Genomic DNA, 57,671 nt, shown 5'->3' on the forward strand with positions numbered 1-57,671 from the left:
TGAAATCTTCTTGGCCCTATCGTCGTAGCTCCCTGCAGAACCTACCCAAAATAATATTTCGGGTTGTTTGCCTTGGGCAACAAATTCTTCCATGGTTTTTACCACAAGTGCTTCACTCATAAGACTATAATTATTCGTTTACCCAATTCAATCGATCCATTTGATTATAGGGCCAAGGTGCCCCATTGTTTTCGATATTTGACATCATATTGTTTAATTCCGTTGGTGCTGCAGATTGTTCCATAACCAAATACCTACGCATTTCAACAATGATGGATAAGGGGTCTATACTGACGGGACATGCCTGAACACAAGCGTTACATGTGGTACATGCCCAAAGTTCTTCTTTCGTAATATAATCATCCAACAATTGTTTGCCATCTGGAACGAACTTACCTTTATTCGCATCGATGTTTTTACCCACTTCTTCCAATCGATCACGAGTATCCATCATTATCTTTCGGGGCGATAGTTTTTTACCTGTTTGGCTTGCGGGGCATTCTGAGGTACACCTGCCACATTCCGTGCATGTATATGCATTTAAAAGCTGCACCCAATTCAAATCCATTACGTCAGACGCCCCGAACTTACCCGGTTCGGCAGCATCTTCAGCTGGCGCCGCAAAAGGATCTGCTGTGGGGTCTAACATCAATTTCACCTCATCGGTGACCGCCTCGACATTGCTGAACTTTCCTTGGGGACCTAATTTTCCGTAGTAGGTATTTGGGAAAGCCAAAAGAATATGCAAATGTTTCGAGTAATAGAGGTAATTCAAGAAAAATAAGATTCCGATAATATGTGCCCACCATGCGATACGTTCTATCAAAATCACGGTTGAAATCGACATACCGTCAAAAATAGGGAGCAAAAATTGACTCACAGGAAAAGCCCCAGCTTGTTCATAATGTGCCGCGCCTAGTTGCTGCAATTGAAAATCAGCAGCATTCATGGTCAAAAACAAGAACATCAATACCAATTCTATATATAGAATTAGATTGCCATCTTTTTTAGGCCAACCTTCCATTTCCGGTTTTACAAAACGTTGTAATCGAATAACATTCCTGCGCAGCCAAAAAACCACTATGGCAATGATTACCAATAATGCCAATACCTCAAATGAACCAATCAGAAAATCGTATACTATACCTAAAGGGGCAAAAATTCGATGTGTGCCCAACAATCCATCTATGATGATTTCCAATACCTCGATATTGATAATGACAAAACCGACATAAACAATAATGTGCATCAATCCCGCGATTGGGCGAACAACCATTTTTGTCTGTCCCAAAGCAATCTTGAGCATATTTTTCCACCGTTGTGCTTTGTTATCATTCACATCCACATCGTTGCCAAGCTTGATGTTCCTTTGCAGTTTTTGAACGTTTCTCACAAAATAACCAACACCGCCGAATAGAATGACACCAAAGAGTATATTGGGAAGGTATTCCATAGATCAATTTTCTTTTTGGGCTGCTGGGTCGTTCTCAGGCAGCTCATATTCTTTTTGTTTCTTACCAAAAACCGATACGTTGACATATCGCTTGGGGTTCAACCTAAAATCTTGTAATAACAGATCAAGCTCCCTTGAGGCATTGGAAAGATTTTCGTACAGTGCATCATCATTTGCCAACTTACCTAAGGTACCTTCACCTTCTTCTATTTTGGTCAATACCTTATTTAGCTTGTTGACGGTTCCTTGTAGGTTCTTGAAAGTACCGACAATATCGGTTTGGGCCAATTCTTTGGAAAGTTTTGAAAAATTTGAGGTAATGGTATTGATATTCTTCAATGAACTATCTAGCCCTGGTTTATTGGCCGATAAAACCGTATTCATGGTATTGGCACTGGATTGAAAGCTCGAGATCAATTTGTTCAACCCTGAGATACTTTGACGTAATTCCCTTCTTGTTTGGGCGTCTAGAACATCATTCACGTGCACTAATAACGAGTCGGCATTCGTAACCGCTCCCTCAACTTTCAATTGCAGGGGAGTAAGGTTTTCTTGAACCAAATCGGTAAGCCCTGGCTTTACACGTGATTTCAGCGTATCACCGGATACAGCCATAGGGCTATCATCAAAGACTGGAATAATCTGTACACCCTTACCCCCAATTATTCCGGTATCATAAATCTCGGCAATACTGTTGCTAGAAAAATCGAATCCTTTATCTACCGAAAAAGTAACTACCGATTTAAACTTATTGTTCTTGAACCTTATGCTTTGAACATTGCCGACGACAAGTCCATTGATTGTAACCTGCGTGCCCATTTGCAACCCCCCGACATTATCATACACTGCATGAAAAGTAGAGGAATTATCAAAAAGTGAAGAAGATTTTAAATACCCAAATCCAAAAATAACTGCAAGAATTCCGAACAACACTAAAATTCCAGTCTTAACTTCCCTAGATAACTTCAAAAGGTGTGATTTACGATTACTAACAAAATTAGGAATAAATTTAACAAAGCGTCAGGGTTAATCCATTCATTTTAAAGCCTCTTTTAAAGGAATGCGTTTACCCGACTTGTACGCTACGATATAGGAAGTAGTATAACCCTTCGCATCTGCATTGGATTTCAGCTCTTTAGCTTTTTCATACGTACTGGTATTGCCATACATATAGCGATACAAATCGTTAAACGATTCTTTTGAGATCGTATCCAATCCTTTAAAGTTAGAGGGTTCCAATGCAATTGCCTTCGAACTGGCCATTATTTGAACCTTAAAAATTATTTCCGTATTGGCATCCTCATTAGGTTTTTCAACTATATCACTATCTTCTTTTTTGACATTTTCCCCTTTTGCAACGTCAGCAACTTGCTTATTGGGCTCTTTAATTTCAGGTTCGGGTATTTCAACGTTTTCGGTAGCCTTCACTTCATTGGCAATGGGGTTACGCTTCGTAGTTTCAATGGGGGTAAGCTCGGCATTAACACCATCTTTATAACTTAGTATGGCATTGGCAATCGAGACACCCATATCTTTCTGTCCTTTAGAGGAGTTCAGATAACTACCTTCAGCCTTATTAGTCAAAAAACCGGTCTCTATCAATACGCTCGGCATAAAGGTTTGGTGTAATACGATAAAACCAGCTTGCTTTACTTTGCGGTCTTTTCGTTTTAAGTCGGCCGTAAAATTCTTTTGTAACAACTTGGCCAATTCGATGCTTTGATCCAAAAATTCTTCTTGCATGATCGTCAACCCAATAACCGATTCAGGGGAATTGATATCATATTCCGCATATTTTTTTTCATAGTTATCCTCAAGGTATATCACCGAGTTCTCTTTCTTGGCGACCTCAAAGTTCTGTTTGTTCGCATGAAGCCCCAAAACGAAGGTACCGGCCCCATGTGCATCGGAGTTGTGTGAGTCACAATGCACCGAAACAAACAAATCGGCATTGGCCTGATTTGCTATTTCACCCCTTTTGAACAGGTCTACAAAGGTATCGTCGTCCCTAGTAAAGATCACCTCTATGTCTGGGTGCTTTTCCAAAATCCTGCCCACTTCCAAAACAATCGAAAGTGCAATGTCCTTTTCCAAATAGCCGTTCCCTAGGTTTCCGGGATCATGCCCCCCATGGCCTGCATCGAGAACTACGACAAACTTATCTTCGCTTGTCAGTTCGGTATTATTTTTGATAAAGGAAGAAAAAAGAAATACCAAAGTGGGTAAAAAGGCAAAAATGAACCGATTTTTAATCATAAGAACAGCTGATTTTTAGTGCTTCCCCAAGGTTAAATTTATGGTAATGTCGGATTAACAGAATAAAAAATATATGTAAGTTTGAGCTTCAAAAACTGAGCCAACCTACTACAAAAATAGGATTTATCACGTTGCAAGCAAACAAACATCGCTATCTTTTACCATTGCTACTGGTTTTTGTGACGCTCGGCATCAAGGCACAAGAAGACCCTATCGTACCGCTACCCATCAAGGCCGTAAAAGATTCCATAACTAGTACGTTACTTGTTGAAAGCCCCTTGGTCGATACAAAATCAAAAGATTCAACCAAGGTCGATTCCCTACCCAATAAAAAGCCCCTTTTACTTGATAAAATAAAGTATAAGGCAAAAGATTACGTCAAGCTAAGCAAGAAAGACAACAAAATATACCTATACAACGAAGCGGAAATCTATTATCAAGATACCGAACTAAAAGCGGGTATTATCGTCATGGATTATGTAACTAACGAGGTATATGCCGGTAGAATAAAAGATTCGACCGGTGTCTATTCGCAGTTACCCAATTTTAAACAAGGTAGTCAAGTAGTGATTCCAGATTCCATTCGATTTAATTTTGATACCCAAAAGGCCCTCATTTGGAATTCACGCACAGAACAAAAAGCGCTCGGTTCAGAATCAATGAAAGTCTTGGCCGAGATGACCAAAAAAGAGAACGACTCGGTCTATTTTTTAAAAGATGGCAAACTTACGACCTCAAAAGATACCTTAGACCCCGACTATTACATCCGTATTCGAAAAGCCAAATTTGTGCCTGGCAAAAAAATCATCGCTGGTTATAGTAACATGTACTTGGTTGACGTACCGACCCCTATTGCCTTACCATTCGCATATTTTCCGTTGACGACGGGGCGCACTGCCGGATTGATATTCCCGACATTTACGCAAGATCCCAATCGTGGTTTTGCCGTTCAAAATGGAGGGTATTATTTTCCAATCAATGACTACGTAGACCTTAGTATCATGGGCGATTATTTTACCAATGGCAGTTACGGGTTTAGGTTACGTTCTATTTATAAACAACGGTACCGTTTTCAAGGCAATATCAATTTTAGTTTTGAAAATCAGGTCTTTAGTCAGAAGGGGTTTGATGATTTTTCACGAAATACGACCTACAACCTACAAGTAAGCCACTCGCAAGACGCAAAGGCCAATCCGAATTCGAGGTTTTCCGCGTCGGTCAATATTGCCAGTAGTGAATTTTTCACCAATTCGTTCAGTCAGATAAACGTTCAAAATACACAGAATAACAACCAGTCTTCTTCCATCTCGTATTCAAAGACATTTCCTGAATACCCATCGGTGAACCTAAGTTTGACGGCAACACATAACCAAAACAACCAAACTAGGGAGGTCAATCTTACCCTACCGACCTTACAGGCCAGTATGGAACGTATTTTCCCCTTCGCGAAAAGGGACGGGATAAAGAAAGGTATTATCCAAAATTTGAATTTTCAATATAACCTAAGGGCAGAAAATAGGATCCGCACCTCTGATTCCTTGCTATTTACCAATCGTGTTTTTGAGGATGCCAGGGTCGGGGCCCGTCATTCGTTACCGTTCAACACCAATTTTAAGGTGGCCAAATATTTCAGTATCTCCGTTGGGGGAAATTATGAAGATGTATGGTCCCTAAACACCTTTGAACGTGGCGTTGAGAGTGAAGAATCGAATCGTGAGGTGATTTTAGATACTTTGAACGGTTTCGCCCGATACAATGAGTATGGTTTAAACGCGAGTATTGGTACAACACTATATGGTACCTTCAATTTTGGTGAGGATAAAAAAATACAGGCCATACGACATGTGATACGACCCCAGCTAGGTTGGGGCTATACCCCCTCATTCGAGCAGTTTTATGAGACCTATCTTGATAATAACAATGAAGAGGTGCTTTACAGTCCTTTTGAGGGAACCTTAAATGGGGCTCCTAGCCTAAATAGTTCCAATTCCCTGTCGTTTACGGTTCAGAACACGCTAGAGGCTAAAGTGCGTGATAAAGATTCCACGGCCTTAGAACCAAAGAAGGTCACCATTTTGAACAACCTTAGTTTCAGTACGGCATATAATTTTGAGGCAGACTCGTTGAAACTTGCCCCCATCGGGTTCACGGGTGGTACCACTATCCTCAACAATAAAATGAATATCAACTTCAATGGAACCTTAGACCCCTATGCCATTGATAATAATGGAACCCGCATCAACACCTTCAACATCAACAATGGGGGTAGCCTATTGCGTTTGACCAGGGCATCCTTCAACCTGTCGTACGGGTTTGGAAGTGATACCTTCAAAAGGGAAGGTAGGCAGAAAGATGAGGCTGAGGAAGTCAGTGACCAATACCGGGCGGCCAGCGGTGGAAGTACCGATGATCTTTTTGGCTTCGGATTCGATAATCGTGGGGGATCCACGAGAAATGACGACGATGTTGAAAACCCCTTATACACGAACAATATACCATGGGATATCAATATGCGGTTTGCACTCGGATATACCAACACCAATCGACAAAATGAAATTTCGAACGCCTCGCTAATGTTTTCGGGCAACGTGGCATTGACCCCGAAATGGGACGTTCGGGTCTCGTCAGGATATGACTTCGTCAATCAGGGGTTTAGCCAGACCCAATTGGGCTTTACCAGAAACTTAAAAAGTTTTGACCTCCGTTTCAACTGGGTGCCTTTTGGTAGAAATGAACGTTGGGACTTCTTTATTGGGATCAGTAGTTCTATTCTTAGCGACCTGAAATGGGAGAACAACAGCCAACGCGTCATCAGATAGCGACCTTTACTTTATATTTACAGTTCTTCATCGTAAATTACGCCATCTAAAAAATCCATATGAAAACAGTGATCACGACTTCGAAGGCCCCAGCACCTATTGGACCCTACAATCAGGCAATTTTAGTCAAGGATACCCTTTATATTTCTGGGCAGACCCCTATTGACCCTTCAACTGGAAAGTTGGTGGAAGGTGATGTGAAAATAGAGGCGGAACGGTGCATGCAAAACCTAAAGGCCATTTTGGAAGAAGCCGGTATGACTTTTGAAAATGTGGTCAAAACTTCCATTTTTTTGAAAGATATGCACCAGTTTGCCCAGGTAAACGAGGTTTACGGAAGTTACTTCGACTCAGATACTGCACCAGCCAGGGAAACGGTTGAAGTCGCCAACCTACCCATGTTCGTCAATGTCGAGATTTCTATGATCGCCGTCAGATAGTACTCTTGTGAAAATCGACCAAGCCATCTATAGGCCTTTGTCTGATAACACCTAAGATCAAATCGTTTCGTTCAATGACGGTAGCCAATTCTTCCCTAAGAAAATGGGCAATACTACCTACGAAACTAACGGGAACCTTTGTGGCCAATTCAAATTGCATGACATAGTTATTGACGAACTGTTGAAAGCCTTTGTCGATAACCCCCCTGCAATACGGATGCTCCCTATTTTCGACGATAAAGCGCGCGAAGGTAGCTAGATAGGTATTCGGATTAGGTTGTTTGTATAGATTATCTTTAATGACATCGGCATCAAGTTCGTACTCTTTGGCGAACTTCATGCCTAAATCTTGTGGCATTTTATGGAAGTAATAATCCCGTAACAACTTTCTTCCGAAAAAATTACCACTGCCATCGTCCATAAGGATATAACCTAAGGAAGTAACCTTTTGAAATAGCTGATGACCATCGTAATAGCTACAATTTGAACCGGTTCCTAAAATACAGACAATGCCCTGATGCCCGATTTTAGTTGTTGCATAAATAGCTGCGTACGTATCTTCACGTACCGAGGCTTTCGCATTCGGAAAAAAGTCCTTAAAGATTTCCTTTAAAAACTTCTTCATGCGGTCCGTACCACATCCTGCTCCATAAAAATAGAGTTGGGACACGGCTTCCTTATTTTTTGACAGTTCAAAATTATTGGCCAACCTGTCTTCAATCACCTCTCTTGTAAGTACCTCAGGGCTTAACCCCAAGGTCTGTGTCACAAAGAGCTGTTCCCCTTTGTCATCAAGCGCAATCCAATCAGACTTCGTAGCACCACTATCAACGATTAAAATCATATCCTTTAAAAATAAATATTCCTGAAAATAATGAAAGTAACACTATTTTCAGGAATATAGAATTATTACCGACTTATAAACTGGCTACGTGGGCAGCTAAATCCAGCATCTTATTTGAAAAGCCGGCTTCGTTATCGTACCATGAGATCAATTTAAAGAACTTGGAGTTCAACTCGATTCCGGCACCAGCATCAAAAATACTTGTATGCGGGTCAGATACGAAATCTTGGGAGACGACCGCATCTTCGGTGTAACCTAATATTCCACTTAGTTCACCCTCAGATGCTGACTTGAAGACTTTTTTGATTTCTTCATAAGAAGTTTCCTTTTCTAGACGAACCGTCAAATCAACTACTGATACATCAGCTGTGGGCACCCTGAATGCCATTCCGGTAAGCTTCCCTTCTAAAGATGGTATTACCTTGGTCACCGCTTTGGCTGCACCGGTCGAAGCCGGAATTATGTTCAACATGGCACTTCTACCACCCCTATAATCCTTTTTTGATGGTCCATCAACAGTCAGTTGCGTTGCCGTGGTGGCGTGAACCGTGGTCATTAGACCTTCTTCTATACCGAAGTTGTCGTTCAATACTTTTGCCAAGGGAGCCAAGCAATTTGTTGTACATGAGGCATTCGATACAATGGTATCGCTCGCCTTGACATCCTTATGGTTTACCCCCATTACGAACATCGGCGCATCTTTTGAAGGCGCAGAGATCACCACTTTTTTGGCACCCCCGTCAATGTGGTATTGAGCGGTCTCAAGTGTAGTGAAAATACCGGTACATTCTGCTACTAAATCTGCACCAACTTCATCCCACTTCAGATTTTTGGGGTCTCTTTCCGCTGTGATCCGAACCGTTTTTCCATTTACCACCAAATGACCATCCTGAACCTCGACAGTTCCGTCAAACCTACCGTGTACCGAATCATATTTAAGTAAGTAGGCAAGATGTTCCACATCCAACAAATCGTTTATGGCGACCACATCAACATTATCCCTTTTTATGGAAGCCCTGAAGACCAACCTTCCTATTCTTCCAAATCCATTAATACCAATTTTTACTTGTGCCATTTTATTGTTTTTAAAGTTTATTTTACGTTGTCATTATATCAGATACCCGTATCAACTCTTCGTCGACCGGGGTATGCGCTTTTATTGCCTCACTTATTGGGGTAAGTATCAGTTTATTGTTACGAATACCTACCATGTAATTCGTCTTGTCCTCCATCAAAGCCTCCACAGCCTTCACACCCATTCTGCTGGCCAATACACGGTCAAAACAAGTTGGGTTGCCCCCTCTTTGCATATGCCCCAATACGGAAACTCTGACATCATAGATTGGAAGGTGTTCTTCTACATAATCTTTTAATTGGAAGACATTTTTACCTATTTTATCCCCTTCGGCCACAATGACGATGCTTGAGGATTTTCCGGATTTTTTGCTACGCTTTAAGGAATCAAGCAATCGATCTAAACCCAAATTTTGCTCGGGAATAAGTATTTCTTCCGCACCGGCACCTACACCTGCATTTAATGCAATATGCCCAACATCACGCCCCATTACCTCTACAAAGAAGAGACGGTTATGCGAACTTGCGGTATCCCTAATTTTGTCTATGACCTCGACTACTGTATTTATTGCCGTATCAAAACCGATGGTATACGAGGTACCCAAAATATCATTGTCGATGGTACCTGGAATGCCCATTACCGGAAAATTAAACTCTTCATTAAACTTGAGCCCTCCTGCGAAACTTCCATTTCCCCCTATGACCACGAAAGCATCAATACCATTTTTCACCAATTGCCCATATGCCTTTTTGCGTCCTTCAGGGGTTCTAAACTCCTCACATCGCGCAGATTTTAAAATGGTACCTCCTTTATTGATAATGTTATTTACGCTACGGGCGTCCATTTCTTCGAAGTCACCATCAATCATCCCTTGATAGCCACGATACACCGCAACGCACTTCAACTTCATGAAGGCACAGGTTCTTACAACGGAACGTATGGCGGCATTCATTCCTGGGGAATCACCCCCTGATGTGAGCACCGCTATTTTGTTGATTTTATGGGCCATTTTCAAATTTAAGAGATCAAAACTAGCAAACTTATTCTAATAAAAAAATGACCTTACTACTAATTTGGACGATACCGGGCACGCAAACGATTTCGTATCACGCTTCATCAAAAAAAATCACAATATCTTAGAAATTAATTCTTTGGGGCTGGGGCTTTACTATAAAAACGAATCAAACTATCTTTCCCCATAATGTTCGAATTTGATGGGAGGTCCCTTTCTTCTTTTTCCCTTCGCTTTTTATCGGAATTAAAGATTTTGGACATCAGTTCTTTGAAATTATTAAAGTCAACTTGATACGATAATCCGACCCCTTGGGTATAGCCTTGTCGTTCAGCCAAAAACTGCTGTATTTCGTTCTCCCTGTTGAAAATCTTTGCACTTAACGTTCCTTCCTCATTCAACAGCACCTGTACCTCTACATCGCCGGCAACTACGGTTTCAGAAACGCCGCCTACCGGAACCCCTACCCGACCATTGACCAAGATCCTGTCAGAAATCTGTGTGGAAACGGTTACCCCAATCCTATTTTCGGTTTCAATATCAGCATCGGTAAAGCCCTGTTCGTATGACAGCCCTAAATTGAATTTATCATTATTACCGCTCAACACTTGATTTAAAAGTCCTGATGCGGTCTGAATCAGGTTACCCGTTACGGCTTGCTGGTTAAATCCCGCACCATTATTGACAAATGTACCCTGTGCCAAGAGAAAAAAGGCATTATTGCTTTCGATAGTGGGATCTTGTAGTTGGTATTCCAACTCAGATTTGACCACGGAGCTCGTACCAGGGAATTCGATATCAAAATCGATGGTTGGGCTTTCGAGCTCCCCATTCAAACGGACTACCACTTCGGTCGGTATGCGTCTCGTATACCCCGGATTGTCCAATAACAATGGTGCCGGGTTCGCATTCAAGGCATAGACGGCCGTTAAGTCCAATTGTGCTTTTAGGGGGTCACGCTCCCAAAGAATGGTACCACCGGGTCTAACGGTAAAGGTCTTATCGATCAAACCTGCCCTTCTAAACCTAAAATCACCGGTTACCACCACAAACTCTCCGTTCATCACGAATTTGCCGTTCGTATTGATCTCAATTAAAAGCAGGCCTGCCCCAGTGCCTTTCAATGTACTACCACTTTCACGATCCACCACCACCTCGACCTCTGCATCAGGCGTCACGTTTAAATCAAACGAAAGCTCCAGACCCTGATAATCGTCTAAAACCCGTTCGCCCTCAAGAACACTTTTTTCATCTTTTTCTATGAAGTTGATGAAGGAATAATCACCAACACTGGTAACATCACTTAACGGAATCTTCAATTGGGTCCCCCTTGCCGAAGAGCCTTCAAAATCAATATTCAAACCAGTGGTTGGCCCATAAATACTTCCATTACCGTTGACAAAACCAGTGCCATAATAAAGCTCATCTTCATCGTATTCGGTATTTAGAATCAAAAACCTATCACTATCTGTCACCAAATTCAAATTTAGGTTCCAATCATCGAAGGCCGTGTGACTTATCGTACCATCTAAATTTGCTTGGGTAGCATAAGAATTGTCGGTCAAGGTTATATTCTCAAAATAGAAGGATTGATCAAACAACCTGACTTTTGACAATGGGCCAAAATCATAATCGACGTTTAAATAGGGAATACCAATTCCGGCCTGGTCCAAGGTCAAGGTACCATTGAATTCTGGATTGTTTACGTTGCCCGTTATACGCGTATTACCGCTGACCAAACCCCTAATGTTCGAGATAATATCTTCTCCTAAAGGTGCAAAAGGCTCCAATTTAAACTCATTTAAAGAAGTCAAAAGGTCTACTGTGGTCTCGGTTTTAGTGTTATTTATCTTACCACTTAAACTGAACCGTTCTTGGCCATCTTCAGTAAGCCAGGTGTTTACCCCAAACTCAGAAAGGTCATTATTTCCAAAAATAACCACCTCCATATCACCCAATAACATCTTATTAACCGCAAAGTCTTTAATATCAAGGCTTGAAGAGGGTAAATATTTTCCGTCTTTCTGTAAGATGTTCAAGAAACCATTTACCTGCCCATCAAGCTGCAAACTATCGATGGCCGGGGTTATTTTATCCAAAGACACGATTTTGAACTGCAATTGTAAGTCTTTATAGGTCGAATCGGCCAATTCACCACGTAACCGAATTTGTTCGTCCAAACCATTGTCCATGACGATTTCCTTGATTTCAATGCTATCAAGTGTCCTGTTTACGATGACCTTATTCTGGCGATTTCCCAACTTATTGAGCACCCAGTTATTGCCCTTAAAGTTGACCTCTGATTTTTTTAAGCCTATGACCGATTTATTATCTTCATTGAAGGTATGGTAGAAGTTCAAATTGTAGCTGTCATTCAACTCACTACCCCCCTTGAACTCGGTTCTAAAAAACAAGGTGTCCTTCAAAGTAGTATTGATCAAATTAAAGTCTTTGAAATTATAGTAGACCGTCCGCATATTCCCAACCGATAAAAAGGTATTGAAAAGCGGATTTTTATTGTCGATCTTCAGTTCGATATTTTCAAATTCATTCTTAAAAGCCTCTATATCAGGTGATTTAAAGGTTAGCTTAAAATCTCCCTCGTCAGCTACAATATTACCTCGTATAAAAGTCTCAGGACCAAAACTCACTTCTGGAAAAAAGATATTGACTATCTTATTGTAAATCTTGAAATTAAAAGACAGTGACTGGCCGTCTGATATCTGATAGGGCTTGTAATTCGTATAGATACTGCCCAGGGAGTTTTGAAAAAGCTTACCAAGTTCCGCTACTTTAAAATTACCTTTCATATACCCTGTTATGATATCAGGCGATATGATTTGGATGTTTCTTAAAGAATCGTTTTCAAACGTTGATGAAATGGCAAAATCATCAAAATAATAGGTATCGTTTTTATTTTCATACCGCGTATTCTCAAACTTTATTTCACCCGTGGTATTGTCTAAAGAGTTTCCGGTGATATCCATTCTAACATTACCCTTAAAAATCGAAACGCTGTCGGTAATAAAATTCAATTTTTTAAAATCGGCATAATCCACATCGGCAATAAAATTGAATTCATTTTGCGCTGCACTAAAGTCAGCCAATCCCTTGAAATTCAATTTTAAATTTTCGTCATTACTCAATAAGGTACCATCAAAAAGTTCTTCTTTGAGCAGGCCTGAAATCTGGATGCTCTTATAGGTATACTTGTTAAAAGTAATACTATAAATTTCACCGATGGCCTCTGTATTGAGTTCTTCAGCGATAAAACCACGGCCTTCAACATTCACATCCAAGGTCGTTTTGCCCAATTGCGGGTTGTCAATGAACGCCCCTAAATCGAAATCTATCAATGATATAAAACCACGATAAGATACATCTTCGATATTATTGAAATTGGTCATCTGTAAATCGGAGTAACTACTGCCCAAAGCCGTTGTCAAGTTGACTTGGGCGTCAATCGAAGAGTCGGTCACCTCTGCATCACCCCTCACGGTAAACTGTCCGAATTTCTGAAATGAAGCTGGAATACTAGCTCCCAAAACCTTGGGCATCAGCCCTCTCAATTGGTAATAGCTTGAGGTAACCCTATCCATTTTGGCGGTCATGACGAAGGGTTCTTCTTCCCTAAACAAGTTTCTGAAATTGAAATCACCCCGTATGCCGGTGTTATCTGACGATAAAATGAGATCGGTAACCGCAAGGTTATTCAAGACACCGCCCACTTTGGTTGAAAACGTAGCCGTTTTGTCGATTCCGAATTCGTTGTAGTATGCATTTATCTCATTAAAGGAGACTGTTGATTCCTCAAAATTCGCGGTAACTTTCACTTTATCAATGAAATCGGCAAAGTCTTCTCGATTATAATTAAAGACCAAATTGCCCCTTAACTTCGATCCCTTCGTAACTAAGGATAAGGAATCAAATCGCATTTGCTGTTTTGTATATTTAAAGTTGGTAGCCAGTTGGTCCACTTGAATATTACGCTTACTGCGCAGTGAAAGTTCCTTCACATCCGTAGTAACGTTTGGGCCAAGAATCTCAAAATCTTTGGCAACGATACCCAACTCCCTAAAATCAAGGATTTCTTTTGTCTCCAAATTATCATCCACCAATCTAAAGCGTCCGTCAGCTATGGTAATTTGTGATGAGGCCATAAAAAATGGGGGGGTTCCTGGTTGTCGTGGCTCACCATCATCCAATTTTTCTATGAATACATCCAAATTGGTGTCTTCTTCACCCTCGTAAGTCTTTAAATTGAAGGAGAGTCCATCAATATCGATATCGCCAAATTCAAGCCTACCACCGACAATTTTTCTGAGACTCAAAATGGATGTCGACAACTTATTAATGAAAATCAAGGTATCATTTCGATAATCCTCTACATAAATATCCTTGATTGTAGTGCTCATCGAAAATGGGGAAAATTGCACCCTATCGATATTGATATTGGTCCCGAATTTTTCATTCAAACTTTTGGTAGCCCGTTTTGCGATATAGGTCTGAACTGGGGGGAGTGAAAAAAATATACTGGAAAGCACTAGTATCAGCAACAATACAAGTACAGACCTTAGCAGTATTTTCCGAAGTTTTTTGATAACGTTTTACCTTTTATCTTTGTCTGTCAACTTTTATTCCAAAATAGGTGAAAAGTCAAGAAAACTTTATTCTGGCCATAGAATCGTCTTGTGACGACACATCTGCCGCTGTACTCTGCAATGACACCGTACTGAGCAATGTTGTTGCCACACAACATATTCATGAGCAATATGGGGGTGTTGTACCCGAGTTGGCATCGAGGGCACATCAACAAAACATCGTACCGGTGGTACACCAAGCTTTGGCCAAGGCAAATATCGCTAAAAAACAACTATCGGCAATAGCTTTTACGAGAGGTCCGGGCCTTATGGGATCTTTATTGGTCGGCACCTCATTTGCAAAGTCAATGGCCTTGGGCCTGGGTATTCCCTTAATTGAGGTCAATCATATGCAAGCGCATATCATGGCCCACTTCATAAAAGGGGATGAACAACCACCACCGAGCTTTCCGTTTTTGGCGATGACCATCAGTGGCGGCCATACACAGATCATTCTGGTCAAAGATCATTTTAATATGGAAGTCTTGGGCGAGACCCTTGATGATGCGGTCGGGGAAGCTTTTGACAAAAGTGCGAAACTATTAGGACTACCTTACCCTGGTGGACCTTTGATCGATGAGTATGCCAAAAAGGGTAATCCAAAAGCATTTGTTTTTCCAAAACCCAAGGTTGAGGGATTGCATTTTAGTTTCAGCGGACTGAAAACAAGCATACTGTATTTCATTCAAAAGCAACAAAAGGCAAACCCGGATTTTGTAAAAGAAAATCTTCACGACATTTGTGCCTCCATTCAATTCACTATCTTAGAAATTCTAATGGACAAATTGAAATTGGCAGTGAAGACGACCAAAATCAAACAAATAGCTATCGGGGGTGGTGTCGCTGCGAATTCTGGAATTCGATCTAGACTTAAAGCTGCGGAAACTGATTTAGGTTGGACCACCTATATTCCGAAGTTCGAATATTGTACCGATAATGCGGCGATGATCGGTATCGTAGGATATTACAAATACCTTCAACAAGACTTTGCATCACAAAATATCGCTGCAAAAGCGAGGTATATCCTGTAGACAATGGATTATAATGAGGACTTAACACGCAGGATACGGACAGCTTTGAAGATCTTCCCAGAAATTTTCGAAGAAAAAAAGATGTTCGGTGGCCTTGCATTTTTGTACAAAGGCAAAATGACAGTTGGCCCCATTAAGGCAAGGTTGATGGTTCGGGTTCGAGATGCGAAGATGGCCAGTGAATTGGCCAAACCCTTTGTAGAACCTATGGATTTCACGGGCAGGCCAATGAAAGAATTCATTTATGTATTACCCGAAGGATACCAATCTGAAGAACAGCTCCATTATTGGATAACGCTGGGACTAGAACATGCGAAACAAAAATTAAACGAAAGTTGATGCAACTATTTTACGATCCATCCCTTGATAACAGTTTCAAACAATTTTTCTTTTCACCAGAAGAAAGCAAACATATCGTAAGGGTACTTCGTAAAAATGAAGGCGACGTTTTACACATAACCAATGGCCGGGGTTATTTATATGAAGCGAAGATAATCAGTGCCGATGCAAAAAAGTGCAAGGCACAGTTGATCAAGGAAGAACGTACCATACCGAGGTTGCACACGCTACACCTCGCCGTCGCCCCCACGAAAATGAACGATCGGTTCGAATGGTTTCTAGAAAAAGCCACCGAAATAGGCATTCATGAAATTACCCCTATACTTTGTAAAAATTCAGAAAGAAAGGTCATTAAACCAGAACGGCTTGAAAAAGTATTACAATCGGCCATGAAGCAATCGTTACAGACCTTCTTACCCAAATTGAACCCTATGGTCACTTATAAACAGTTTGTACAAAGCACCAAAGCAGATCTTAAGTTCATCGCCCATTGTCAAAAAAGTGAAAAAGTGGAACTCAAACGTCGTCTACAGGCTGATAAGGACATCATTATCTTGATAGGCCCAGAAGGTGATTTTTCATCGGATGAAGTGAAACTGGCCTATGAAAATGATTTCTTGCCAATTTCCTTAGGAAGAAATCGTCTACGAACGGAAACCGCCGCAATTTATGCCTGTACCGTAGTGGCTGTTATCAACAATTAGACTTTCGATTTTACCGCGCCGGTGATATCGGTTTCTTTATTTTCAATTACCAAAATTAAGGTTAAATCATCGGATGCACTGGCCAAACTGGGGATCGTCAGACTAGAGGTACCCCTTGCAGTATTCAACGGAATGTATTTTTCGGCAATCACGACATTGGCATTTTTAAGCACCCGGCTTCGGTTTTCACCTCGTTTTACCGCTGTGGTACGTTCATCCAATACCAAGACTGCCCGTAATTGCTTATCGTTCAACGTTCCCTTTACCGTATAATCAAAAGTGATGCTGCGACCGTTTTCTTTTATATTGGATAGCTGAATATCGTTGATAACCTTCTGTTTACCGTATTCTTGAATTTTAGTATCCAATTTGTACCCATTCGAACCTACGAAATGCTCTTTACCGTTGACCACCAACTGTGGGGTATAGTTGCTTCTCGATTTAAATTTTTGATTGTAAGCCCTTTGCTTCTTGCTAAAGGTCGATTTGCTAAAAGGGTCTTCCCATCCAATATAGTTCCAATAATCCACATGATAGGATAGTGCGAATACCTTTTCAGGAAAGTCTTTTTTGGCTTTATCCAATAAAACATCCGCCGGGGGGCAACTAGAACATCCTTGTGAGGTAAAAAGTTCCAACACCACCACTGCGTCATACTCACCTAAAACTGGCTTTTCTTCCCCATTCTTTGCATTTTCCACTTCATTCATCGTATAGAATGCCGTTGTTGTCAACCCGACGAATATTACTATTGGTATTATGATTTTTTTATACATTATATTCGGTATTTTTGATTTTATCGATTATTCGCGTTTTGATGAAACAACTTACTTTGGGGTATTGTTTTTTAACTTTTTTTGTGATAACCACAATACAATCACAAGAGGTCGCCATTCTAAAGTATGGTGGCGGTGGCGATTGGTATTCGAACCCTACCGCATTACCCAATTTGATTGAATTCTGTAATAAGAACATCAACACCCAAATAACAGAAAAGCCCCAAACCGTAGAAGTGGGTGACCCCACTATTTTTCAATTCCCCTTTTTACATATGACTGGCCACGGTAATGTTTTCTTTTCTGACGAAGAGGCAGAAAATTTGCAGACCTATCTTTTGGCCGGTGGCTTTTTGCACATTGATGACAATTATGGCATGTACCCGTATTTAAAAAGGGAACTCAAAAAAGTTTTTCCTGATGAGGAGTTGGAGGAATTGGGTAGTGACCACCCTGTTTTCAGTCAAAAATTCCAATTCCCTGAAGGATTACCAAAAATTCATGAACACGATGGAAAACGACCGCAAGCCTTGGGTATCTTTCACGAAGGTCGCTTGATACTGCTGTTCACATACGAAAGTGATTTGGGTGATGGGTGGGAAGACCCCTCAGTACACAATGACCCTGAGGAAATTCGTTTGAAAGCCCTACAAATGGGGGCCAATATCATAGCCTATGCCTTTAAAACCTAATCTATGAACTCAAAAACCATTGCAAATGGTATTCTTAGGGCAGTTTTTATCATAGCTGCAATCGTAATCACTTTCTATTTTTTGATTGAGATCCAATCGGTATTGGCCTACTTGGCCATCGCTGCCGTAATCGCCTTGTTGGGTAGGCCAATAGTACTATTCTTAAGGAGGAAATTGAAGTTTCCGAACACTTTGGCCGTGGTTCTGACCATGTTTTTGATGTTGGGGGTTTTCATTGGCATTTTGGCGCTTTTTATCCCGCTGGTGAATGAACAAAGTAGGAACCTTTCCCTGTTGGATATTGAGGCCTTGAAAGACAACCTAAACAATTTATATCTCGAGATTACCGATTACCTGGGCATTTCTACCGCCAACGTTGACGAGATCATAGAAGATTCTGATTTGAACAAGAACATCATCGAAGGCCTAGACCTGAATTTTATACCAGATTTCTTGAACTCGTTTTTCAATGTGCTCAGCAATTTTAGTATCGGGCTTTTCTCGGTTCTATTTATTTCATTTTTCTTCTTGAAGGATAGTAAACTATTTCAAAACGGCCTCATGACCTTCGTACCGAGTACCAAAGAGGGTAGCCTGGTTAAATCGATTGACAAGATCAATAACCTGCTGTCTAGATACTTTGGGGGCATTTTACTCCAGCTTTTTATTTTATTCATTATTTACACCATCACCCTGCTTATCGTCGGGGTTGAAAATGCGATCGTAATTGCCTTTTTATGTTCCCTCTTTAACATCATTCCGTATGTGGGTCCGATCATCGGTGGGGTCATCATGATCACCCTTACAATGACCAGTTATTTAGGTGCTGATTTTAGCTCGGTAATCTTAGCAAAAACATTGTATGTCCTTATCGGATTGTGCATTGGGCAACTCATCGATAATTTCTTTTCGCAACCCTTTATTTTTTCGAATTCCGTCAAGTCGCATCCGCTTGAAATTTTTTTGGTCATTATCATAGCGGGATTGCTTTTTGGAGTCGTGGGAATGGTCATCGCAGTACCCGGCTATACTGCGATAAAGGTAATTTTAAAAGAATTTTTGAGCGAAAACAGCATCGTAAAAAAGCTAACCAAAGACTTATAGCAACAGTTTGAATGAATCTATTTTAAAATCTGGTGTACAGGATTTTATAAAAAATAATTGGGATACTGACATCGTGTCAGTATTGCTAAAAAAGCCTTTTTTTGACGGTGTTGGCCAAAAAGAATTGGTGGAGCAGCTAGAAGCCAAAAAAAAGTGCCGATATAAACTCCCGTCTTGGTTCAATACCCCCAAAATATACTATCCAAAAAAGTTGCATATTGAGCAGACCAGTTCAGAAGCGACTGCCGAATACAAGGCCGATTTGATACATGGAAAATCACTGCTCGACATCACTGGGGGATTAGGGGTCGACAGCTATTTCTTTTCAAAGAAATTTGATGACATCATTCATTGTGAAATGAATGAAAACCTATCTGAAATCGCAGCCCATAATTTTAAGGTCTTAGGGGTGAAAAACACCACTTTTAAAATCGGCGATGGTATCAAATTTTTGAAGAATTCAGACCTAAAATTTGACTGGGTTTTTGTGGATCCCTCGCGCAGGAATGAGGTGAGGGGTAAAGTATTTTTATTGCAGGATTGCCTTCCGAATATTCCTGACGAATTGGATGCCATTTTTCAGAAAACCAAAAATATCTTGGTAAAGACCTCTCCCCTCTTGGATATTTCGCAAGGAATCTCAGAATTGAAATTCGTAAAGGAAATTCATGTGGTTGCCGTTAAAAATGAGGTCAAGGAATTGCTATGGATTTTAGAAAAAGGCTATCAAGGTGAGGTAGCGATCAAAACGGTCAATCTTGTAAAAGATAAAGAACACCATTTTGATTTCACCCTTTCGACGGAAAAAGGGATTGTTGCAGAATTAGGATTGCCAGGTACCTATCTCTACGAACCCAATGCCGCCATTCTGAAATCAGGTGGTTTTAAATCTATCGGAAAAACCATGGGTGTAAAAAAATTGCATGAACATTCGCATTTGTATACCGCTGACAGATTGCTGACCTTCCCCGGACGTCGCTTCAAAATTCAGAATGCCTTGACTTACAACAAAAAGAAACTTCAACAGCTTGGGCTGACAAAGGTCAATATCACTACGCGTAATTTCCCTGAATCCGTTGCTAACCTCAGAAAAAAGTTCAAACTGAATGAGGGTGGTGACACCTATCTGTTTTTTACCACTGATTTAAACAACCAACGGATTGTGATTGTTGGCCAACAGCTATAAATACCATAATTGGGTATCTTAGTATTCTATATAAAAGATATATGATCATTGATGATATATCGTTGTTGTGCATAATTGAAAAAAAATGTGGTTTCAAAAGAAAATAAACCTGAAAAAGTAAAAGATAGGAATACAAAACAATTGCGTTCTTCTGGAATTGAAGTAATTGAACATCTGCCCTATTTAGATAATCCTGAATTTAAAGAACCAAAAGAAATTGCGCGTAGAACTTTGGTTTTGAAGGCATTATTTCAATTACACCTTCAAGCACCAAGAGAAATAATAAAGAAATGGCTTGAAGAAAACGGACTTTTAACGAGTCTAAACGTTAAGGAGTTGAAATATTTGCAAACGGAATATTCTGAATTACCCGAACAAACTCAAACCGATATTTACTGGTTTGTAGAAGCTATTTAGACTTTTGCTTGGGTTGGTGGATTTCATAACAATCTGACTTTGAACACTGGTGTAGAAGATTCACTTGCTACATTAATTCCTAACATTGCGAAAAATGAACCAGCCGAAAAATTTATATCTAAATTCAAATTGAGAAATCAAGTCGATATCTTTGAAATGTTGGACAAGTTTTATTGTGCTCATTAGTTCGCTCGAAATAACAATTTGACTGAAAAACAATCGGACAAAGTTGATTTGGACATAATAATGGAAAGAAGAAAAGCATTAGAATATACAGTTTACAAAGAATTTGACTGGAATGAGATTTCTCTTGACACTTAAAAAACTATGCACAACACGGTGTATAAAACATAGCTATTAAGTACTAAACCTAGAGGCTTGTACTTATTTGCAAAGACCGCCAAATTTTTAATTTGGCTTTTAAAAAGAGAAAAATTAAAAAACAAAATATAAAAATTCGACTCTGTGTTAACCCGAAAAGTCAGTGTCTTTTTTCACACTAAGTTTCATATACAAGACCGTCAGACTATCTCAAAACCTATCATTTTAATTTTGATATTCGGGAGGTGTCTTTGAAAAATCTCAAATACGATATTCTCAGAGAGGTAAAATTAGTTTTGAGATAGACTGCCGTTACCTACAAGCTGAAAAAACAGCTCTGAAACGAAATTGGTTGATATTCAATGAAACGTTATTGAAAAGCTTGGGTCAAGAACTAAAGCTATAATAATAAATACTATCATAAGCACAGCAGGAATATTCCTTTCTCGAAAATTATGCCTTAATACAATGTGTGAGGCTAATCCACCAACAGCAAAAGGTAATAAACAGATTAAAGAAAAGGGTCGAATATTGGCTATCCAAAGACCGAAGACGCCTATGATTTCTACTATGCCAATCGTACGCATTACTATTCCCCCATTATTCATCTCTTCCATACGGCTTTTCATTGGTTCTTTACCAATTAATTTTTGAGCGCCAGCAATTAGGTATATTAAACTTATAATCCCCAAGATTCCGTAAAAAATTATTGATTCCATATTCAATTTTTATTTTTTAAAATTATTTATTTGCTTTTGTGAAAATTTCTGTTCTGCCCAAGAAAGAAAAACCAACATAACCTCTAACCTTTAAATCGCTTTTATCAATCCACATTATAGAATTATAAGTCTTACCACTTTCTGGGTCATAAATTTTCCCATTTTTATATTTTCCGTCAATGAAGACGAAATCCTTTAAGAAAATCATTCCGAGTAAATCTCTTTTTCTAAGTTCCTCATTCGGGTTATTAATATCCGATTTAGATTCTCTCGTCCACACAAATTTTCCGTGATATTTATTTCCCTCTTTATAAATTTCTATTTTTCCATCCTTTTTGGGCGACCAATAAAATCCTAAAACAGCATCATTTGATTGCGCAAATAGCATAGTATTACTGTAATTTAATATTATAAAAAGTCCAAAAAGCAGTTTAATATTCATATTATATTCTAAATACATTGCAAACATAAATTCAATACTATACTTTTGCAAGTAGTAACCAAAAAGTATATTAATTTCATAAACTATAGCTAATTGATTTATAAACTATTATATAAAAAATAAAATGCAAGAATGTGAAAATAAAGTATCATCGCTACAATTTATTATGAGAGTTTTAGGAGGAAAATGGAAAATTCATATTCTATCAAAACTATATTTTGGAAAAAAAAGATTCAAAGAATTAGAGAGAGAAGTAGTAGGAATTTCACCTAAAATGCTAAGTAAGGAACTAAAGGACTTAGAAGCAATCGGAATAGTTAAGCGAACCACCTTTAATACAGTTCCGATCACGGTAGAATATGACCTAACAAAAGAAGGACTAACATTAAAACCAATTCTTGACCAATTAATGGAATGGTCAATTGAATTTAAATCGTTAAATGCCAGTAGGTAACATTGTATATAAAAAATAGCGCAAGCTTATGCTAACATTAAGGTTTGGGCATTTTTGGAAAGTTGCCAAATTTTTAAATTTGACGATTTCCAATAAAAAATAAATGTGAAATTTAAAAATTCGGCTTGTGTTTAATCTAAAAAGTTAACGCTTATTTTCAGTGCTACTTTTCATGTACGGAGCCGTTCACTCACAATCCCACTTAAAATCAGCGACCTTATCATTGGAGCCAGCCGATAAGTTATAATGCCACCACTCCGTTCTAATGGACCAAAAGCCATGGGCCTCCATGGTCTCTTTTAGCAGTTTTCGGTTGTTCAAAATATTTTGGGGTAAATCCACATGGTCGTGATGTGCCCTCTTCCCGAAAAAATCAAAATCCGTACCCATATCCAGTTCATTACCCTCTAAATCAACCAAGGTAATATCTACTGCCCCACCCTTGTTATGGATAGAACCTTTTACGGGATTTGCCACATACTGCGGATTCGGCATTATAGCCCACATCTTATACTGCACCGAATTGGGGCGATAACAATCATAGAACTTGATTCGGTATCCCTTTTCCATGAATTCCTTGTTGGCAGCTAGCAGTGCCTTTGCTGTTTTTACGCGGGTATAGCACTCCGCACAATCATAGACTTTGGCCTTTAAAAAATTATTCTTGGTGGCATAACGCATATCATAGGCGAAATCGGTACTAAAATCTGCCAATCTAATAAACGTGGTGTCGGCTAGCCCTGTAAGAGACTTTAATTGAACCTCGGCTACAATACTATCTTCCGGCGCTACTGGAGCTAGTATCGTGTCTTTAGCTTCGGTCTTTTCAAAACCCACTTCTTTCGATTCCAATACGGGTAAAGATGACGATGAACTACGTTTGCATCCCACTAAGCAGACGACAATGACCAAAAAGGTTATCCTGCACATATCATTCCCGTTTTTGATCTGCAATCCATTCATAAAGCCCATCAGTAGTATAAGCCCGGGTCCATGAATTGTGCCCCACACCCTCGTAACGGGTGTAATTGACATCATAGCCCATTTTTTTTAATCTGGCTACCATCTGATCTGATTCTTCAACCGATATGGACGCATCCTCATCCCCATGGAATACCCAAATGGGCATGTTTTTATCTATCCAATGCGCATAGGGAATGGGCGCCATACCACAAACCACGACCAAAGCAGCCCATTTATCGGGGTATTGAACGGCCATGTTCCATGCGGCCCCTCCCCCACGGCTCAATCCGGTTAAATAGATCCTTTTCGGGTCTACCCTATTTTCGGCGATAACGGAATCCAACAATTGGGTTATCGCCTCAACATTCCACCATTTTTTCTGGTGCGGATTCTGGGGGGCCAAGACCAAAAAAGGGAATTCCTTACCTTCTGCCAACAGTTTAGGGGGGCCGCTCTTCTTTATTTCATCTAAATCGCCTCCAGATTCCCCCCCTCCGTGTAAAAATAACAACAGTCCGAAATCTTTGTCCGCATTACCTTCATACGCTTGAGGATAATACAGGTAGTATTGCAGATTTTCCGTCGAGACAGTCTCCAGTTCCCCCTCAATAAGGCGGCTTTGTCCTGCACATCCCGTCATTAAGAGCGATACCACTACGACGAAAAAGTTTTTCATTTCAATAATCTTTCTCCAATTTCCAACCATGAATCCACTCTTTCAAAATCATTTGTTCCCGTATTATGGGGTGACGTAAATAAAAGCGTACGACCTTCAAAATGCCTTAGGTTATAACTTCTATCATCAATCAAAACATCACCTTTTAAAATGTGCTTATCCCCACACAAAATTCGATTTTGCCATGGAATAAATGGAAAAAAATCGTCTAGCCATTCTGATTTTTCAAGAAGCGAATTCGGAAACTGCATTGCAGCTGAGGCAATGTAGACATGATGCAGCTTGCTCAACTCCTTAAGCACGTCTTGACTATGCTCGATAACCTTTAAGTCTCGAAAATAGTTTACCTGCCAGGCATGGTCCTTCACACGCTGTTGGTGTTGTTCAGGCACGCATTGCCAAAATTCCTTACCCAGACAATCCATTTTGGTGAAATTGCCCTCGTATTCTTCATTATAAATATCGATATGGGCTTGATATGAATCGGCAATTACCTCGTCCATATCTACAAAAATGGTCATTTCTTTTTTCAAAACAGTTCTTATTACTATGTTATCCCGTGAAATAGGAAAGTACACCTATAACCACTACAATCAATACCAGCGACAAAATGATATCTACGGTAGAAATACTTTGTTTGTTCAATTTAATATCCTCTTCGGTCAAGGTTCCTAAAGAGAGCCCTCGAATAGCCGCATAATCGGGTGGATTGGTCGCCAAGGTCACCGATATACAAATGATTACTGAAAAAATGAACATAAAAATAGCCATATGGGCAAAATTGATAGTCGCAAACGATAGGAAAACCCCCGAAAGGTCCATTTGATAGATTTCTGCCATAATACGGAGCGCTGCCACTACCAAGCCGGAAAATAAGGTAACGATTGCCGCTTTGGAATTGGTTCGTTTCCATAGAATGCCCAACAAAAAGACCGCCGTTATGGGTGGTGCGATATACGATTGTACACTTTGTAAGTATTGATAAAGTACTCCGCCACCTATTTTTTCCATAATCGGAATCCAAATAATGCCCAAAACAACAACAATGGAGGTAGCTACCTTACCTATTCTAAGCAATTTCTTCTCGTCGGTCAGCGGTTTTAGCTTTTTATAGATATCAATCGTAAATATCGTGGAGCAAGAATTAAATACCGAGGCCAACGAACTCATTAAGGCGGCCATTAATCCCCCTGCTACCAGGCCTTTTAAACCAACAGGCAAAAGGGTCTTTACCAAAACCGGAAAGACCTCATCACTTTTTTCGTAGGTCAATACACCTTGTTGGGCAAGGGCAAAAGCAATAATACCGGGTATTAGAAAAATAAAAATAGGCAACAATTTTAGGTAGGCCCCAAAAATCGCCCCTCTTCTTCCTATTTTGATATTGTTAGCGGCCAAGGTCCGTTGTACGATATATTGGTCGGTACACCAATACCAAATTCCTACGATGGTACCTCCAATCAGCATACCCGTCCATGGAAAGTCGGGGTCATTTATAGGGCGCCACATATTGAAATGCTCGCTACCTGCCGCCAAACGTAATTCTTCCCAGCCACCTACTTTTTCAAGGCCTAGGTAGGTAATGATCAAAGAGCCTGCAATCAAAATCACGGTTTGCAAGGTTTCAGTATAAATAACGGCCTTCATACCGCCGATAATAGTGTAAGCTCCCGTAAATACAACAATACCAATGGCTCCATACCAGAATGGAATCCCCAATAATTCAGACACTACGATACCCCCGGCATAAATGGTTACTGAAACTTTGGTGATCACATAGCCCACCAGTGAAAAGACGGATAAAAACCATCGGGACCGACTATCAAAACGTTTTTCTAAAAACTCGGGCATCGTAAACGCATTGCTGCGAAAATAGAAGGGCAGAAATAACCAGCCTAATAATAATACGATCCAAGCATGCAATTCATAGTGGGCCATGGGCATACCCGATTCAGCACCGGTACCTGCTAGGCCAACAACGTGTTCCGATCCTATGTTCGATGCAAAGATCGAGGCCCCGATTACGAACCAACCTACATTTCGACCTGCTAAAAAATAGTCTTCGGTATTCTTGTTTTTTTGTAGCACCACCCAAACGGCCACCCCTATCAAGGCAAAAAGATAGGCCCCTAATACCCACCAATCCGCGGTTTCCAATATCGATTCCATAGGCGGATTACTAACTGTATTGATTTAAAATATTCTCAAACAACTCTTGTTTACCGCTGGTCTGTTTTGGTTCTCCGTTGGCACTTGCATGATCGTACAAATCGGTCAAGGAAAGTTTACCTGAAACAAAATCCGCCCCTTTTCCTGAAGCAAAAGATCCGTATCGTTTGCCCAACAAATCCTCATATGGAGAATTTTGAATGACGGCATCAGCAACCAACAAAGCACGGGCAAAGGTGTCTGCACCGCCTATGTGGGCCAAGAAAATATCATCCAAATCCGTTGAATTACGTCTGGTCTTGGCATCAAAGTTAACCCCTCCACCTTGTAATCCTCCGGATTTTAGAAATACCAACATGGCTTCTGCGGTCTCCATTACATTATTCGGAAATTGGTCGGTATCCCAGCCATTTTGATAATCACCCCGGTTGGCATCTATACTTCCCAACATGCCGGCATCTGCTGCAACCTGCAATTCATGCTGAAAGGTATGTTGGGCGAGGGTGGCGTGGTTCACTTCAATGTTCAATTTAAAATCATTCTCCAATCCATAGGCCCGAATCGTATTTATCGAAGTTGCCGCATCAAAATCATATTGATGTTTGGTCGGTTCCATAGGTTTTGGTTCGATGAAGAAGGTGCCTTTAAAGCCCTGGCTTCGGGCATAGTCCTTCGCCATATTCAAGAACCGACCAATATTATCTTGTTCCAATTTCATGTTGGTGTTCAAAAGCGACATGTACCCTTCTCGACCACCCCAAAAAACATAGTTCTCGCCGTTAAGGGCCATGGTAGCATCCAAGGCGATTTTCACTTGCGCCCCGGCCCGAGCCACAACATCAAAATCTGGGTTGCTGGCTGCACCATTCATATATCTTGGATTGGAAAAACAATTGGAGGTCCCCCAAAGCAACTTCACCCCTGAGGCCTCTTGCTTATCTTTCAAATACGAAACAATGTGTTGAATTCTTTTTTCTGATTCAACAAGGGAACCCCCTTCATCGATTAGATCAAAATCATGAAAGCAATAGTAATCAAACCCCATTTTGGTAATGAACTCAAAAGCTGCATCTGCTTTATCCTCAGCTGCTTTTAAAGGGTCTGGGTGGGTAGACCAGGGAAATTGTTTGGTACCCGGGCCGAAAGGATCACCACCAGTACCACATAAGGTATGCCAATAGGCTACGGCAAATTTAAAATGATCGCGCATCGTCTTGCCTGCGACTACTTGATCCGGATTATAAAATTTGAAGGCCAACGGGTTATCAGACTCTTTTCCCTCGTATTTGATCTCACCGATTCCTTTAAAAAATTCTTTTTCTCCTAAGAGTGCCATTGTTATGAATATTAGTTAGTTAATTATTGATTCCAATTCGTGTTTCCACTTTTCATACGCCTTTTGATAGTCCGTTTTATGCTCAGTGGGATGATAGGTCTTGATATAATCATGCTCCATAAATGAGGAAAAGGTATCATATCCCTTTTCAGGGATAGCGCATGCCCTAGCGGCCCCTATTGCTCCTGTCGTATTGTAAATCTCAATATCTTGCCCTGTTAAGGTAGCAATCGCATTTGAAAACAGCGCTGAGCGAAATAAATTATCATTGCCCGCTTTCATCACGGTTGCTTTGATTCCATCAGATTTCATGATCTCAATACCATATACAAAGGCAAATGCGATACCTTCCAATGCCGCCCTGCATAAGTGTGCCTTAGAGTGCCGGTTCAAATTCAAATTCAAGATTCGGGTACCTACTTCTTTATTGTCAAGCATTCGTTCGGCCCCGTTACCAAAGGGAATTATTTGAACACCGTTTGCACCAATTTCAACAGTATCGGCCAAGGTGTTCATTTCATCATAAGAAGAAACCGATAAATTGTTCAACAGCCAGCGATACTGTATTCCTGCACCGTTTACGCACAACAACTTCCCAATGTTTTTTTGATTATTCTCACCGTAATTGACGTGGGCGAAATTATTTACCCGTGCCGTCTCCTTAACCGAAAGATTATCGGTAATCGCGTAGACCACTCCAGAGGTGCCACCAGTTGCGGCAATTTCGCCTACATTGAACACATTTAGGGCCAAGGCATTATTGGGCTGGTCGCCTGCGCGATATAGAATAGGAGTCCCCTCGGCCAATCCGCTTTGTTGGGCACCTAAGGTCGATACGGTGCTTTGCGTACCAAAAGTTGGTACCAATTCAGGCACTATGGCCTCAGGTATATCGTAATAGGCTAAAACATCTTGCGATATGGTATCGGTCTTAAAATCCCAGAAAACCCCTTCTGACAAACCGGAAACCGTCGAATTGATAATGTTCGAAAGGCGAAAGGCGATATAATCGCCTGGAAGCATAAACTTATCAACCTTGGCAAAGACATCGGGTTCATTACGCTTTACCCATGCTAATTTAGAAGCCGTGAAATTAGCTGGTGAATTCAATAAGTGTCCATCACATTTGGTTTCTCCGATGTCATGATAGGCTTTGCTACCAATGTCAACAGCACGACTGTCGCACCAAATTATGGATTTTCGTAATGGGTTTCCTTCCTTATCAACCACGACCAAGCCATGCATTTGATAGGCTATACCCACACCAATAATATCTTTTGCATCAATATTTTGGGTCGTCTTGATACGTTGTATCCCTTTGCAGACATGGTTCCACCATATTTCGGGATCTTGCTCGGCCCAACCACTGTACTCCGCGTACATCGACATTTCTTCTTCGGGCTCTTGTACTACGGTCACTTCTTCGCCCGTATCGCTTTTGACCAATGCCACTTTTATTGAAGAACTGCCCAAATCTATCCCTAGGTAATACATTCCCATTTTGTTTAACGTAAAGCTTTAAATTTAAGGAATGTTTTAGATTAATGGGCAAAAAAATGGTGTTTACCATCCTTACTATCATAAAATGATAATACTAAATAACGAAAGACGGGGGTATCAACGCCCAATGGTAAAAATACTTCTGCCAAAAACCGATGGAATGCTACTTAAACCCGTCTTTTTTAGGTTAAGAATCAACTTGGCATAGCCTAAATCATTATTTTCAATAATAGGGATGAACCTAGTATTTTGGGTTCAAAAAATAATAAGAAGTCCTAAAGACTGTAACCAATGCCCTATTTTGTTTAACTTTTGTCTTTCATTCCCAGTTAAAGATGCTTCATACTTTTAGTACCCTTAAGACTGGTTCACAGGTACTTTACACCAAGGTCATTTAAAATAAGACCTTTTTGTATTATTTGAACAATACAATGTAAGATATTGATTTTCAAATACATAAAATAAAAGTAAAAAATAGTCAAGTGTCATGACTTTGAAAAGTGCTATTATTTTTCACTTTTTTGACGTTTTTAGACTTTAATGAAAGTACCTTGAAGGTAAAGTTAACTTATAATGCTTTCACAAGCCATTTAATGAAGTAAAAACTTAAACAAAATCAGGTGCTTAACTTGAATAGGGACGGTCTATGAATTACAGGGGTACACCTGTATATTTATGATGGTAGAAATAGAACGATGGTGTATTTAAATACCTACCCTACTCGAACACATGTCGTATAATGAAACCAATTACTTTAAATCTTCCGGTAGCGAAACTCTTTGTCATTTTCGCGTTCTTATCTTATTCAACGGTTAATGCACAATTTGTAGATTTAGATAGTATCAGAACCCAATTAAAATCAGTTAAGAACGATACGGCCAAAGTAGATCTGCTCTATTTTTTATCACGATATTCATTACCGGATAAAAAAAAGACATTTTTTTACGCTGATAGCATGATAGCAATCTCCACGACCAAAGGTTATCATGGAGGTTTGGCCAAGGCCTATTTTTGCAAGGCGCTCGGGCATCTTGAGCTCGGGGATTACCATAAGGCACTTGAATTCGCGGAAATGGCCCTAAATAAGTCAAAACGGGCCAAACTTCGAAAATTTGAAGCATTCTCGTACAATACATTCGGAGAAATATATCAACGTAAGGGTGAATATGTTCGGGCACGTGACGCCTATATCGCCTCTGAAAAAATCAAAAGGGATTTAGGGGATTTGAAAGGTTTAACGGTCAGTCTGTACAATGTAGCACTGCTCAATCTAAAAATGGGCCTCTATGATGAATCCATTGCTTATTTTCAACAGGTAAGGGATAATTCAGTGGCCATGGGAAGGGGTAAAATCGCCGATATACTATATCAGAATTCACTCGGATATGTTCAACTGGAGCGTGGTGACATTAAAAATGCCATAACGAACCTTCAGGCAGCATACGATTCTTTTGTGGCTATGGGCAACCTTAAAATGTTTGAAAATTTGGTAGCTGGTCGTTTGGGTAGGGCACTTCTGGCTGACGGACGTATTGATGAAGCTGAAATGCACTTAACTCGTGTTTATGCATTTATGAAAAACAAAGAGGAGGCCGAAAAAACTAAAGAAGCCCTGTTAGACTTGGCAGAAATACTATATCAAAAAGGGAATTTCGAAAGTTCGTCCAACTTGGCAGAACTGGCCTTATCAGGAGCTGCAAAGAGCAATGATGTCAAAGGTCTTTTTGATGCCAATTACATTTTGGCCCAAGCTTTGAACAAAGAAGGTAATTTTAAAATGGCCTTTCATCATTTAAATCAAGCTTTTAAATATAAAGATACGATCTTGAACGAACGTAAGCAGAAAGAGTTTGCCGAAATGCAATTGCAGTATGAAACTGAAAAGAAAGAAGATGAGATTACCTTATTATCCGCTCAGAACCAAGTCGTAACTTTAAAGAACAGCCGACAACGACTAGCCCTTACGGGTGGTGGAATTTTATTGATACTCGTTTTGTTGCTTATGGGTGTCTATTTCAGTAAATATCGGCAGAAGAAAATAGCGAATGAATTGCTTGCCGAACAAACCGAGGAGATTAAAAAACAAAGCAATATCATTTCACAGGCGCTGGATGAAAAAGGAATGCTGTTGCAAGAAATAAACCACAGGGCCAAAAACAACCTCTTTATTATAGAAAGCCTGTTGAATGCCCAGATAAATGAAACGAAAAATGTAGAAGCTAAGGCAATAGTTCAAGAGAGCAGGCAACGGGTGCACAGTATCTCCCTACTTCACCAGCAGCTTTTTCAAGCTGATACCCCGGCAGTAGTAAATATGGGGAACTATCTTGAAAAAATGATCAAAAGTCATTTCGATCACTTCCCAACGGTTCGCGTAACCAAGCAAATAGATGATTTGATACTTGATTCTACTAGGGCCGTTGCCTTAGGGCTTATAGTCAATGAATTGATTACCAACAGTATTAAATATGCATTTTCTTATGATAAAGGAGGTGAGCTATATATAGGCCTCAAGAAAAAAGAAGATCTACTCTATCTAGAGGTCAAAGACAATGGCAACAATACGGAAAATAATATCGCGCAAAATAAAATCCCAAACAAAAAATCCTCCTTATTTGGTAAAAAATTGATCAAAGGCCTTACCCGGCAATTAAGGGGAAGCGTCGATTTTATCAAAGAAAGCGGTTATAGCGTTTTGATAACGATTCCTTTGCGCGCATAAACAAAGTTTCCCTAAAGGCAATGCATATACCAAATATATAGGTCAAAGCGATAGTGGGCATTTTAAGCTTGATTGTACTTTCCTATTTCTTGGGGAAGAAATAATGACGTTAAGGATTTTCATATCGTTTATTTTTAGGAATATACTTCATACTTTTTTCGAAATTGGTCCGTAAAAAATCAGACGTATTCGAGAAGCCGTATACAACAACATAAAACCATTGAAATAGGCCGGGTTACTGTGGGTAATAACTTAAAAATATGTGGTACCGCTGATAATTTCAGACAGATCAAGCGGATATGATGAACTGCCCCTTGTTCAAAATGCATACACAGCTTCAGACATCGCACTGACCAAAATTTTGGAATAAAAAGAAATCTTGATAAGGAAGAAGGAGGCTTTTTAAAAAATCGTATTTTTAAAAAAAAGGAGGGAGCTTCAATCATTTGGAACGCCCATTAATTTGAACTAGAATGAAAAGAACGATCACATACCCATTGGCATTCCTGGTGTTAATTCTTATAAGCTGCCAACCACCTTCAGCTAAAAACACAAAAAAGGAAAAAGGCATGGTCAAAGTAGCGATACTGTACCCAAGTGGTGACGGAAAGACATTCGATATGGATTACTACGCCGACAAACACATGCCGATGGTTGCCGATCTATTCGGTGACCCTTTAAAGCGCTACGCTATTGATAAAGGGGTGGCTGGTAGAACGCCTGAAGATCCCTTGCCCTATGTGGCGGTCGGTTATTTTTATTTCGATACACTTACAGACTATCAAAATGCTTTCAGCGCCAATGCAGAAAAAATTTTAAGTGACATTCCCAATTATACGAACATTCAACCCGTTGTTCAAATTAGTGAGGTTGTGTATTGATTTAATGGGGAGCGACGGTGTTGGGGAAAGTAATACGCAACATATAAATCAGCTTTTGTTTTTTTCAAAAATCGTTATGCTTTCGTCCTTCCCCATGATGATATAGTCCGCTAAATCTAAAAAAAGACCGGTTTCCACAACACCGGGCATGGCTAAAAGGGTATGATTGAGTTCATGTAGATCATCAAAGCCAAAAGCATCCACATCGATAATGACATTGTTTTCATCAGTTTCAAAAGGCACTTCATTTTTGACGCGCAAGGCAGGCTGCAATCCCATTTTTTCCAACTTTCGCAGGATACCATTTTTGGAAAAGGGAATGACCTCTATGGGCAACTTGAACTTCCCCAGCTTTTCCACCTGCTTTGATGAATCGGTAATGATTACATTTTGTTTTGAATTATAGGCTATGATCTTTTCCCTGAGCAGTGCACCACCACCACCCTTTATCATTTGCAATTTCGAATCGAATTCGTCCGCCCCATCAATATTGATATCCAAGATAACGGCTTCATCAAGGGTCGTCAATGGTATGCCACATTGTTTGGCCAAATCCGCCGTTCGCTGTGATGAGGGAACACCAGTTATCGATAAGCCATTGGTAACCCGTTCTGCCAGGGCATGAATCATATAGGTCGCCGTAGAACCTGTTCCCAGTCCCACGATCATACCATCCTCAACCAGTTCAACGGCATGTTCCGCGGCAATCTTTTTTTCTATGTTCATAGTGATGGATAATTAATACTTGAAAACATTTAAATATAGCCATAAGTCTGGCGTAACTCAAATGGTCAAAAGACACGGTTAATTTTTTAAACAATGTGACTTTATCCCTTTAGTCGGTGTCTTATGATAAGTTTAACAAATCATCATAACCAAGAAAGTGTCTGCTTTTCATCGATTATTACTGAATTGACAACAGCTTATCGATGAATGACAACATATCGAACCGTTAAATAAAATATAATTTATATGTTTGAATTTTCTTACAATAGATATTATCTAAACACTGATCTATGAGTTCTATAACCACCAAAAAAGGGTTCCTATTAAGCTTCATGCTCTTCACATTATTCAGCATTCAACAAGCGTTCTCACAAAACTGCTCGGTTAATGCAGGAGTGGCGGAGACCATTTGTGAAAACGCTACATACAACCTTTCCGGTTCGGCATCGGGCCTCTTGGCCTCAACACCCACTTGGTCACAAGTTGGGGGCCCTTCCGTCAGTATCGCCAACCCTACCGATTTGAACACGGGAGTTTCAGGGTTGATAGGGGGCAATAGCTATACCTTTCGGCTTTCGGCGGATTGTACCGACGGGGCATCCGTCTTTCAAGATGTGGTCATAACCGTAGAACCCATAACCATCGCCGATGCGGGAAGCAATTTGGAAAGTTGCCCAGATTCGAGTGGGGCAATCGTGACATCGGCCAATGCACCACTAAATGCTGGTGAAACAGGGGTATGGAGTATCGATGGAAACAATAATGCCGGGGTCATTATAAATTCCCCTACTTCCCCCACGACGACATTGACATTACCGGAAACTTCTGCCGGAACCACAACTTTACGCTGGACCATTACAGGTCCTAATTTTGCACCGGGACAATCCTGCGAATCTTTTGATACCATAACGGTAATCAATAGTGGAGGGGTAGAACCTGTAAGCGCGGGATCCGATCAAACTTTGGATAACTGTTACACCGTTTCCCAAAATACCAACCTGAATGGTTCTTTTGGGGGAAACAATGTCAACGGACAACAAGGCACGTGGTCCTTTGTAAGTGGACCAAGCACTCCCACTATAGCCAATCCAAATAACAATCAAACCAATGTTTCCGAACTTATTGAAGGTACCTATACCTTTCGATGGACAGTAGCCGGGCCTTGTGCCAACGGTGTTGATACCATGACCATAACAGTTCCGGCTGCAACCCAAGATGTAACGAACAACAGTACGGCCTCGACCATCAGAATTTGTGACCCTACGGTAGACACGGTTACCTTGGTTGGTTCATCACCGGAGTTCACCAATGAAACTGTTGAATGGACGCAGATCAGTGGGCCTACCGCAGGGGTCACCATCGTTTCACCCAATGAGGTATCTACACGTGTTACCGGACTGGCTTCTCCCAGCACCTATGTCTTCCGATTGACCACTTTAAACTCGGTGACAGGCTGTGATGATATCGACCAAGTCACTATAAATTATTCCCCAGACCCTATATCAATTACCGCCAATGGTGGCGATGATATTGTCGCCCCTTGTGGATTCTTGAATGTCGACATCCCTTTCACAACCACGGGGGAAGGTTCAAATACATTTAGTATTGTAGACGGACCTTCAGGTTCTACATTGGTAAACCCGGGCAGTTTCTCCGCTACGGGAAGTAGCCCTTTAGACTTAAGTTTTGATGAAGAGGGAACGTATACCATTTTATTCAGAAGGTCGGTTGGCGGTGAACAACGCTTGGGCTGCACACAGGCCACCGACGAAATTCAGGTTACGGTGGCGCTCGTTCCCACAGCTGCCAATGCGGGTACGGATCAAACCCTAGCTTGTGACGTGACCTCAACTGCCCTTGCGGGTAATACACCTTCAGTTGGATCGGGTATCTGGTCTCAGGTTGAAGGGCCTTCTACGGCAACTATTGATGACCCTTTTGCCACCAACATCAATGTATCCAACATGCTTCCAGGTACGTATCGTTTTAGGTATACGATCAGTGGCGGGGCACCATGCTCCCCACCTGCAGAAGATGATGTGCTGGTTTTCGTATCATCGTCTTCCGGAATCCCAACCGACGCTGGTCCCGACCAAACGGTTTGTTTCGCTGGACCTGTTGTTTTGGATGCTGACCCTGTTCCCAATTCAACCTTGTTGGGTACATGGACCGTTGATAGTGCTCCGGGGGGTGCGATTATCACCTTTTCCGATGAAAATGACCCGAATACGACCGTTTTTGGATTGGACGACCCTAATGAAACTTACGTACTGCGGTGGTCCATTGCCAATCCTTCCGATCCGATTTGTCCCTCCACAGGGACCGATACGGTAACCATAAGCACCAATGCGGTACAAGGTCCGTCCATAGCCAACGCAGGGCCGGATCAATGTTTGCCAACGGGAACAGTAGCAACGACTTTAAGCGGTAGTGGCCCTTTAGCCTCCGAAGAAGGGCTATGGACCGCGGTACCCAACACAGGAATCACATTTGCGGATGCCACCCAATTCAATACTTCGGTGTCTATCTCGATTGAACAAAGCTATACCTTGACCTGGACCATCAGTACATTGGATCCCTCTTGTCAAGACGCCACGGATGATGTTGAAATTACTGTAGGCGCTCCAGCCACGGCAGATGCCGGACCTGATCAAGAGCTATGTTCGGCTACGGCCACCATGGCGGCTTCCGCTTCGGTCGGTGCAACGGGGCTATGGAGCCAATTGACCGGACCTGGAGGGGTGACCATCAATGACGATACGAGTCCGTCAGCACAATTCACATTTACCTTTTCTGGGGAATATACCTTTGAATGGACGGCTTCGAACGGCAGTTGTTCCTCAGCATCCGACCAAATCACTATAGTCGTTGGCATACCACCTACAACGTCCGCAGCAGGATCAGATCAGGTCATTTGCAACGATTCACAAGCTACTTTGGGGGCCAATGCCTTCAACGCAGCGGTTGAGTCCGGTTTTTGGACGGTACAGCCCGGCGCACCAAGCACACCTACGTTTTCAGATGTCAACGACCCCAATGCCACCATAACGGATTTGGTTACTGGCACGTATACCTTACAATGGAATATCGCTTCAGGGTTTCCCTGTCCGGCATCTACCGATATTGTTCAAATTCAGGTATTCTCGGCAGCAAATGCAGGACCCGATTTGACTTTTTGCGAAACCAACAACTTTACTTTGGAGGCAACTTTTGGTTCCCAGGGTATCTGGACACAGGTAGATGGACCTGGAGTATCAGGAAACCCCGGCACTCCTGCAGATATTGTGCAACAACCGGCTAATAGCTTTATTGCCAATGTGACGATTTTTTCCAGTGACTCGTACACCTTTGAGTTTACAACGGATTATGGCGGTACTTGTCCGGTAACTTCCGATCAGGTAGTGGTAAGTACGAGTTTACCACCATCGGTTGATCCTGACGCCGGGCCAGATCAAATTTTATGTATCGACGATTTGGCAGTGGCAGGCACCACTACCTTGGCTGGTAGTGCTCCACCTGGGGACGTGACCAATGCCGAATGGCGTTTTGCCGATCAACCTACAGGGAGTGTTGCGGTAATAGATACGCCAAATGACCCTAATACCACAGTTTCCGGATTGACTGTTCCAGGAGTATATATTTTAGAATGGAACTTTGAAGTAAATTCTTGTTCAAATCGCGCCGATGTATTACGATTGGAGGTTTTCGAACCACCATCCACGGCAGATGCAGGTGTCAGTCAAACGGCTGCATGCCAGCTAGATGCCCAGTTGGATGCCGTACCCCCAGCTGTTGGTATTGGAACTTGGTCTTTTGAAAACCCTGGAGACGATCCTTCTGGAGGTGCGGTTGTAATCGATAGTCCGAATTCGCCAACAACAACTTTATCGAACATTACCACCTTAGGCACGTATACCCTAACATGGACCGTATCCAACGGTAATACGATATTTCCAGATTCCCCTTCTTCGGCCTGCGACCCTTCGGTTGATACCGTGAGCATTACCTTTACCGATGATGTACCTTCTGACGCGGATGCAGGACCTGATCAAGAGCTCTGTGATGTCACCCAAACGAATCTTGATGCCGTACCTGTAGCCTCAGGAACAGGTACATGGTCTCAAACCAATGGTCCAGGCGTCAATGGAAATCCCGGTACTGCCGCAAATATTACCGCAGCCAACGATCCGCAGGCACTCATTCTGGATTTAGGTGCAGGCACCTATGAATTCACTTGGACGACCTCAAATGGGGGCTGTGATTTTACGGATACCATGCAAGTGGTCATCTTGGAGCAACCGGCCAATGCCAATGCCGGACCCGACCAAAATATTATCCAGTTTACACCAGTAGTATTAGACGCTTCAATACCCAATGCAGGTGAAGGGCAATGGACCCAGGTTTCAGGGCCGACCACCGCAATTTTTGATGATGATACCAATCCAAATACCGAAGTCTTTGGAACGGATGTTGGCATTTATGAATTTCAATGGACCGTCACCAATGGGATTTGTGCAAGCTCATCCGACACCATGATCTTGGAAATTATCGGTATTGTTGATTTGAGTCTAAATAAAACGGTTAGCCCAGCAGTAGCTAATGTTGGGGAAACAGTGACTTTTACCTTGGAAGTGTCTAATGCAGGTCCAGCAGATGCCACCGGAGTTACTGTTCAAGACATTGTGCCTTCAGGATATACCATTGCAACGATTAATGACGGGGGTGTTCAATTTGGTAATGTCATTACTTGGTCGGGGCTTTCCGTGACCAATAGTGGTACTACCTCGGTGAGCTTTGAGGCCACAGTGAACATGCCTACCGGAGCCAATGGGGAATACACCAACACTGCACAGGTCACCGCAAGTGACCAGAGTGATATGGACAGTACTCCCGATAACGACGACGGCGACCAGAGCGAAGATGATGAGGACAGTGCCACGGTCACCCTTGAACAAGTCGACCTCGAACTTGACATCACCAATAATACCGCAACGGGCAATGTGGGCGATACCGTAGATTATACCGTTTCGGTCTTCAACAATGATGCCGTTGAGACGGGGGATGCCACAGGTGTCGATATTGTGGTGGTCATACCACCGGGAATGGACATCGTCACGGGAAGCATTTCCAACGGGGGCGTCTTCAACCTCGGCAGCGGTACCATTACCTGGAGTGGGCTTGATATCACCAATGGTGCTACCCTTGACCTTGACTACCAAGTGACCATCAACGATAACGGAAACTATGATACGGTCGGTGAGATAACCGCATCGGACCTGCCGGACGTCGACAGTACACCGAACAACGATGATGGTGACCAGAGCGAGGACGATGAGGATCTACTAACGTTCACATTGCAGTCCGCTGACCTTAGTTTAGATAAAACGGTGAGTCCTACCACCGCAAGTGTGGGCGATACGGTGACCTTTACCTTGGAAGTTTCCAATGCAGGGCCCGACGATGCCACCGGTGTGGCCATTGAAGATGTTGTTCCCATTGGATATACCGTAGGAACCATCAACGATGGTGGGGTACAATCGGGAAGCACCATTACTTGGTCGGGCCTTTCCGTCACGAACGGAGCCTCAACCTCGGTAAGCTTTACCGCGACGCTGAACGCTCCAACAGGGGCCTCAGGGGAATACCAGAACACTGCACAAATAACCGAAAGTGACCAAGGTGATCCAGATAGTGGAACCGACAACGATGATGGCGACCAGAGCGAGGATGATGAGGACAGTGCCACGATCACCCTTGAACAGGTCGACCTGGAACTCGATATAACCAACAGTACCGCAACGGGCAACGTGGGCGATACCGTAGACTATACCGTTTCCGTCTTCAACAACGATGCCGTTGAGACGGGGGATGCCACTGGCGTTGACATTGTGGTGGCTATACCACCGGGAATGGACATCGTAACGGGGAGCATTTCCAACGGGGGCATCTTTAACCCTGGTAGCGGCACCATTACCTGGAGCGAACTCGATATTGCCAACGGTGCCACCCTTGACCTTGACTATCAAGTGACAATAAACGATAACGGTAATTATGATACGGCTGGCGAAATCACCGCATCGGACCTGCCGGACGTTGACAGTACACCGAACAACGATGACGGTGACCAGAGCGAGGACGATGAGGACATCGCAACCTTTACCATTCAGTCCGCCGACCTGAGCCTTGCCAAGAGTGTTACACCCACATCGGCGAGCGTAGGCCAGACCGTCACCTTTACCTTGGAGGTCTCCAATGCGGGGCCAGACAATGCCACAGGGGTATCCATCGCCGACCTCGTGCCCGATGGCTATACCATCGGTACCATCAACGATGGGGGCACACGTATAGGGAACGAAATTACATGGACAGGCCTTACCGTCGCGAACGGAGGTTCCACATCGGTATCCTTTGAGGCCACCGTGAACATGCCTACGGGTACCACGGGCGAATATGACAATACCGCCCAGATAACGGCCAGTGACCAAGTAGATCCCGACAGTACCCCGGACAATGACGATGGCGACCAAAGTGAGGACGATGAGAGCGTTGCGGGCATAACACTGGAACAGGTCGACCTTCAACTCGACATATCGAACGCACCCACATCGGGCAATGCAGGGGACACCGTCACCTATACCGTGGACCTATTCAACGACGATACCGTACAGACCGGTGACGCCACGGGTGTCGACGCAGTCGTAACGGTACCCTCAGGGTTTACCATCGTAACGGGGTCCATCAGCAATGGAGGGGTATACAACCCCGGTAGCGGTACCATCACCTGGTCGGGCGTCTCCGTGGCAAATGGCGATACGCAGAGCTTCACCTATGACGTGACCGTGAACCCAAGTGGAAACTACGATACCACCGGGGAGATAACCGCATCGGACCTGCCGGATGTTGACAGTACACCGAACAACGATGACGGTGACCAGAGCGAGGACGATGAGGACATCGCAACCTTTACCATTCAGTCCGCCGACCTGAGCCTTGCCAAGAGTGTTACACCCACATCGGCGAGCGTAGGCCAGACCGTCACCTTTACCTTGGAGGTCTCCAATGCGGGGCCAGACAATGCCACTGGAGTTACTGTTCAAGACATTGTGCCCGATGGCTATACCATCGGTACCATCAACGATGGTGGTACACGCATAGGGAACGAAATTACATGGACAGGCCTTACCGTCACGAACGGAGGTTCCACATCGGTATCCTTTGAGGCCACCGTGAACATGCCTACGGGTACAACGGGCGAATACACCAACACTGCACAGGTTACTGCCAGTGACCAAGTGGACCCCGACAGTACCCCTGACAATGATGATGGCGACCAGAGTGAGGACGATGAGAGCGTCGCGGGCATAACACTGGAACAGGTCGACCTTCAACTCGACATATCGAACGCGCCCACATCGGGCAATGCAGGGGACACCGTCACCTATACCGTGGACCTAATCAACGATGATACCGTACAGACCGGTGACGCGACGGGTGTCGACGTAGTCGTAACGGTACCCTTAGGGTTTACCATCGTAACGGGGTCCATCAGCAATGGAGGGGTCTACAACCCCGGCAGCGGTACCATTACCTGGTCGGGCGTCTCCGTCGCCAATGGCGATACGGAGAGCTTCACGTATGACGTGACCGTGAACCCAAGCGGAAACTATGATACGGTCGGGGAGATAACCGCATCAGACCTGCCGGACGTCGACAGTACACCTAACAACGATGACGGTGACCAGAGTGAGGACGATGAGGACATCGCAACCTTTACCATTCAGTCTGCCGACCTTAGTTTGGTGAAAGACATAAGTGGGGCATCAAGTGCTACCCCTAATGTGGGTGATACCGTGACCTTTGAGTTAACATTGACCAATGCCGGCCCTGATACCGCGACCAATATAGAAATAGAAGATGAGCTACCCCGTGGCTATACTTTGACTGCCATTAACAATGGTGGAACGGCCATTGGTGGAACCTTCTTAAGTTGGAACATTGCCAGCCTTCCTGTAGGTTCCACAACGGTTTCCTATTCCGTTACGGTGAACGCCCCATCAGGTGATATAGATGAATATCTGAACATCGCGGAAGTAACGGCAAGTGATCAATTTGACCCAGACAGTGAGCCTTTGAATGATGACGGAGATCAGGATGAAGATGATGAAGACTTCTTCGAGGTGGTACCCCAAACCGTAGATTTAGAACTTACTAAAACGGTAAGTTCAAGTACCCCAAATGTTGGTGAGGTCGTAACCTTTACCATAACAATAAATAATCTTGGCACGACCGCTGCAACGAATGTAGCCATTGAGGATACCTTGCCACTCGGTTTTGCCAATATTGCCAACATCAGCAATAGCGGTTCTTTTGGCGCCGGTGTGGTAAGCTGGAGTGGCTTAAATGTACCTGTAGGCACCACAAACCTTACATTTGATGCTGAAGTACAGGCTCCCACGGGGGCTGCGGACCAATATCTAAACGTTGTTCAGCTTACGGCATCAGACCAATTTGATCCCGATAGCACACCAAATAATGATAACGGCGACCAAAGTGAAGACGATGAGGCCAATGTCTCGGTTTCACCGCAAGTGGCCGATCTCAGTATTTCAAAAACAGCTAATACTGCAGCACCTAACGTAGGTGATACCGTCATCTTCACCCTTACTGTGAACAACCTGGGACCAAATAGTGCAACGGGCGTAGCTTTACAAGACATACTCCCTGTTGGCTATACGCTTACCACGGTCAATAATGGTGGAAGCCAAGCAGGAAATATTGCTACCTGGACGGGCCTAAGTGTTTTGGCCAACGGAGGTTCTATTTCAGTAACCTATGAAGCGGTCGTAAACCCCCCGACGGGAGCTGTGGACGAATATCTAAATCAGGCTAGCATTACCGCTTCAGATCAGTTCGATCCAGACAGCGATCCCACAACGGATAACACCGTCGACGAAGATGGAAATGGCCAACCTGATGACGATGATGAAGATGCCTTGAACCTGCCCCCTAGCATTGCAGACCTTTCATTGACCAAAATCGTGGTTGATGGCGATACCAGTCCGCAAGTTGGAACGGAGATTAGTTTTGAGATTACGGTATTCAACGATGGACCAAGCGATGCCGACGGTGTTGTTGTAACCGATTTGCTTCCCTCAGGCTTTGATTTTGTGCTCTATAGCGCAACAGCAGGAATCTATACTGAAAGTACTGGTATATGGTTAGTGGGTGACATTTCAAGCGGAGGTACCGAAACCTTGGTTATTGATGTGTTGGTGAATGCGACAGGTAACTATACGAATGTAGCAGAAGTGACCGCTTCTGACGTTTTCGATAGCGATTCTACACCTAATAACGATATTCTGGCCGAAGATGACCAAGATGAGGTAACGGTTACCCCAATCAATACTATCGATATTGCTTTGGATAAGAGTGTGAGCGATGAAACCCCCGACGTAAATACCAATATTACGTTCACCATTATGGTAACGAACGAAGGACCTAGTGAGGCTACCAACCTTCAGGTGTTAGATCTATTGCCATCGGGATATACTTACGTATCGGATGATGCGTCTGGAGCATATAATGATGCTACAGGGAATTGGAATATCGGGAATTTGGCCAGTGGGTCGTCCGCAACACTCAATATTCTCGCCAATGTGAATACAACGGGGGACTATGTCAATGTTGCCGAGGTTATTTCGCATACCGAATTGGATATTGATTCCACACCTAACAATGATATCCTTGATGAGGATGATCAAGATGAGGTCATTGTCGTTCCAAGACCTTTGGTAGACATATCCGTAACCAAAGTTGCTGACACCATGACCCCGAATATTGGTGGGGAAATTACGTTCACGGTCACAGTGACCAACGATGGGCCGAGTGATGCAACCAACATCGTGGTGACCGATCTTTTGGAATCCGGTTATGAATTTGTAAGTGCCTCCACTACAAACGGTGTCTATGAAGCACTCAATGGTTCATGGACTATTGGGGATTTGGATAACGGAACCACAGAGACCATTGTCATTACCGCCACTGTTTTGGCAAACGGAACGTATACGAATACTGCTGAATTGACAGATCTGAATGAGTTTGACATCGACTCTGAGCCGTCTAATAACGATGATACCGAAGATGACCAAGAGACCATTGAACCGTCGCCGATCTTGGTCTCCGATCTAGAGCTGACCAAGACGGTAAGTGCCATAACACCATTAGTAGGTGAAGAAGTAATTTTTACGCTCAGTCTTACCAATAATGGCCCAAGTACTGCAAGTGGGGTCACTGTGGTCGATTTGTTGCCGAGTGGATACACTTACATTTCCAACAATAGTACAGCCGGCGTTTATAACGAAGATACAGGTCTATGGTCACTGAATGGCACAATCCCCGTCGGAACAACGGAAACCTTGAACATTGTAGTTCGTGTTAACCCCACGGGCGACTATACCAACGCCGCAGAAATTACCGCATCAGATACGATAGATGTAGATTCGGTCCCTGCAAATAGTGATCCATCGGAAGACGATCAAGATAGTGCGACGACCAACCCTATTCCATTGGCAGACCTGTCTTTATTAAAAACCGTGGATAATGAGTTTCCCGATGTTTCAGATACGGTAACCTTTACGCTCACGCTAAGTAATGCAGGGCCTAGTGATGCTACGGGAATTCAAGTAAGTGATGCGCTTCCTTCGGGCTATAGTTATATTTCCGATGATGGTAGTGGGGCCTATGATCCCAATACCGGAATTTGGGACATTGCCAGCCTTGGGGCCGATGCTACGGCAGTACTTAATATCACCGTTGGTATCAATACGACGGGGAATTATACCAATAGTGCCGAATTGGTAGCAGTTAATGAACTAGATCCAAATTCGGTTCCCGGTAATAATGATAGCAATGAAGATGATCAAGACGAGCAGGCTACCTTACCCAGGGTCATTACCGATATATCGGTGGTGAAGACCGTGGATAACCTCAACCCTTCGGTTGGGTCTCAGATTATGTTTACCATAACGGTGACCAATGATGGGCCAAGTGATGCCACAGGGCTTGTTGTAGAGGATATATTGGCATCAGGATATGATTTTGTAAGCGCCACCCCTTCGGCTGGAACTTATGATGAGGTCATTGGTTCTTGGGATATTGCAACATTGCCAAACGGAACCTCGGAAACCTTGGATATCGTTGCCACGGTATTGACCAATGGGGATTATTCCAATACGGCTGAACTCATTGCCCTTGATACCTTTGATCCTGATTCATCGCCGGACAACAATTTGAATTCTGAGGATGATCAAGATACGGTGAATCCGACACCGACAGGTTTGGCTGACCTTTCCATAACGAAGACCGTAGATGAGCTTAATCCGAATGTAGGTGATATCATTGAATTTACGATCAACCTTACCAATAGTGGTGATAGTAATGCCACGGGGGTTATCGTATCAGAAGTATTGCCAAGCGGTTTCCTTTATCAGGCCCATACGTCTACTGCCGGTGTCTATGATGAAATTACCGGTATTTGGAATACCAATGGGGTCATTCCCAATGGTACTACCGAGACCTTGATCATCTTGGCACAAGTCAATGCCCCATCTGGAACCCCAGGTGAATTTACCAATCAAGTCCAAATTACGGCCAGCGATCAATCAGATCCCGATAGTAACCCGACTGACGATTTTGATAGTGATGATCTTGGTGATGGGCTAGCTGATGATGATGAGGCAATCGTCGTTGTGGTGCCGCAACAAGTGGATATTGCCGTTCAAAAAGTAGTTGACAATGCGCGACCGAATATCGGTGACGAAATTAGCTTCACCATCACAATTACCAATAACGGCATGCTTATGGCCACCAATATTGGTATTGAAGAGCAGCTGCCCAATGGATACCGATTTATTTCGGCCAATACCACCGATGGTAGCTATGATGCTTCCGAAGGCTTTTGGGAGCTCGACAACCTTGGCCCTAATGCAACAGCCACGTTGACATTGCTGGTTGAAGTACTCGACTTTGAAGATTACGAAAATATTGCCAATCTGGCTTTTGTCGATCAATTTGACAGTAATGACACCAATGATTCAGACTCGGCAACCATCGAACCCACTTGTCTGGTCTTCTACAATGAATTTTCTCCCAATGGTGATGGGGTCAATGAGACCTTCGTTATCGACTGTATCTCAAGGTATCCTAACAATACCCTTCAGATTTACAACAGATGGGGAAATATCGTCTTTGAGGCCCAGGGCTATAACAACGAGTTTGACGGAACATCGAACGGACGTGCGGTAGTACAACAAGAAGAATTTCTTCCGGTCGGCACCTACTACTACATCTTGAATTTAGGTGATGGATCGGCGCCTATTGCAGACTGGTTATACATTAACAGATAAAATGATTTCAGCAGCCATAAATACAGCACAAATGAATACGATAGTTACCAAAGGAATTTTAATCTTGCTAATGCTGGTTTCATTACAGATCAGCGCACAACAAGACCCTCAGTTTACACAATACATGTACAATACCCTAACGGTAAACCCAGGATATGCAGGGTCACGGGGACATCTCTCTATTTTGGGGATGCATCGCTCACAATGGGTCGGTATCAACGGGGCACCTACCTCACAGGTATTGGCCATTGATGGCCCCGTCGCCGAGAAGGTCGGGCTGGGCGTTGTAGCCACCTATGATGAGTTAGGGCCCTCTAACGAATTGTTCTTGGATGCTAATTTTGCCTATACCCTACCCGTGGGAAGAAACAACGAAAGACTCTCCTTGGGACTAAAGGCCGGCGGACGCTTATTCAATGTTGATTTTTCTGAGGGACTATTTCAAAATCCGGATGTCGCCTTTCAAAACAATATCGAAAACCGATTTTTCCCCACCATTGGTGCGGGGGCCTATTACCATACAGAACGGGCCTATTTGGGTTTCGCCATCCCAAACTTCTTTTCAGAAGACCATTATGATGGGGAGACACAAGAGATTGCTACCGAAAGGCTTCACTACTTTTTGATAGGGGGCTTGATTCGCGACCTAACTGCCGATATTAAATTTAAACCGGCATTTTTTGTGAAATGGGTTCCGGGAGCACCGATAATTGCAGATCTATCGGCAAATTTCATGATTCGGGAAACCGTAACCGCCGGTATCGCCTACCGTTGGGATGATTCTTTTTCAGGTCTTGTCGGCCTACAAATTTCACCAAACTTGAATATCGGCTACGCCTATGATCGCACAACTACCGATTTAAGAAATTTCAATAGCGGTACCCATGAAGTCTTCTTGAGATTTGAGTTGATTTCCCGAGAAAACCGATTAAAATCCCCAAGATTCTATTAAGCCAATTTTTATGAAGACTATTCTATTTTTTCTGTTGACAAGTATCCTTATCGCACCTGGGTTTGCCCAAGAATCCAAATCAAGGGCCGAAAAAGACTTTGAGGACTTTAGTTATATCGACGCTGCTAAAGAATATGAGCGCAAAGTAGTAAAAGGTGATGATTCGCAAGAAACCCTACAGCGATTGGGAGACGCCTATTATAACAACGTTGACATGGCCAACGCTTCAAAGTGGTACGGGCAATTGTTCTCTAAATACGAACGGACCCTGTCCCCTGAATATATCTTCAAATATATTCATAGCCTTAAGGGAATAGGCAACTATCCATTGGCCAAGGCCTTGATGAAGATATATGCCGAGAAATTTGAAATGACCCAGTTCGAAGTCGATCAATTCAATGACAATGATCTGGCTTTGGACAAAATTCAAAATCTACAACCCCAATTTGTGGTGACCCACTTGTCGTTAAATTCCCCTTTTGCTGATTTCGGACCGATGTTTTATCAAGATAAAATCATCTTCGCAAGCAGTAGGGACTCTTTGAACCTACGCACAAGGGTGTATCAGTGGAACGAGCAACCTTATTTGAATCTTTACGAGGCCGACACCTTGCACTTAGGTAGTGATTTGGTCGATATACGTCTTTTCGGACCAACAATAAACACCAAATATCATGAGGCTATCACCACTTTTAATGAAGCGGGGGATTTGATGTACTTTACCCGTAATAATTACACCAATAAAAATCTTGAACGTGACCCAGAAGGTATCAACCATCTAAAATTGTATAAAAGCCAACGCTCGGAAATGGATTGGTCACCTGCTGAAGAAGTACCATTTAACAGTGTTGATTATTCCGTGGGGCAACCAGCGTTGGACCCCAATGGCAAACGACTATTCTTTGTATCCGATATGCCAGGTGGTTTTGGTCAGACCGATATCTATTTTGTTGAACTTACCGATGATGGTGGCTATTCTGAACCTACAAATCTCGGACCGACAATCAACACCAGTGGAAGGGAAATGTTCCCCTTTGTCGACGACGAGAAACTATATTTCGCATCTGATGGACATTTAGGTTTGGGAGGTCTCGATGTTTTTGAAAGCGCATTGGGAAACGGGTTCTCCAAACCAATGAATCTAGGAAAACCCTTGAACAGTAAAAAAGATGACTTTGCTTTCATCATCGACCGTGGCCGAAACAGGGGATATTTTTCATCGAATCGTGATGGCGGAACAGGGGATGATGATATTTATTCCTTCGAAAGACTGCCTATAAATTGTTATCAAACCATTGGCGGAAGTATACGTAACGAGCGAAATGGATTTCCTGAGGCCAATGCGCAGGTGTTTTTATTGGATACCAACGGAAATGAATTGGCGAAAACCAAAAGCTCAAGGGACGGTATATATGATTTTGACATCCGTTTAGACTGTGGTACGACATATCAAATCAAGGTAGAAAAGAACGGATATACCGGTGGGTCTGAAGACTTTCAGACTAGTCTTGAACCCTACTCTTTCAATGAGGTACCCTTACAAATCAAAAAACTTCCAGAGCTTATCGTAAATGAAGGTGGGCAGCTGAAAATCAAAATTGAGATCATCCATTTTGACTTTGATAAGTGGGATATCAGATATGATGCGGCCGTTGAGCTCAATAAAATCGTATTTCTCATGAACCAATTTCCCAAGATGATAATCAAAATAGAATCCCATACCGATTCTAGGGGGAATGACCTATACAATGAGCAACTCTCAGAAAAAAGGGCCCAATCCACCAAAGATTACATTATCTCACAGGGTATAGCCCTTGACAGAATTGAAAGTGCCATTGGTTATGGGGAAAAACAATTGATCAACCGGTGCGAAAACGGGGTGCAGTGTTCTAACGATGAGCACGATCGTAATCGCCGTTCTGAGTTTATTATCGTAAAAATGGAATAACCCTTCAATAGTGGGGTTTTAAGCAAAATCCAATTTAATAGGTTTCACTAATTGCTTAATCATCTAACATACGAGAACACAAATAGTATAAAATATAGATAGCCTCCTTTTCTAGAGTTATTTGGTCCACTAAGAATCGCCTACCGAGGTATCTTTTGAAAGGGAAGCCATAGTATGAAAAAAACCTACCATAACTTATTTTATTCAATCGGTCGCCGTACATTCCTTTTTATAGAATCGTAGTGTTTTTGAAGTACCAAAAGCTTAAAATCACCCTTAAGCCCATTCAAACGTCATAGGCTATGTTTAAGTTGCATTGAAAGCTTTTCAGGTTGATCGATCCAGGGTAAATGACCGGTGTTTTCAATACTTATGAAGTTGGCCCGGGGTACCTCTTCAGTCCATTTTCGAGTAATATGATTTCCCATATCTAAAAAATCTTGCGCACCAATGATAACGGAAATTGGATAAGACCGTTTTTTGAATTCTTCGATGAAGTTCCATCCTTTTTCAGGGTAGGTTCGCTCTGTCAACCCGTACACATTGCCTTTATACAATGCCTTACCATTATTGAGTTGATGCCATTTACCCACATCGTAAAGCATTCTAGTGGCAAAATCAATTCTGTTTTTTATAGTCTCTTCTTTTGACGAAAGCTTGCGGCCCTCCGTTAACAGACCTAATTTCTTCAGCTCTTGTTTTACACTTGGGCGTTCACTGAATTTCCCAAATTCGTCTTGAGCGCTCTGTAATAGTGCCATATCTTCTTCGGGAAATGGGTTTTTAAGGTAAGCGGGGCTTACCAAAACCAGTTTCTTTATATGTTCTGGGTATCTTTTAGCATAGGCACTTGCCAATACGGCACCCATGGAATGTCCTAAAAGTGTAAGTTTTTCTACCTTCAGTTCTTTTCGTAATAATTCCACATCTTCAATATGATGGTTGTAGGTAATCAACGAATCTGGAAAAGGGGAACGCAAAGACCCGCGTTGTTCGTGAACAAAGAACTTGTACTTTGCCCCCAAAGCGGCCACCATGTCGACCATGCCACTATGTTCTGCCCCCCAGCCCCCGTGAAGCATTACTATCGTATCGGTTCCGGTTCCAAATTCCCTTACATAGATTTGCGGGTCGGTCTGCCAGTCTCCGGTAGAGAGAAACCAGCTCTTCATTTGGAGGGTTTTATCTTGATTTTTGGAATTGGATTTTTGATTGATTTCTTCGGGATTATCGGTGCAGGATGCCACAATTACGAAAAAAGGTACTAAAGCGTATTTAAAAATGAGGTTTTTCATGGTAATCTTATTTATTTAACGTGAGTTCTACGTAAGAAACCTGTCACTTATTTGGTTTCTCGCCATTTATAAACTTATGTCAGGTTGAGCCTTTCGACTTCGCTCAAGACAGGCTCCGTCAAAACCTCTCTTTAAATGTACATTCTTCAAGCCCTCGACTGCGCTCGGGGTGACAACTGTCTATTTTAGTTGACATTTGTTCTTTTTTGGATTTACTGTTACGTCCAACCCACGTTTATTTAGGATTGTAATCATTTTTTGCCTTCTATTAAAAACAGCGCCAAATCATCTGCGAGAAAGCTGCCGGTATTCGAATTTGTGAAGACTACAAATCCCATTCCCAAATCCTCGTACATTCGAAAGAGGCACTTGAAATCACCACTGTTTCCACTATGATAGAAGAGTCTTCCAAATTCAGATTTGGAAAGGGCTATACCCAAGCCCATACCTTCCTCAGGATGATTTGTCTCCCTTCTATTGTCGGGAAAAGGAGAATGTATGGTCATCATTTGTTCATAGGTTTCCGGTTCTAGACCCTTCCGTTCTAAAAGTGTGAACATAAAATCAGTATAGGCCAAGGCCTCAGTATGCAGGCTAAAGGCCATTTGCGCTTTTTTTGGGATCATACGTATGCTTGGGGTACCATCCATATGTCCCCTAGAGAACACCTTTCTGAGTTCGGGACTATCACTAAAATCCATACGCCCGATTTTTTGCGGTGTGATAAGCTCTTCCGTTAAAAGGGTCTCGATATCCTTATTCGTTACTTTTTCCAACACACGTTTTAAGTATTCAAATGCCTCACCAGAATATCCGTAAGACGTTCCAGGTTTCCTGACCATATACCTTCCCCAGTTGGGCATTCCAGATTTATGGGTCAATACGTGCCAAGCGGTCATACTTTTATATTCAGGATGTTTCATCTCTAATTCATCAAATTTCAGGTATTCGTGTAGTGGTCTTTGTAAATCGATCAACCCCCTTTCAACAAGACGGTTCACTACAAACGAAAATATAGGTTTGGTCATCGACGCACCCTCGAAAAGGGTTTTCTCCATAATCTTTTCACCGGTCACTATGTTTTGTACCCCGTAGGTTTGGTAATGCACTACCTTTTTATCTTTGATAACGGCCAGTGATACCCCAGGTATTTTGTAGAATTCCATATAGGCCTTTACAAATTGGTTCACTTCTACACCAATATCAGAAGCCGATCCGAACAGTTTTCCCCTATCTGAAATCAATTGTGGCGGCTCCATGACCTTTAGGGTAGCTGGATCATTCAATTGCAGTGGTCTACCCTTTTCAAGATGAATCGTACTTTTCCTATCCGGTCCATAACGATAGATCTCAATCGGACTTTTCCAATGGAAACCCCCAGAAATAAGTACTTCATATGGCCCGTTAGGTAAATCGATCGAAAAATTTCCCAACGAATCCATTTCAATATCAACCCTGAATGGATGGTCTTCGTTTGATTGAAAACGCACCGAAGACGTTAGCGCAATGGTTTTCTTATCCGTAATTTGACCGGAAACCTTTGACAATTGACTATCTTTTGGTAGTAACAGCACATCACCTAAACAAGCCGTGCATTCAAACTTCATTGCTGCACTTTTCCCCCAAGTGAGCATCGTTGGGTATATATTGGCGTCATCTTTGTCAAAGACCGCATAATCAAACCCAAGCACCCTACCTTCTTGTATAAAGCCCTCTAAATTGATTTTCCACTCATAGACCGTTATGTTTCCTTTCCTTGAAATTCCAAGTTCCACCGTATCCCAAGTAGCGTTTAAAACCATCGGATCCCAGTTGCGTTCCTTCTCAACTAGCTTGCGTGCGTATTTATTGGCTTCATACGCTAAAACACCCGTAGGTTCAGGCTGATGTTTCGGGTCTATATAAAGTACTTGCATGTCATGGTTATACCATTGGGGATCCGCCCTATTTTCGATATAGACATCATCTATCGTAGTGGTTGCAATGTATAGTACCTGTTCCTTTATATTGTATCCTATTACGAAAGAACCGCTTAAATCTTGAATTCCCTCAAAAACAAAATCTTTCGGGTAAACTTTTAAATCGTATGTAACCATGTCTTGGGGCCAATCTGTCAAGATGCCATCTATTTTGATATTATCGATGGGGTGGGCAATAGCCACTTTTCCGTTATCCGCCTTCGCGAACAACGTACTGAACAAAAATGGAATGAGGTATAAAAATGTCTTTCTCATGATAGTATTGTAGTATTCATTACGGTTCAATTCTTGCGATAAAGCCCCAATTCGTATGTTGTTGCCTATTTAGGTACTTAAAACCCTTACCAAAAAAAGCAGCATCCCCCTCAGCAATGACGACAAGCTCATTCTTACCTTTTTTCAAAGGAAGTCCGATTGAAAAAGTACCATCGAAAACCCGTTCAAATTTTATTTTCTTATAGTCAAAGACAGCATTGCCATTTAAAATTATCTTAACGCGGCCCACGAAATCAAAATGTAGGTTCTTGACCGATTCGTGTTCAGCTTCCATAGTGGTCTTGGCAACCAAGACTCCTTGCGGGTACTCAAAATATGGGGAGAAATTCACATAGGAATCTGGAGACGTATTAATGGTTTTCCAATGATTTTGGGTGTTCGCCAGGTCTAAGATGTTATCAAAATGCCCAACTATGGTATCCCTATTGAATTGCCTTGATATTTCCCAATTCGTTAAAAAGCCCTTTTCAGACGGGGGGCTTACCTTAATTTTTGTTTCCAATAAGGGTTGATACGTAATGTTGGCAAAGTAGGATGGGCCGAACAAACTTCTTAGTAAAAGCTTTTCACCATTAATTGGATTATCTAAAATGGAAAGATCCATTTTTGGTTCGGGCTCATCGTTGACGAATACCTTCAAATTTTTGCCCCTGACCTCAAAGGCAGCATGAAACCACTCTAGGGATTGTACGTCTGCAGTGGTCTCATATACCGGATAATTATAAAAAACCCAGCTTAACGCACCATTATAAATCGGAATATACTGAATAGCCTCCCTGGTATTGCCCATTTGGGGCCTAAAGTAGATGAACTGATAGTTAAGTCCATCCTTGGCATGAAATCCAAGTCCCGGCATTATCTTTCCGGCAATATCCATTTCCACCCTAAAATTTTTGGTCTTCAAGTCATTCAACAAAGCTATTGAACGGGCATAACCATCTAATTTTATGGCCTGCTTTCCTTTGAACAAAGTATCACCCACGACCACTTTTTCGTTATCCTCAGAATAAACGGTGTATGATCCCGGATTGAAAATTGATTGTTGGGCATCGACGAATAGTATTGACAACGATGCAATAAATAGTAACTTAGTGTAACGGATTCCCATTTTGATTGTCTTTGTGCATATGGAATCGAAGCTATCAATACTTTGGTTTTTGACGGGGTCATTTTCAAACCATTTTCCGTTCATTTTTGACCCACAACAACAAAACACTGAAAATCAATAGAATGACGCAATCCGATAAGGTACTTTTAGCAGAAATCAAAAAAAAAATCGCTAGGGATGCCCGACTACAAGATACCACAATATGGTCTCAAAAAGACTTCGACTTTCTTTCTTATTTCATTGAGGAAAAAACGGCCTGTAGATTAAGCATATCAACTTTAAAAAGGATTTGGTCGAATGACCACCAACGTCTTCCGCATATATCGACTTTGGATGCCCTGTCTAAAACCGCATTTGACAAAAATTGGAAGCGCCTTAAATCAGACTCATTATCACATCTGGTTACCAAGAAAGACGATACGGCGAAGAGCACCATTTTGGGTCGAGAAAAAAAGTTGAGAAAAATCGTACTAGCATCGCTACTGACAATCCCCATCATCTTGATTTCAATTGGAGGTACAAAAACACGTCAAAAAAAACAGCGGAATGGGCAAGAAATGCCCGATATTGCCTTTAGCCATAGAAAGACACTAGACAATAAATTGCCGAATACCGTTGTTTTTGACTATGATATTGAACAAATCGAGGCCGATAGCTTTTTTTTACAACAGAGTTGGGATACCTCTAGAAAGGTTGAGATCTTCAAAGGAACCAAACAACGAACGGATATCTACTATGTTCCCGGTTATTTTACGGCAAAACTCTTTGCTGACGATGAAATAGTCAAAGAAATTCCCGTTCATATCGTCTATGAAGATTGGTTCATGGCAGCCAGACAGCCAATGTCAAACATTATTACGTTTGACCTACATCTTTGGTTAAACGAAAAACATCTAGGTATAGCAACTGAAACATTGGAAACAAAAGGCATTGACCTTAATAAGCAGTTTCAGTTGGCGTATTACTATGTCAAAGACTTCGAGGTTGATGGTGACAACCTTTTTTATAAGGCTTCGTTTCGTATGGATGCCCTCGAAAATGTGGATTGCCCCATGGCAAACTTCCACCTTCAGGGTACCACAGGCTATTATTGGATCATGGTTGGAAATAAAGGCTGTGGAAGTGAGGTATACCTTCGAACCGGGGATACTATACACAATGGAAAAACGCAAGACCTAACCCAACTTACTACCAATATATACGAATGGAACGAATTGGAAATTCACACGTCAAATAAGAAAGTTCAACTGCTATTGAATGGAACGGAAGTATTTTCTACCTCATATCAGGACCCTATCGGAAAAATCATGGAAATCAGTTATTTCTTTAATGGACCGGGGATGATCGATGATGTCGAACTAAAAAATGGACTAGGCGAAATCAAGTTCTTTGACGATTTGGAAAACCATAATGCTCAAATTCCATAAAACCATTCTAATTTCCCTAGAGTTGCCCAAGTACTTGTCTATTTGATTTTAAAAGCTGTCCTTACCCTAGTTTGATCTGTGTCCAGCTGATTTGTGAAACTAATTACCTTGCCTTTTTCATCTCTGTTGAAATGAAGCTTGAAGTACTTTCCTAAAATGGCAAATTCAGAAGATGTAATGGCTTGAATTGGTATCCCTTGTGATGCTCCTTCACGGGTTAGATTTAATTCCCCATCCTCAATCATAATTTGGCGAACATAGTTGCCATCTTTATATGTGCCACAATAAGGTTTTAATTCTTCTTCAGTTAATTTAATCACTGGTCGCTTATAAGCAAATCGCATCCCTTGATTGATGGCCTCTGCTTCACCTCCTAAATGCCCCATATTGTCAATCTTTCGAAATCCTAAAGTCAGGTTTTTATATTGGTGCTTTTTTATTTGCTCATACACACGAATGGCATTGGGCATGTCATTGAACTCACTATTCATGAACACTACTTTGGCATTAAGATTTTTATTCTTTTGATGGAAGGTTTCTTCCAGCTTTTGTAAATAATTATCGTCCCACCAAAAGGTTGCATTGTTGATGATATAGTTGTTAAACAAGTTTGGTTTTGTGAAAAGCGTGTAAAATGTGAACATGCCTGCAAATGAAGTGCCCGCCAGTGTACGACTAGCCTTATCTGTTTTGTACTGACTGTCTATCATTGGGATGATTTCGTCACTCAACACCTTCAAAAACGTTGATGCACCACCGGATGAAGCAATCCTTTCTATTGCTGTGGGTGTAAGGTCTCTAGACCTAGTTAAGGTTGGTCTTTCGTTTGTTCCGCCATTGTTGATGCCAACTATAATCATTTCAGGAGCAAAACCATCATCCCAGATGCCATCAAAAACTTGTACTGCAACTCCAAATGTACGGTAACCATCCAGGGTATAAAATACGGGATATCGTTTTGCAAGATCATGGTGATAGCTGGCAGGGAGATTAACGTATAGTTTATAGTCACTGTTATTAATCTCAGAGTGAAAATTGATTGCTTCACTGCCAACCGTGAACAAATCCTCCGGTTCTTTTGAAACGATCTGAGCATTTCCTGTAAGCGACAGAAGGAGAAGGATAAAAGTTGACGTGTAAAATAAATTAATGTGTTTTTTTATCATCTTTATGATTGGAATTTTCTTTTCGTGTTTTACTATCATTTTTTACTAGATTTCATTTTTTCTAATAGTCGAAATCTTTAATTTATATAATACTAACAGCACTATTTCTTAGGCCCTACTTACTACATAAAAGTTTGATATCCATATCAAATGTTGAATAAACATATAGTATAATCTTCGTTTAATATATTAAATAGGATGAGCACAACAATAAAATGACAAAGTCATTTCATCATTGATATGCCGCTTTTATAAAGAAATAAGGGGAAATTGTATTTATAGATAGTATTTTTAGAGCATGCAAAGTTGACCTCCTCCCAATTACAATTCAATATTTTAACACATTTTCAATCTCATTTTTGAGGATAAAAAGTGCTCACCGAATCGCTCACCGGAATGGTCTCCCCCCAGTGTTTTTGTTTGAAATCCAATAGATGAAATAAAAATGAAAAAGCCCTAAATTATTGATATTTAGGGCTTTTTGAATTAAAATAGAAGATTGTAGTGATCGCGGCAGGATTCGAACCTGCGACCGTCTGCTTAGAAGCTTCTTTAAAGGAACTTCTTCAAAATTTAAATTAAGCATATCTTATTGATTTTTAGTTGTTTAAATACAATTTGGTTTTAAATCATATCATTTGATTTCAAGTATTTGTTTGCAAATTGTTTGCAAATTTTTTTATTACCTTGAAGTGTATGAGGACGTATTTAAGCCTATTATTGGATACTAGAAGAGCCAAAAAAGACGGCTCTTACCCTATCATTTTTCGTCTTACCCATCTCAGAAAAACAACATCAATTTCAACAGGATATTCAATATTAGAGAAATATTGGGATTCTAAAAAATGTACAATTAAAAGGAACTATACTAGAGTAGAATCCATTGCTAGGCTAAACACTTTGCTTCTTAAAGAGGAAGCAAGGGCAAATGATATCATTAATCAACTATATGATAAGGGAAAGCTTAATTATTTTTCTATTACTCAGGTAAAAAATAGGATCACCCGAAACAATACCTATGATTCATTTTATAAATATGGAGAATTACTTTCTGAGGAATTGAAAGTCTCACATCAATATGGCACGTCTAGGAGCTATAGAGGAATTATTTCCATACTAAGGACTTTTACCAAAGGAAAAGACTTAAAGTTTAATGAACTCAACTATGACTTTATAAAGCGATTTGAACGCTACCATCTAGCTAAAGGAAACAGCATCAATAGTCTTTCAGTTTATCTAAGAGCTATTAAGGCTATTTATAACAAAGGTATCAAAGCCGGACTGGTTGAAAAAGAAGCTTATCCATTTGCTAATTATTCCATACGACAAACTCCAACAGAAAAGCGAGCACTGAATATTGATGATATTAGAAAAATTATGGAACTAGAAATTCCGAAGGATATGGTTTTGTATCGATAC

Annotated in this window: 39 protein-coding genes (2 of these 39 cut by a window edge); 17 read left to right on the forward strand and 22 right to left on the reverse strand. The window is 41.8% G+C overall.

Features of this window, described 5'->3' with window-relative positions; genetic code table 11:
• The 4 genes from AACM45_RS18480 to AACM45_RS18495 form a co-directional block, all read right to left on the reverse strand.
• Positions 1-120, reverse strand: the start of a protein-coding gene (locus AACM45_RS18480) for a (Fe-S)-binding protein (protein ID WP_339144502.1). Its footprint begins 666 nt before the window's first position; the window shows 120 of its 786 coding nt (coding positions 1-120); it begins with the start codon at positions 118-120; its stop codon lies beyond the left edge, outside the window.
• Between the two features lie 10 nt (positions 121-130).
• On the reverse strand, positions 131-1,453 hold the full coding sequence (locus AACM45_RS18485) for a (Fe-S)-binding protein (RefSeq protein WP_339144504.1): 1,323 nt from the start codon (positions 1,451-1,453) through the stop codon (positions 131-133).
• A 3-nt stretch (positions 1,454-1,456) separates the two neighbouring features.
• A complete protein-coding gene (locus AACM45_RS18490; RefSeq protein WP_339144506.1) occupies positions 1,457-2,422 on the reverse strand; it encodes an MlaD family protein in 966 nt (321 codons plus the stop codon).
• A gap of 66 nt (positions 2,423-2,488) precedes the next feature.
• Positions 2,489-3,709, reverse strand: a complete 1,221-nt coding sequence (locus AACM45_RS18495) for an N-acetylmuramoyl-L-alanine amidase family protein (RefSeq protein WP_339144507.1) — start codon at positions 3,707-3,709, stop codon at positions 2,489-2,491.
• A gap of 131 nt (positions 3,710-3,840) precedes the next feature.
• Between AACM45_RS18495 and AACM45_RS18500 the strand changes: the two genes are divergently transcribed.
• Positions 3,841-6,528, forward strand: a complete 2,688-nt coding sequence (locus AACM45_RS18500; RefSeq protein WP_339144509.1) for a putative LPS assembly protein LptD — start codon at positions 3,841-3,843, stop codon at positions 6,526-6,528.
• A 59-nt stretch (positions 6,529-6,587) separates the two neighbouring features.
• Complete coding sequence (locus AACM45_RS18505) at positions 6,588-6,968, forward strand: RidA family protein (protein WP_339144510.1); 381 nt, start codon at positions 6,588-6,590, stop codon at positions 6,966-6,968.
• Here AACM45_RS18505 and AACM45_RS18510 read toward each other — a convergent pair.
• The 4 genes from AACM45_RS18510 to AACM45_RS18525 form a co-directional block, all read right to left on the reverse strand.
• A complete protein-coding gene (locus AACM45_RS18510) occupies positions 6,961-7,812 on the reverse strand; it encodes an N-acetylglucosamine kinase (protein WP_339144511.1) in 852 nt (283 codons plus the stop codon). The two genes, AACM45_RS18505 and AACM45_RS18510, sit on opposite strands and share 8 nt — an antisense overlap.
• A gap of 73 nt (positions 7,813-7,885) precedes the next feature.
• Positions 7,886-8,887 (reverse strand): type I glyceraldehyde-3-phosphate dehydrogenase, encoded by a 1,002-nt coding sequence (gene gap, locus AACM45_RS18515; RefSeq protein ID WP_339144512.1) that lies wholly within the window; start codon positions 8,885-8,887, stop codon positions 7,886-7,888.
• Positions 8,888-8,909: 22 nt separating this feature from the next.
• The gene (pfkA, locus tag AACM45_RS18520; RefSeq protein ID WP_339144513.1) at positions 8,910-9,896 is read right to left on the reverse strand and encodes a 6-phosphofructokinase; all 987 of its coding nucleotides are present in this window, start codon (positions 9,894-9,896) and stop codon (positions 8,910-8,912) included.
• Positions 9,897-10,030: 134 nt separating this feature from the next.
• Positions 10,031-14,458, reverse strand: coding sequence for a translocation/assembly module TamB domain-containing protein (locus tag AACM45_RS18525; RefSeq protein WP_445227736.1), 4,428 nt, complete (start codon positions 14,456-14,458; stop codon positions 10,031-10,033).
• 89 nt (positions 14,459-14,547) lie between these two features.
• Here AACM45_RS18525 and tsaD point away from each other — a divergent pair, with 89 nt between their 5' ends.
• The 3 genes from tsaD to AACM45_RS18540 are packed head-to-tail and all read left to right on the forward strand — an operon-like array spanning position 14,548 to position 16,613.
• A complete protein-coding gene (tsaD, locus tag AACM45_RS18530; protein WP_339144515.1) occupies positions 14,548-15,570 on the forward strand; it encodes a tRNA (adenosine(37)-N6)-threonylcarbamoyltransferase complex transferase subunit TsaD in 1,023 nt (340 codons plus the stop codon).
• 3 nt (positions 15,571-15,573) lie between these two features.
• Entirely contained in the window at positions 15,574-15,909 is a 336-nt protein-coding gene (locus AACM45_RS18535) for a TfoX/Sxy family protein (protein WP_339144516.1), read from the forward strand.
• Complete coding sequence (locus tag AACM45_RS18540) at positions 15,909-16,613, forward strand: 16S rRNA (uracil(1498)-N(3))-methyltransferase (RefSeq protein WP_339144517.1); 705 nt, start codon at positions 15,909-15,911, stop codon at positions 16,611-16,613. The genes AACM45_RS18535 and AACM45_RS18540 overlap by 1 nt, the downstream gene beginning before the upstream one ends.
• Here the strand turns inward: AACM45_RS18540 and AACM45_RS18545 are convergent.
• A complete protein-coding gene (locus AACM45_RS18545; RefSeq protein WP_339144519.1) occupies positions 16,610-17,389 on the reverse strand; it encodes a DUF1223 domain-containing protein in 780 nt (259 codons plus the stop codon). The genes AACM45_RS18540 and AACM45_RS18545 overlap by 4 nt on opposite strands.
• 41 nt (positions 17,390-17,430) lie before the next feature.
• On the opposite strand from AACM45_RS18545, the gene AACM45_RS18550 reads away from it, so the two are divergent.
• The 4 genes from AACM45_RS18550 to AACM45_RS18565 all read left to right on the forward strand — a co-directional run bounded on the left by AACM45_RS18550 (position 17,431) and on the right by AACM45_RS18565 (position 20,788).
• Positions 17,431-18,081 (forward strand): DUF4159 domain-containing protein, encoded by a 651-nt coding sequence (locus AACM45_RS18550; RefSeq protein WP_339144520.1) that lies wholly within the window; start codon positions 17,431-17,433, stop codon positions 18,079-18,081.
• A gap of 3 nt (positions 18,082-18,084) precedes the next feature.
• A complete protein-coding gene (locus AACM45_RS18555; RefSeq protein WP_339144521.1) occupies positions 18,085-19,185 on the forward strand; it encodes an AI-2E family transporter in 1,101 nt (366 codons plus the stop codon).
• Positions 19,186-19,192: 7 nt separating this feature from the next.
• Positions 19,193-20,371: a THUMP-like domain-containing protein gene (locus AACM45_RS18560; RefSeq protein WP_339144522.1), complete on the forward strand. Its 1,179-nt coding sequence runs from the start codon at positions 19,193-19,195 to the stop codon at positions 20,369-20,371.
• A gap of 75 nt (positions 20,372-20,446) precedes the next feature.
• Positions 20,447-20,788 (forward strand): DUF4272 domain-containing protein, encoded by a 342-nt coding sequence (locus AACM45_RS18565; protein WP_339144523.1) that lies wholly within the window; start codon positions 20,447-20,449, stop codon positions 20,786-20,788.
• Between the two features lie 680 nt (positions 20,789-21,468).
• Here the strand turns inward: AACM45_RS18565 and AACM45_RS18570 are convergent.
• Both AACM45_RS18570 and AACM45_RS18575 read right to left on the reverse strand, forming a co-directional pair.
• Positions 21,469-21,828 (reverse strand): DoxX family protein, encoded by a 360-nt coding sequence (locus AACM45_RS18570; protein WP_339144524.1) that lies wholly within the window; start codon positions 21,826-21,828, stop codon positions 21,469-21,471.
• A 22-nt stretch (positions 21,829-21,850) separates the two neighbouring features.
• Positions 21,851-22,270, reverse strand: a complete 420-nt coding sequence (locus AACM45_RS18575; protein WP_339144525.1) for a DUF2147 domain-containing protein — start codon at positions 22,268-22,270, stop codon at positions 21,851-21,853.
• Between the two features lie 124 nt (positions 22,271-22,394).
• On the opposite strand from AACM45_RS18575, the gene AACM45_RS18580 reads away from it, so the two are divergent.
• Complete coding sequence (locus AACM45_RS18580) at positions 22,395-22,724, forward strand: winged helix-turn-helix transcriptional regulator (RefSeq protein WP_339144527.1); 330 nt, start codon at positions 22,395-22,397, stop codon at positions 22,722-22,724.
• 186 nt (positions 22,725-22,910) lie between these two features.
• Here the strand turns inward: AACM45_RS18580 and AACM45_RS18585 are convergent, their stop codons facing one another.
• The 6 genes from AACM45_RS18585 to AACM45_RS18610 are packed head-to-tail and all read right to left on the reverse strand — an operon-like array spanning position 22,911 to position 29,362.
• Positions 22,911-23,654, reverse strand: coding sequence for a M15 family metallopeptidase (locus AACM45_RS18585; RefSeq protein WP_339144529.1), 744 nt, complete (start codon positions 23,652-23,654; stop codon positions 22,911-22,913).
• Between the two features lies 1 nt (position 23,655).
• A complete protein-coding gene (locus AACM45_RS18590) occupies positions 23,656-24,363 on the reverse strand; it encodes a carboxylesterase family protein (protein ID WP_339144530.1) in 708 nt (235 codons plus the stop codon).
• A complete protein-coding gene (locus AACM45_RS18595; protein ID WP_339144531.1) occupies positions 24,360-24,896 on the reverse strand; it encodes a 5' nucleotidase, NT5C type in 537 nt (178 codons plus the stop codon). The genes AACM45_RS18590 and AACM45_RS18595 overlap by 4 nt, the downstream gene beginning before the upstream one ends.
• 19 nt (positions 24,897-24,915) lie before the next feature.
• Positions 24,916-26,532, reverse strand: coding sequence for a sodium:solute symporter (locus AACM45_RS18600; protein ID WP_339144533.1), 1,617 nt, complete (start codon positions 26,530-26,532; stop codon positions 24,916-24,918).
• Between the two features lie 10 nt (positions 26,533-26,542).
• Positions 26,543-27,868, reverse strand: coding sequence for a xylose isomerase (gene xylA, locus AACM45_RS18605; protein ID WP_339144534.1), 1,326 nt, complete (start codon positions 27,866-27,868; stop codon positions 26,543-26,545).
• A gap of 15 nt (positions 27,869-27,883) precedes the next feature.
• Positions 27,884-29,362 (reverse strand): xylulokinase, encoded by a 1,479-nt coding sequence (locus AACM45_RS18610; RefSeq protein ID WP_339144535.1) that lies wholly within the window; start codon positions 29,360-29,362, stop codon positions 27,884-27,886.
• A 745-nt stretch (positions 29,363-30,107) separates the two neighbouring features.
• On the opposite strand from AACM45_RS18610, the gene AACM45_RS18615 reads away from it, so the two are divergent.
• Positions 30,108-32,090, forward strand: a complete 1,983-nt coding sequence (locus AACM45_RS18615) for a tetratricopeptide repeat-containing sensor histidine kinase (RefSeq protein WP_339144537.1) — start codon at positions 30,108-30,110, stop codon at positions 32,088-32,090.
• 473 nt (positions 32,091-32,563) lie between these two features.
• On the forward strand, positions 32,564-32,971 hold the full coding sequence (locus AACM45_RS18620) for an EthD family reductase (RefSeq protein WP_339144539.1): 408 nt from the start codon (positions 32,564-32,566) through the stop codon (positions 32,969-32,971).
• Positions 32,972-33,019: 48 nt separating this feature from the next.
• Here the strand turns inward: AACM45_RS18620 and rpiA are convergent, their stop codons facing one another.
• A complete protein-coding gene (gene rpiA / locus AACM45_RS18625; RefSeq protein WP_339144540.1) occupies positions 33,020-33,697 on the reverse strand; it encodes a ribose-5-phosphate isomerase RpiA in 678 nt (225 codons plus the stop codon).
• A gap of 290 nt (positions 33,698-33,987) precedes the next feature.
• Between rpiA and AACM45_RS18630 the strand changes: the two genes are divergently transcribed.
• The 3 genes from AACM45_RS18630 to AACM45_RS18640 are packed head-to-tail and all read left to right on the forward strand — an operon-like array spanning position 33,988 to position 49,001.
• Complete coding sequence (locus AACM45_RS18630; protein WP_339144542.1) at positions 33,988-46,101, forward strand: PKD domain-containing protein; 12,114 nt, start codon at positions 33,988-33,990, stop codon at positions 46,099-46,101.
• Positions 46,102-46,132: 31 nt separating this feature from the next.
• Positions 46,133-47,053: a PorP/SprF family type IX secretion system membrane protein gene (locus AACM45_RS18635; RefSeq protein WP_339144543.1), complete on the forward strand. Its 921-nt coding sequence runs from the start codon at positions 46,133-46,135 to the stop codon at positions 47,051-47,053.
• Between the two features lie 10 nt (positions 47,054-47,063).
• Entirely contained in the window at positions 47,064-49,001 is a 1,938-nt protein-coding gene (locus AACM45_RS18640) for an OmpA family protein (RefSeq protein WP_339144545.1), read from the forward strand.
• Between the two features lie 293 nt (positions 49,002-49,294).
• On the opposite strand, the gene AACM45_RS18645 is transcribed toward AACM45_RS18640, so the two are convergent.
• From AACM45_RS18645 to AACM45_RS18655, 3 genes are all read right to left on the reverse strand, one after another.
• Positions 49,295-50,296 (reverse strand): alpha/beta fold hydrolase, encoded by a 1,002-nt coding sequence (locus AACM45_RS18645; RefSeq protein ID WP_339144547.1) that lies wholly within the window; start codon positions 50,294-50,296, stop codon positions 49,295-49,297.
• 251 nt (positions 50,297-50,547) lie between these two features.
• On the reverse strand, positions 50,548-52,530 hold the full coding sequence (locus AACM45_RS18650) for a serine hydrolase (protein WP_339144549.1): 1,983 nt from the start codon (positions 52,528-52,530) through the stop codon (positions 50,548-50,550).
• A gap of 19 nt (positions 52,531-52,549) precedes the next feature.
• Entirely contained in the window at positions 52,550-53,743 is a 1,194-nt protein-coding gene (locus tag AACM45_RS18655) for a hypothetical protein (protein WP_339144550.1), read from the reverse strand.
• Between the two features lie 38 nt (positions 53,744-53,781).
• Between AACM45_RS18655 and AACM45_RS18660 the strand changes: the two genes are divergently transcribed.
• Positions 53,782-55,086: a hypothetical protein gene (locus tag AACM45_RS18660; RefSeq protein ID WP_339144552.1), complete on the forward strand. Its 1,305-nt coding sequence runs from the start codon at positions 53,782-53,784 to the stop codon at positions 55,084-55,086.
• A 38-nt stretch (positions 55,087-55,124) separates the two neighbouring features.
• Here the strand turns inward: AACM45_RS18660 and AACM45_RS18665 are convergent, their stop codons facing one another.
• The gene (locus AACM45_RS18665) at positions 55,125-56,291 is read right to left on the reverse strand and encodes an alpha/beta hydrolase (RefSeq protein ID WP_339144553.1); all 1,167 of its coding nucleotides are present in this window, start codon (positions 56,289-56,291) and stop codon (positions 55,125-55,127) included.
• Between the two features lie 681 nt (positions 56,292-56,972).
• On the opposite strand from AACM45_RS18665, the gene AACM45_RS18670 reads away from it, so the two are divergent.
• Positions 56,973-57,671, forward strand: the 5' portion of a protein-coding gene (locus AACM45_RS18670; protein ID WP_339144554.1) for a site-specific integrase. Its footprint extends 498 nt past the window's final position; only the first 699 of its 1,197 coding nucleotides appear in the window; its start codon is at positions 56,973-56,975; its stop codon lies off the right edge, out of view.

The organism is Croceitalea sp. MTPC5 (genome assembly GCF_036985505.1).
Classification (GTDB): domain Bacteria; phylum Bacteroidota; class Bacteroidia; order Flavobacteriales; family Flavobacteriaceae; genus Croceitalea.

Excerpts from the sequence above, each read along its gene's own strand:
- AACM45_RS18485 (WP_339144504.1), bottom strand. The coding sequence starts at position 1,453 with ATGGAATACCTTCCCAATATACTCTTTGGTGTCATTCTATTCGGCGGT.
- AACM45_RS18495 (WP_339144507.1), bottom strand. The coding sequence starts at position 3,709 with ATGATTAAAAATCGGTTCATTTTTGCCTTTTTACCCACTTTGGTATTT.
- AACM45_RS18505 (WP_339144510.1), top strand. The coding sequence starts at position 6,588 with ATGAAAACAGTGATCACGACTTCGAAGGCCCCAGCACCTATTGGACCC.
- AACM45_RS18510 (WP_339144511.1), bottom strand. The coding sequence starts at position 7,812 with ATGATTTTAATCGTTGATAGTGGTGCTACGAAGTCTGATTGGATTGCG.
- gap (WP_339144512.1), bottom strand. The coding sequence starts at position 8,887 with ATGGCACAAGTAAAAATTGGTATTAATGGATTTGGAAGAATAGGAAGG.
- pfkA (WP_339144513.1), bottom strand. The coding sequence starts at position 9,896 with ATGGCCCATAAAATCAACAAAATAGCGGTGCTCACATCAGGGGGTGAT.
- AACM45_RS18535 (WP_339144516.1), top strand. The coding sequence starts at position 15,574 with ATGGATTATAATGAGGACTTAACACGCAGGATACGGACAGCTTTGAAG.
- AACM45_RS18540 (WP_339144517.1), top strand. The coding sequence starts at position 15,909 with ATGCAACTATTTTACGATCCATCCCTTGATAACAGTTTCAAACAATTT.
- AACM45_RS18545 (WP_339144519.1), bottom strand. The coding sequence starts at position 17,389 with ATGTATAAAAAAATCATAATACCAATAGTAATATTCGTCGGGTTGACA.
- AACM45_RS18550 (WP_339144520.1), top strand. The coding sequence starts at position 17,431 with ATGAAACAACTTACTTTGGGGTATTGTTTTTTAACTTTTTTTGTGATA.
- AACM45_RS18555 (WP_339144521.1), top strand. The coding sequence starts at position 18,085 with ATGAACTCAAAAACCATTGCAAATGGTATTCTTAGGGCAGTTTTTATC.
- AACM45_RS18570 (WP_339144524.1), bottom strand. The coding sequence starts at position 21,828 with ATGGAATCAATAATTTTTTACGGAATCTTGGGGATTATAAGTTTAATA.
- AACM45_RS18575 (WP_339144525.1), bottom strand. The coding sequence starts at position 22,270 with ATGAATATTAAACTGCTTTTTGGACTTTTTATAATATTAAATTACAGT.
- AACM45_RS18580 (WP_339144527.1), top strand. The coding sequence starts at position 22,395 with ATGCAAGAATGTGAAAATAAAGTATCATCGCTACAATTTATTATGAGA.
- AACM45_RS18585 (WP_339144529.1), bottom strand. The coding sequence starts at position 23,654 with ATGTGCAGGATAACCTTTTTGGTCATTGTCGTCTGCTTAGTGGGATGC.
- AACM45_RS18590 (WP_339144530.1), bottom strand. The coding sequence starts at position 24,363 with ATGAAAAACTTTTTCGTCGTAGTGGTATCGCTCTTAATGACGGGATGT.
- AACM45_RS18600 (WP_339144533.1), bottom strand. The coding sequence starts at position 26,532 with ATGGAATCGATATTGGAAACCGCGGATTGGTGGGTATTAGGGGCCTAT.
- xylA (WP_339144534.1), bottom strand. The coding sequence starts at position 27,868 with ATGGCACTCTTAGGAGAAAAAGAATTTTTTAAAGGAATCGGTGAGATC.
- AACM45_RS18610 (WP_339144535.1), bottom strand. The coding sequence starts at position 29,362 with ATGTATTACCTAGGGATAGATTTGGGCAGTTCTTCAATAAAAGTGGCA.
- AACM45_RS18615 (WP_339144537.1), top strand. The coding sequence starts at position 30,108 with ATGAAACCAATTACTTTAAATCTTCCGGTAGCGAAACTCTTTGTCATT.
- AACM45_RS18620 (WP_339144539.1), top strand. The coding sequence starts at position 32,564 with ATGAAAAGAACGATCACATACCCATTGGCATTCCTGGTGTTAATTCTT.
- rpiA (WP_339144540.1), bottom strand. The coding sequence starts at position 33,697 with ATGAACATAGAAAAAAAGATTGCCGCGGAACATGCCGTTGAACTGGTT.
- AACM45_RS18630 (WP_339144542.1), top strand. The coding sequence starts at position 33,988 with ATGAGTTCTATAACCACCAAAAAAGGGTTCCTATTAAGCTTCATGCTC.
- AACM45_RS18635 (WP_339144543.1), top strand. The coding sequence starts at position 46,133 with ATGAATACGATAGTTACCAAAGGAATTTTAATCTTGCTAATGCTGGTT.
- AACM45_RS18640 (WP_339144545.1), top strand. The coding sequence starts at position 47,064 with ATGAAGACTATTCTATTTTTTCTGTTGACAAGTATCCTTATCGCACCT.
- AACM45_RS18645 (WP_339144547.1), bottom strand. The coding sequence starts at position 50,296 with ATGAAAAACCTCATTTTTAAATACGCTTTAGTACCTTTTTTCGTAATT.
- AACM45_RS18650 (WP_339144549.1), bottom strand. The coding sequence starts at position 52,530 with ATGAGAAAGACATTTTTATACCTCATTCCATTTTTGTTCAGTACGTTG.
- AACM45_RS18655 (WP_339144550.1), bottom strand. The coding sequence starts at position 53,743 with ATGAACGGAAAATGGTTTGAAAATGACCCCGTCAAAAACCAAAGTATT.
- AACM45_RS18660 (WP_339144552.1), top strand. The coding sequence starts at position 53,782 with ATGACGCAATCCGATAAGGTACTTTTAGCAGAAATCAAAAAAAAAATC.
- AACM45_RS18665 (WP_339144553.1), bottom strand. The coding sequence starts at position 56,291 with ATGATAGTAAAACACGAAAAGAAAATTCCAATCATAAAGATGATAAAA.